Source organism: Pseudomonadota bacterium, from assembly GCA_013285445.1.
In the GTDB taxonomy this organism is placed as follows: Bacteria; Pseudomonadota; Gammaproteobacteria; order Xanthomonadales; family Wenzhouxiangellaceae; genus Wenzhouxiangella.
The window spans coordinates 3,221,687-3,279,357 of record CP053448.1 but is presented as its reverse complement, the minus strand read 5'-3'; the positions used below and the strand labels follow the sequence as shown (position 1 = coordinate 3,279,357).

The following is a 57,671-nucleotide window of genomic DNA, read 5'->3' as shown; positions in this document are numbered from 1 at the left end:
CGCGTCGGTATGGGCGTTCAAGCGCGCGCCCTCGCCAACCGGGCCCATCAGCCCGGCCGGAACCGCCTCGTGATGCGGCTTGTCGCCGTGGCAGGCCTGGCAGGTGGCGGGGTTGCGCTCGGTCGGCTCGCCGCGCAGGACCGCGCGGTGCGGGTCGGCCGCGGTCGGCGCCACGCGGCTGCCGGAGACCCGGTGGCTTTCGGTCTGGTGGCAGGTCGCACAGGCGAAGTCGAGGCCGTCGACGGCCATGTGCACGTCGAGTTCGCGCTCGGGCGAGACCAGCGAGGAGTCGAGGTCGCCGTGCTTGACGCCGTCGCCGCCGCCGCCGTAGAAGTGGCAGCTGCCGCAGTTCTTGCGGTCGGTCGGGCCGACCGACTGAGCCACTCTCGGCAGGTCGACCGGCTCGACCATCTGGCCGCTGCCGGGCGGGTGTTCCATGCGTTCGTACGCCGGATGACCGGCCAGGCCGGGCAGCTTGGCGTATTCGGCATCGTGGTGGCAGACCAGGCAGTCGACCTTGCGCTCGGCGCTGAAATCGAAGTGTTCGTCTTCCCAGCCGTAGCCGGTATGGCAGGCGGTGCAGAAGGCCTCGTTGGAACGGGTGGCGATGCAGAAACTGTTGAGCATCGTCATCTTGCCCAGGTGCTGGCCGGTGGCGGGGTTGTCGTAGTCCCAGGTCCAGTGCCGGGTGGCCATGACCTGCTCGGCCGCCTCGGTATGGCAGCCCAGGCAGGCCTCGGTGACCTCCGGTCCGCTCTGAAAGGGGCCCTTGAGCTCAGCAAATCGGGAGTGATCGGCGGTCGAGGCCAGAAGCGGCAGACCGGTCATCAGCCCGCAGCCGGTCAGCGCGGTCAGCACCAGCTTGCGCATTCGGCGGCCGGGGCGCTGCTGAAATCTCATCGGAGCACCTCCTCCCGGGCCGGTGCATGGACTCGGCCCTTTCTATCGAGCTTGCATGATGAGCATCAGCCGATCTTGCCCGTTTGATATATATCAGCTTTCGTGCAATTACGCGGGGCCGTCCGCGACCTATTCAAAAGCATCGGCGAAGATCCCGTCGGCACTTACCGGGTCGAATTCATGGGCGCCCAGGTCATACGAGCCGTTGAGATCGGTGACGTCGGGATTGTCCTGGCCGCGCGCCTGCTCGCCCAGATCCGCACCGGGCGAATACAGAGCGTCGCTGCAAACATCCATGGCAATCGTGTCGTCAGCGCTTAGCCGGTAGTCGCGGCTGCCTGAGTCCAGCCAGGAGACCGTGCCTTCGATCAGGTCAGTGACCGGCGCCTCGATGGAGCTGGCGCTGGGCACCAGGTTGCAATCGATGGTCGTGGTGGCTGCGCCGCCGAGCTGATGGAGGTTGCTGAACTCCTGGATGATGTTGCCGACGGCCAGCAGGCTGCTGCCAGGGAGCTGGTTGAGCATGGTGCTGTTCGATGTGTTCATGTGCAGGGTGTTGTAGGCCAGGGTCAGCTCGGACCCGCCCTTCAGTTCAAAGCCCGAGTAATTGGAATAGCCGGCGTTATTGCCGTTCTCGACAATGACGTTGCCCTCGAACAGCAGCCTGGCGGCTTGTTCGCTGAAAGCCTGCTCGGCATGGCCGACATAGCCCCTCGAATCGCTGTTGTTCATCCAGATCAGGCTGTTGCGGATATCGATGAGCCCGCCATAGCGGGCGGCCACGGCCGCGCCGCCGCCGGCTGTGCCGGAGAGCGTGTTGCCGATCAGCTGCGAGCAATAGCGATCGTAGTCGCAGCCGTCGGGACCGGGTCGCATCGTGATGTGGCCGCCGAAGCCGGCATACAGCGCGCCGCCGTAGCTTCCGCTGGAATTGAAGCCGACCCGGGCATTGGTCAGCACCAGCACGCCGCCATCGGAGACGTGTGCAGCACCGCCCTGTCCGGAACTGCCGGGGTCGAGATTGCCGGTGTTGCCGGTCAGGTCGAACGGCTGCGTTGGCGTGCCGTTCAGATTGACCTGGCCGCTGCCGAATACCGTGAGTCCGGCGCCGCTGATGTTGCTGGTGTTGTTGTGGATTTCCCTGTCGATGTCGGTGTTGAGGCTGTGGGTGGCCACGCCGGCGAGATGGTCGATTCGGCAGCTGTTGGTTTGCAGGGCACCGCCCTGGGAATTGGCGTGGTTGTTCTGGATGACCGTGCCCGCGCTGAGCTCGAGATGAATATCGAAAGAAGAGTGAAAGCGCAAGCAGAACACGCCCCCGCCGCTGTCAGCACTGTTGTTGCGGATGACGGTTTCGGTGATGACGACGGCAAGCTGGTCGTCCTCGATATCGGAACCGCCATAGACCCCCAGGCCGCCACCGCCCTGGCCGCCCGTGTTGTCGCGCAGGTCCAGGTGATGCAGGTTGACCGAGCCGGTCACGCTTTTCAACATCAGACCGCCGGAGTATGGATAGGTGTCGGCACTGCCATCGCCGCCGGTGATGGTCAGGTATTCCAGCAGCAGGTTGGCCTGCTCAATCCCGGAGACCTTGACCGCGGTCAGGCCCAGACCGCCGGCATCGATGGTCGAGAGGATGTTGGTCTGTTGATCATTGTTGGCGGCGCTGCAGTCGGCGTAGCCGCCGCGCAGGGCCAGATCCTGCGTGATTTCGATTGCGCCGGGATAGTCCTGGGCGTGGCTCAGTCGTATTTCGGTGTGGCCGGCATCGATCGCGGTCTGCAGCGCAGCCGGGTCGGTGTTGACGTTGTAGTCGCAGTCGGCATCCCAGCCAACGCTGACCTGGGCCAGGGCGGCCTGGGAAAACATGATCCCGGCCAGCAGCAGTGCAGGTTTCATGGTCGATGCCCCCGTCGGGATGCTGGCCAGGCAGCGCTCGATCCACTGGTTGGCGGGTGTCGGGCTGATGCAGTTGGATTCCTCGATCAGGAGGGGTTCTCCGCGCTCATCCAGTTCCAGACGGTAAGTGGCCATTGCCGCAGCTCTCTCGCAAGTTGACGATGCAAGGACTAAAGCAACTTGTATGCCAATCTGCGCCGTGACCCGCACCTTCGGCCGTTGCATTCGTTTCGGCGGCGACCGGGTATCAGTCGGGCGCGCAGTGTTGCAATGACGGGACAGTTGTGGTGCCGATGTCGGACATTCCGGGCGTTGCCTGGCCCGTCGGTCGGGTCAGTCGCTTTCCAGGCCCAGCTGCGCCATGCGCCGGTAGAGCGTCGAGCGGGCGATGCCAAGCTGTTCGGCGGCGCGGCTCATGTTGCCTTCGGTTTCGGCCATGGTCTGGCGGATGATCGTGCGCTCGGCCACGGCCATGCGGGCTTCCAGGGTGGTGCCGGTTTCGGCGTGATCGGTGTTGCGAATGGCCGCGCGCAGGTCCTCGCTGGCGAGCATGTCGCCGTCACCGAGAAAAACCGCAACCCGATGCATTTCCTGCTGCAGTTCGCGCACATTGCCCGGCCAGTGATAGCGCAGCAGGCAGGCCAGCGCCCGCTGCGAGATGCCGCGTACCCGGATATTGCGTTCGCGACAGTACTGGCCCAGGAAATACAGGGCAAGATTGGCGATGTCGCCGTGCCGCTCGCGCAGCGGCGGCAGGGTCAGCTCCCAGCCGGCAATGCGGTGCAGCAGATCAATACGGAACAATCCGCGCTCGACCATCTGCTCGATGTTGCGATTGGTCGCCGATATGATCCGCGGCCGGGCCGGACGCGGCTTCGACCCGCCAACCCTGAGCACTTCGCCTTCCTGCAGCACACGCAGGATCCTGGCCTGAGTTTCGGCCGCCATGTCGCCGATCTCGTCGAGAAACAAGATGCCGCCGTGGGCCTGCTCGAAGCAGCCCGGGCGTTCCTCCACGCCTGTGGCCACGCCGCGCTCGATGCCGAACAGTTCGCTCTCGAGCAGGTCGGTCGGCAAGGCCGCGCAGTTGATGGCGACAAAGGGTGCATCCGGATCCGACAGGCGGTGCAGATAGCGTGCCATCAGTTCCTTGCCGGTGCCCGACTCACCGCGGATCAGCACGCTAATGCCCGAGCCGGCCGCCCGCGCCGCGCGCCGGTAGATACGCTGCATTTCGGCATCCAGCGGCGCCGGATCGGGCAGTCCGGGCGGCGTTTTGGGTGCCCGGTCAGCGGTGTGGCCGGTATCGCGGGCCAGCGCCAGCAGGGCGGCAATCAGGTCGAAGACCCGCTCGGCGCGCGCCGGCAGGCCGGCCTGTTCGAAAGCCAGCTCGACGCCCACACGACCCAGCTGGCGACTGATCGTCTGCCCCTCCTGCGGTTGGCCATTGACGAATAGCACCGGATCGCCCGCCCCACTGGCGGTAATCCTCAGCCACTGTAGCGGCAGCGCGCGCCACAGCTTTTCACCCGTTTGCCGGGCCAGCTCGGGCAGATCCAGACCGGCCCCGATTTCAGTCAGCAGCTGCGGCAGATGGTCGAGCGCCAGCCGGTCGAGCGCCATGGGCGCCAGGGTCAGACCGGCTTCGGCGGCAGCCGCCCGGGTTTCGCCCGGGTCGAGCCGGGCGCCGAGCTGATCATCGCCTTCGGCCACGCTCTCGACGTTCAGCACGACATCGCCGAACTGCAGACAGTCGCCGGCCTTGACGGCAGTGGCCGCCTCCAGCCGCTGGCCGTTGACGCGCGAGCCGTTGCTCGAGTCCAGGTCTTCGACCGTCAGCCGGCCATCGGCAAAAGTCAGCCGGGCGTGCCTGCGGGATACCGTCGGCAGCGACAGTATCAGGGCGCAGTCGCCGGCCGAGCCGAGCACGGACTCGCCGCAGGCAATCAGCAGGCGAATCACCTGCCCGTCATGTTCACCCGCCAGTCGGTAGGTCATGGGCCAATATTACCCCGCGCGGACCCGGATTCGTGTTGCAGCTTTCGGATGTCATCTGGCCCTGTGGAGGCCAGGCAGGCAGTCGGTTACCTTCATTCCAGCTATAGTAGGTGGCCACGAGGGACACTGTTCGCCACCTGCCTAGGAGATGGATACCGAAAACCGGCCGCCGTCGGCACGTTACCAGACCGCCATGCCCATTGGTCATGGCGCCATGGGACGGGTTTATCGCGCCTGGGACGTGGAGCAGGAGCGCTTTGTTGCGCTCAAGTACCTGCGCTCGAACGACCCGGACTGGGTGCGTCGTCTGCGTGCCGAGGCGGCTGCCCAGGCCCGGGTCGAGCATCCCAACGTGGCCAGGATCTTTGGGGTGGGCGAAGAAGAAGGCCGGGCCTATATCGCCATGGCCTATATTGACGGCCGGCCGTTTGACGAACTGATCGGCGATCTGGGCCTGGAGGCCGGCGTGCGCATCCTGGCCGATTGCGCCGATGCGGTTCAGGCCGCTCACGCCATCGGTCTCGTGCACCGTGACCTCAAGCCGGCCAACATCCTGGTCAGCCAGACCGAAGCCGGTGGCTACCACCCTTACGTGGTCGATTTCGGCCTGGTCCTGGCACTCGACGAAGAGACGCTGACCGCCCCGGGTGAGATGCTTGGGACGCTGGGCTACATGGCCCCGGAGCAGGCCCTTGGCCGCCGCGCCGATGTCGATCGTCGTGCCGATATCTATTCGCTCGGCTGCATTCTCTACCACCTGCTTGCCGGAGTGCCGCCGTTGGCCGGCACCGATCGCAGCGACATGCTGGCCCGATTGCTCAATGACGATGTTCCACCACCACGCAATCGAGATCGACAGGTGCCCAAGGCGCTCGAGCGCATCTGCATGCAGTGTCTCGAGCGTGCGCCCGAGCGCCGCTACGCCTCGGCCGCCGCGCTGGGACATGACCTCGAGCGCTGGCTGGCCGGTGAGTCGGTCAAGGCCCGGGCCACCGGGCTGGTCTGGCAACTCGGCCGAACCGTTCGGCGCAATCCGGTGGTCAGCGCCCTGGCCGGTGTGGCCCTGTTGATTGCGCTGACCATGGCCGGCTGGGCCGGCTATGAGCAACGCCGCCTGGAATTGCGTGCCGCGCAGGCGCAGCGCACCGGCGAGGCACTCAAGGACATGGAGTGGCGCCTGCGCGCTGCGTTCATGACGCCGCAAGCCGACATCACATGGCACAAGCAGGCATTGCGTGAGCGTATTGATGTTTTGCTGGCCCAGTTTTCGGATGGCGATGATGAAATCGGTCGAGCCCAGAGGGATTACGTGCTGGGGCGGTCCTGGCTGATGCTGGACAGGCCTGAGCTGGCACAGACCTATCTTGTTCAGGAGCCGGTCTGGCAGCGAATGCCCGGCTCCCGTTTCTGGGCCGGCTACAGCCTGGCGCTGGTCTATCGCGATGCACTGCACGGGCTCGGCTCGATTCGCGACGACGACGAGCGCGCGCAAAAACAGCGCGCACTGGATGTAGAGCTGCGCCAGCCCGCGCTAAGCCTGCTGGCCGGGACCGAGACGAACCCGGACCATGCCGTGTTTCGCGATGCGCTGGTCGCCTGGCTGAGCGGGCAGCCCGAGCGCGCGGTGGAGCTGGCGCGGCAAAGCCGCGTGCATCAACCCTGGTTTTACGAGGCGGTTCTGCTCGAGGCCGATATCCTGCTCGGTGAGCATCTTGCCGCCCTGTCCTCCGCAGCCTACGATCAGGCCGCAGAACAGATGCGCCAGGTGATGGCCACCATCGAGCGAGCGGTCGAGATCGCCCCCAGCGCCCCCCAGGTGCTGGCGCGCGGCTGCGTTGCGGCACGCCAGGCCCAGATCTCGATGAGGCAACTCGGTACACGCGCCAGTGATGCCATCGATCCCGATATGTCACTGTGCCATCGAATGGTGGCCCTGGACCCTGAAGTGGCCGGGCATCACCTGATGCTGGCCGGCGCGTTATCGGCACAGTGGCAAGCACTGGCTGGCAATCAGACACCGCCTGGGGAGTTGGCCGACCAGGCCGTGGCAGCCGCCCGCCGCGGCCTGGCGCTTGACCCGGAAAACTGGCGCGTTGTGGCCCAAAGTGCCCAGGTCATGTGCGATCTGGGATATGCCATGCGCCGTGATGCCCGGGTGGCGGTCGGGATGATCGGCGAGGCGCTCGAGCTTTATCGGCGCGCCATGGCGCTACGCCCGGCGGATGCCACCGTCTGGCGCCAGGCCGGAACCTGCAGCCGCCAGCAGGCCGCGACGCTCAAAATGGCGGGGCAGGATCCTGCGGTGGCCTTGAGCCAGGCGGTCGATACCTTGCGCAGGGCGGTCGAGATGGACCCTGATCATGCCTACTCGCGCCATAACCTGGCCTATGCCATCAAGTCCCAGGCCAGCCAGCCCGGCTTGGCGGCCGGGCAGGCAGAACAGTGGCTGATCGAGGCGCTTGCCCAGGCCCAGGCAGCGCTGCGACTGAGTCCGGACCATCCGGTCATTGTCAATACGCTGGGCAATATCCATTCCGACCTGGGCCGCCAGCTTCTCGATCAGGGTCTGACCGACCAGGCTGCCGACCGCTTCGAGCAGGCCATTGCAGCCTATGAGCAGGTCAGCCAGATCAATCCCGCCTACCACAAGCCCCACAACAACCGTGCCAACGTCGCCCGGATCATGGCTGAGCATCTGGCGGCTCGATCGCGTGATCCGTCGCACTGGATCGCGCAGGGCCGCCTGGCGGTGGAGGCCGCGCTCCAGATTCACGCCGACTATTCGCTGGCCTGGTTCAACCGGGGTGCCCTCGATCTGATCGAAGCACGCTATCTTGAGGCAGTCGGCCAGTCGCCGACTGTCAGCGCGCAACAGGCCATGGATGCCTTTTCCCGCGGGCTCGGCGCGAATGCGAGCGTTTTCGATGCGTGGCTGGAATACTCGCAAGCCGCCGGCATGGTGGCGGCCGGTAGCGCGACCGACCAGGCGGCCAGAAGCGCGGCGATGGTCGCAATGCGGCGTGCACTCGAGCACATGATGGCGCTGGCACCTGACCATGACTCGATCCCGCTGCTCAGGCGGGAATTGGCAGCCCAGGCATCACGCGGTCTGGCGGCGCCGCAGTAGAGCGGGTGGTGAATAAGGTGGGGTAAGGCAAGGCGCTGTCAAGCGACAGCGTGTTGTGGTCCACTGGCTGGTGCGATGTTTTGGCGCTTGTTCAGGCCTGATCTGTCCGGGTCAGTGTGTCTCGATTCTGGAAACGCCCATGTAGCAGACCTGCTACAGATGTGATTCCGGCAGTTCCTGAAATCAAGCACAAAACATTTTTAAATCAGTGTCATGGAGTGATCTCTCGCCGTCTGGCACAAATCATGCTTGGCTCATGCCCAATGGTCGGCGCCATGCCTTGGCCCGGCATATCGACCGACAGCCCCGAATCGGGCTTGACGGTTCCATTCAATGACATGAGGGTGATGAGCGATGCGTGTTTTCAGACTTGTCCATTTGGCTGTGAGCCTGATATTTCTGGCGACCGCGCCGGCAATGGCCTGGGTGTCGGTCGGTTCCAGTCCCGGTTTCGGCACCTGTACTTACACCTCCATCCAGGATGCGCTGGATGATGGCGACACCGAGATCCGGATTCTCGATAACCAGGATTTCGTGGAGAACGTGACGATCTCCGGCTCGCGCAGCTTGCGCGGTGGCTTCAGCTCGTGCCTGGCGGCCGCGCTGAATCAGCAGCTTGGCTCGAACGCAACGATCGATGGATCGGGCAGCAATCTGCTGCCGACGGTCTTTGTGACGACGAGCAGCACGGCCTCGGTGACTTTGGAAAACCTGACCATTATCGGCGGTTCCGTGGGCGTGCATACCGGCGGCATGGACGGCGCGCTTACCGTGCGCGACAGTCTGATCGGCAGCAACTCCGGCTTTTCTTATGGCGGCGGCATTTCCGTGGGCAATCCGGGTGATCTTTTGCAGGTCATCATCCGGAATTCCTCGATTATCGAAAACCAGTCGGACTACGGCGGCGGTATCTATTGTGCCAGCGCCAACGGCCTGATCCGGCTCGAGTCCGGCGCCATAGCAGACAACTTCGGCGCGGTCGACGGTGGTGGCGTCTACCTGGACAATGGCTGCGCGTTTTCAAGCTATGCCGGCAGTCGTTTCGATGATGTTCTGTACTCGGGTATTCTCAGAAATATGACCGCCGGAGACGGCGGCGGGATCTACGCCGCGGGCGGGGCCACGGTCAACATCAATGGCCACTTCGGGCCTTACCAACTGTGGGGCAACAACACCGACCCGGCAACGGTGGCCGAAAATTCCGCCGGCTCCGACGGTGGCGGCATCTATGCTGTCGGCAGCGAGACCCAGGTCGAGCTGCTCGATGCGCTGGTACGCGACAATACCGCTGACAACCGGGGGGGTGGTGCCTATGTCGGTTCCACCGCCTCGTTGACGGCCGATCTGTCGGGCGATACCTGCTGGGACGGCTGGCGCTGCTCGCAGTGGCTCGACAACAGCGCCGATGGCGGCGGCGCGCACTACGGAGGTCATCTCGCAGCCTATGACGGGGCCAGTGTTCAACTGAGCCGCACGCACATGGGCGGTGGACGAGCCGCGCTGGGCACCGCGCTTTACGCTAGCGGTCTTTTCACCCAGCTTGCACTGGACGGTAGTTTTCTGACCGGCAACGGATTGGCGTCTCCAGGGAACGACGAGAATTACGTCATTGGGGTCAATGCCGGCGCCAGTGCCGAACTCAAGCACGTGACCGTAAGCGGCAATCAGTCGTCAGCCGCGGCCCTGGGTGCCAATGGAACCACCAGCGAGCTGACCATAAGAAACAGCATCGTCTGGCATCCCACTCTGCCGGTGCTGGCTGCGACCAACAGTCCGGTCACCACGTTTGACTGCGTCGTCGTCAACGAGAATGGGTCGACCGGCGCCGGTGGCGTGGAGGTCGCCAATCCGGCGTTTCGCAATACCGTGGCCGGAGACTATCGCCTGGGCGCGGGTTCGCCGGCCATCGATTTCTGTGCTGGCTCAGATGCCACCGCCAGTGACGTCGAGCACCACAGCCGAGGCATCGACGAGCCGGGCAGCAGCAACGGCGCCGGCCTGTTCGATGCCGGTGCCGATGAATACCTGATGGTTGACGCCCTGTTCTCCGACCGCTTCGCCGAGTGACTCCATGAACTGGCTCCGGGAGCGCCAGACCATGAGCCCCGAGCAGTCGAAGTCTGTTATCTGCTCAACGCCAGCGGCCTGGCCATCGCCCGAGCACCGCTGCGGGTGGAGTAGCAGGACGCACAGCGCCTGCCCGGCCGGGCCGGGCAGACGCTCCCGGCCGGATCAGCGATAAATGGTCAGTTCGTAGCCCCCCAGCGCTTCGCCGAAGCCGGTGACGTAGATGGTGTAGACGCCGGTTTCAGGCAAGGTGGTCACCGCCAGACTGTTGTTGTCGGAGCCGCCGTCGTCATCGCGGACCAGGGTGCTGCCGTCCGGCCGCGAGATGTAGAGCACCGGATCGAAGACCCCGGACTTGAGCTCGACGGTCAGCATTTCGTTGGCTTGTCCCTCGAATTCGTGACGCTCGTAGCGCGTGCCGTCATAGGCGCGAGGCGAATCGGTCGACAGGCTGCCGCTGAAGGTCGCGGCGACTTCTTCTGCAAGCTCGGTGATGATCAGTTCGTAGCCGCCGGTTCCGGACGAGAGGCTGCCGGCCGTGATGGTGATGGTTTCATCCTGGCCAAACTCATGGTAGAGGCGACTGTTGTAGCCCTCATCACCGCCGTCATCGTCGGTCGATTCCTCGCCATCGCCGTCGAGCACGGTGAGGTGGGCGTCGAAGTCATAGGACTTCAGGTCGATCGCCACGCGCGTGCCGGCCGGGGCGGTCAACTCGTAGCGCTCGCCGGAGGCGGTCGATTCGGTCAGCCGTCCCTGAATGGTCTGGCCCACCTCGATGCGTCCGGGCGCGGCCACGCTGCGGGCAACCACGCGGTAGCTGCCGACCGTGCCCGGTGACAGTGGCGCGGCCATCAGCTCGATGGTGCCGTCCTGGTCGAAGGTGCGGAGGAATCCGGCGTGGTACTCCTGATAGTCGTCGTTCCGAATCGTCTCTCCGCCCGGCAGCGTTGCCTCGAGCGTCGTGTCGATATCATCGCCGATGACGAGCACCTCGACTGTCATGCCCGCTTCGACCTCAATGCGGTGTTGGTTGCCTGTGGTGCTGCCGTCGGCGCTGAACGCGCCCGTTTCGGAAAAGAACTCCTCCTGAGCGGTCAGGCTGCTGCTCAACACGAGCGTGGCGATCAAAGTTGTAATTTTTTTCATGGTTGCGAAATCTCGATTGGCGTTTAGGGGTCCACTTGCCTGAAATCAAAATGCCGTGGGCATTTCGTTGTCAATGAATAATATACGCTTGTGGCCAGTGCTTGCTTGCAGAATTTTGGCCAGCGCAGCATTGAACCTGATCCGGGGAACCCGTCCGCCAAAGGAGACCAGCCATGCCCGACACGCACGAGCGCGACAGCGCACTTCTGACCATCGCCCTGTATGCCGCTTTCGCCGATGGCTCCAAGCACGCCGCCGAGCGCGAGGAAATTCGCCGTATTGCCGAGTCTCTCGCCGCGGAGAACGCGCCGGACCTGCGCGCGCTCTACCAGGACGTGTTGCTCGAGCGCGTCAGCCTGGCCGAGGTTGCAGGCCGGCTCGACGACCCCGGCGAGAAGCATCTGGCCTACGAAATGGCGGTGGGTGTATGCGATGCAGACGGCCGCATGAGTGACGGGGAGCGGCGTTTTCTAGACCGGCTCAAGGGGCTGCTTGGCATGGATTCGGACCAGGCCGAGGTGATCGAGCATGAGGCCGAACAGCTTGTCGAGCTGACCGAGGCGGCCGCTCCCGCGGTCGCCATGCAGTCGTCGGCGCCAGCCGGCCCGGCGGTCAATACTCCGCAGATCGACGAGGCCGCGCTCGACAAATCGATACTCAACTACTCGATTCTCAACGGCGCACTGGAACTCCTGCCGCAGTCATGGGCCTCGATGGCGATCATCCCGCTGCAGGTTCGCATGGTCTACTCGATCGGCAGGGAATATGGCGTCGAGCTTGACCGTGGCCACATCAAGGAGTTTCTGGCGACCCTCGGAGTCGGCATGACCTCTCAGTATCTCGAGCAGTTCGGCCGCAAGCTGATCGGCGGGCTGTTCCGCTCGGCCGGCGGCCGGGGCATTGGCCGGCTTGGTGGTGCGGCTACCGGCATGGCGTTTTCCTTCGCCACGACCTATGCCCTGGGCCATGTGGCCAGACGCTACTATGCCGGCGGTCGGCAGATGAGTACCGCACTGCTCAAGTCCACCTTCGATGAGCTGCTCGGCTCGGCCAGGGAGAAGCAGGGCGAGTTCATGCCGCAGATCGAGCAACGGGCGCAAAACCTGGACATGAGCCAGGTGATGGGACTGGTCAGGGGCGGCGAGCCAGTCTGACGGCCCGGCCGGCGGTCGCATCCGATGCGCCAGCGCCGGCGAACAGACCCAGCCAGGCGCCCGGCTGCCAGTCGCCGAACACATCGACCGGGTCGGCCAGGCCCATGTGGTTGACGAGAATCTCGGCCAGCACCTGCCGATAGTCGGTGGTCACGGCCAGGTCTTCACCGGCCGACAGCTCATCCGGCCCCAGTCCGGGCCACTCGCCGAACACCTGGCCGCCCCGGATCCCGCCGCCGGCGACCAGCATCAGGCTGCCGTGGCCGTGGTCGGTGCCGCCGGAGGCGTTTTCTGCGGCCCGGCGACCGAATTCGGTATGCACCAGCACCGTCGTGTCGGTCCAGAATTCATCGATATCCTCGCGAAACGCGAGCAATGCGGTTGCCAGTTCGGTCAGCAGCGGTTCGATGCGTGCGGCCTGGTCGTCGTGATGATCCCAGCCGCCGCTGTTGACCGCCGCGACGGTCAGTCCGGTACCCCCGCGAATCAGGCGGCCGGTATCGGCCAGCGCCATGCCCAGGTCGCCAGCTGGATAGCCCGCTCCGGCAGGCAGTTCGGCCAGGGGCTCGATGATATGGGCAGCATCGAATACCGACTGTGCGGTCGGACCGAGTACTGAATCCATCTCGTAGACGGACTGCAGCGCGGCCTGGGCCGTTTCATCGAGTTCCAGCCGGAAGGAATCCAGGGAGGCCATGGCCAGCGGCAGCGATGAGCCGGACATCGATCGGGGCAGGGCACTGTCCACGGCCACGGCGGCCAGAGCGGCCGGGCTGTCCAGCGTCTGGACATAGCGTCCGAGCCAGCCGCTCGCCAGCATTGGCTGGGCGGAGTCGATGCCCTGTTCGACGGCGGCCTGGGCTTCAAAATGTGAGCGCTCGGCGGTGACCAGGCCGGTGGCGTGGACAATCGCGAGCTCGCCGGTATCAAACAGCGCTTTCAGACCTTCAGCGGCCGGGTGCAGTCCGAAGAATCCGTCCAGATCCAGCGCGGTGGTTTCCGAAAGCGCCAGCGAGGGTCGCAGGTCAAAATAGCGGGATTCCCCCAGCGGTGCACAGATACCGAGCCCGTCGGCGCCGCCGCGCAGAAAGATCACCAGCAGCCGGCGGGCCGCCGGATCACCCGGGTTGGCGGCCCAAATCCAGCGCGGGGTGCCGGCCAGAAGGCCACTGAGCGCCATCAGCTTGAGCAGTTCCCTACGGTTCATGTCGCTATCTCCATTGTGCAGTTGGGCTGGCCAGTAGCCAGGCGGCGACGGCGATCGGCCGCTCACGACTGGGCAGGGATTCAGCGTAGCTGTCCAGAACGGCCCGCCGTTCCGGCGCCAGGCCCTCCGGTACCAGGGCACCAATGAGGTGCTCGGTCTGTCTCGGGGGGTCGTTGATGCGCATGGCCTCGCGCAGCACGGCCGAGCGCAATCCCAGGCGCCGCGACCACCCGGCGGCACCATTGAAGCGCATCAGGAAACCGGTGGTTGACTGCCAGTAGCTCGACACGTCCGGGTACCCGTCGGGCGCCGGCCAGGCGAACGGCACATGCCCGGCCGACCGAAGGCCCTCGAACAACTCCCGCAGCAGCCGGCCATCGGGCCGAGCCTCGAGGGAGCGGAGGACGCCAAGCACGAATTCATTCGGCCGACGCAGTTTCAGCGCAGGCTGTTCGCGGGTGATTGGGTGCAGCAGCAGGCGACGAAGCACGGCTCGGGTATTCCCGCCGCTGGCCAGGAACTCGTCGACAACATCCTCGATCAGCGCTTCTGGCGGCTGGTCGGCGACGAAGCGCCTCGCCAGCTTGGTGGCGATGTGCCGTGCGGTGGCCTGGTGTGATGCCAGGACATTGAGCAGGCGCGTGCCTTCGGCTTCGCCGGCCGGCGCGAAATGATGCCCCAGGACATGCTTGGCGCCCCAGTCATGGGTGCGGGGATTGAATCGGAAGCTCGCCGGCCGGCGAATGGTCCAGCCGGTGAAGATGCGCGCCGTTTCCTTGATGTCGGCTTCCGAGTAGCCGCCATCAACGCCCAGCGTGTGCAGCTCAAGCAGTTCGCGGGCGTAATTTTCGTTCGGCCCTTCTGCCGTGCTGTTGAAATTGTCGAGGTAATAGAGCATCGCCGGGCTGCGCGCATCGGCCTGCAGCAACCGCTCGAAGCGGCCCATGGCCAGCGGGCGAATGACTTCGCGGTCTTCGACCGCCTTGAGAAGACCACTGACGCCGGCCGCGGCCGCGACGCTGAAATGGTCGGACCAGAACTCCACCATGCGCTGGTAGAGCTGTTGCTGGCTGAACGCCTGCCTGATGAGCGTTCCGGTCACCAGTTCACGGAAGATTCGCTGCGGATTGTCGCTGTCGCGCACCAGCTCGGCCAGCTCATCGGTCGACAGAAACAGCGTTGGAAGGTGCTCGGCGAGCAGGGCTTCCAGGGGGCCGTCGTCGATCGACTCATTGTCGAGCTGCCAGTCAATGAAGGCTTCGTACCCCATCGATTCGGCCTGTTCGAGCGCGGGCCGGGATGCACCGAACGTGATGCGGTCGACCAACCGGACGATCTCCGAGGTCGTGGCCGGATGGAACTGGGTAGCGCTGGCGGCCATGATGCATTGCCTTTTTGCATGGGTATGCTGCTACCAACGAATTCGTGGGCCGTGGGGTTGACAGCACCTGACTCTTGTCGGCGCGGGCCGCCCGGGCAATTCGTGTCAACCCGGGGCGGTGCAGTGCGTTCTAGTCCGCATGTTTGATGAAACCCGCGGGCAGGAGCCCGCCCTGAAACAACCCGGAGAGCAACCAATGCACAGCAAGTCCATGTTGATTCTGATTGTCCTGGCGACTCTGGCGCTGGGCGGATGTGTGACCCATGTCCATCGTGACCAGCCGTCTTTTCATGTCTACAAGCAGGCCCATCCCGGCGCCCGCTACGTGGTGGTGCGCACGCGTCCGGCAGCGGATCGCACGTGCTGGAAGCTTGCCCGCGGCTGGCGCTGCGTTGTGCGATGACCGGCCCATGCTGAATGCTTGTGGTGATCTGCCAATGCCCTGGTCCTGTTCGCCTGGCGATATGATTGTCAACCGATTCGGTGACCGGACGTTGATAAGTCATGAAGTACCACTGGATGCGTGCTTGAAAACCGATGCGACAATGCCGGAGGAGCGGGCGGGTGCCGAGGCTCACGAGAGCCTCGATGCGTTCCTGGCCGATGTCCAGGCACGCGCGCTGATGATGGCGAGAATGGCCACCGGTAACGTCGACGAGGCGCTGGACCTGGTACAGGATGCGATGACCGCGTTCGTAAGGCGCTACGCCGAGCGTCCGCCGCAACAGCGCCGCCCGCTGTTTTACCGGATGCTCAACAACCGCATTACCGACTGGTATCGGCAGCGAGCGCGCTGGCGCAGCCGGTTTTTCAGCGGCCTGCGGCCGTCCGACGAATGCGCGGATGGGCCTGATTTTGCTGCTGAAACAGCGCCGTGCGATCGGCCGGAGAGGAATGCCGCTGACGGCGAGTTCGGTCTGGCCCTGGAGCGGGCGCTCGAGCGGCTCCCGACGCGACAGCGGCAGGTGTTTCTGCTGCGCGCCTGGGAAGGTCTCGACGTGGGTGAAACCGCGCGTGCGCTCGGCATCAGCGCGGGCAGCATCAAGACACATTATTTTCGGGCGCTGGCGTCATTGCGTCAGGCCCTGGAGGCATATGATGACCGACATGAAGCCTAGGCAGTCATTCGAGGGCCGCATCCGTGCGGTGCTGGATGCGCGCAGTCAGTCGCTGGACCCCGCGGTCCGGCTGCGACTGGACCGGGTCCGGCGCCAGGCGCTGGCGGGTCAGCGACGGGCGGGGCCGCGCTGGACCTGGACCGTCCTGGCCGGCGCCAGCGCGGCGGCTACAGCGGCGCTGATGGTTCTGGTTCTGCAGACCCCGCAGCCCTCGCCATCGAGCGTGCCCAGCGCACCGCAGACCGCCGATCTCGACCTGCTCACGCGCGGCGACTTCGATGTGCTGGTCGAAGACCCGGAGTTCTATGCCTGGATCGCGGCGCAATCCGAGCTGGCCGAGGATGCACCGGCGGAGGAGGGGCAGTCGGGGTGAACGCGTTCCTTTTTCGTTGGCTGCTCACCGCGGCCGTGACGCTGGGTCTGTGGGGCCAGGTTCAGGGTCAGGCCTGGGACGAGCTGAGCGAGGACCAGCAGGCCGTGCTGGCGCCCTGGTCCGATGAGTGGGCCGACATTGACGACGAGCAGCGACGACGCCTGATCGAGGGCGCGGAGCGCTGGCAGGAATTGAGTGAAGCGGAGCGAGCCCGCGTCCAGGAGCGGCTGGAGCGATGGCAGGCCATGTCGCCGGAGGAGCGGCGCCGCATGCGCGCGCGCATGGAGCGCCTGCAGTCCTTGCCGCAAGATGTACAGGACCGCGTGCATCGCGGTCTGAAGCGCCTTGATGAACTGCCTCCGGAACAGCGTCAGCGACTGCGGCAGCGCTGGCAATCGATGAGCCCGGAGGAGCGTCGCGCTTTTCTCGAAGGATTTGCCGCTCGCGACCGGCTGCAGCGTCCGGCATGGATGAATCAACTGCGGCCCATCGAGCGTCGACAGCTTGAACGGCGCCTGCGGCAGATGGGTCCGGAATACCGCCGGGCATTCAGGCAGCGCCTGCAGCAGCTCGACCCGCCCGAACGGCCCGCCTTCATCCGCGAGCTGCTGGCTGCCGATGCCGCGGAACTGGAGCGACTGCTCAGACCCGGTGGCGAGGCGCCAGAAGTCGACGACCGGCCGTGACCGACCATCGATCGGCGTCAACCGATCCTGGCCTCGAGCGTTGAATGGGGGTGTCACCCGACAGGTGACTTGACTATCAAGCCCATATCTAAGGAGATCCATTCATGCCAGTCCATTCAAGACTGTTCTTCTGTACCCTGATCCTGGCCGCAATGGCCGCCCTGACGCCGCCTGCTGTCCATGCCGGTCTGTCGGTCGAGGCCGATGTCGTGGTCAGCGACGAGGCCGGTGGCACGCTCAGGCTGATCACTTCTGCCAGCCACGAGCCCGCCGGGTCCAACGTCATCACGACGGGCGATTTCATCGGGTTCCGCCCCAATCCAGAGGGTCTGACCATCGATGGTGAGGTCGTTCGAACGCGCATCCGAAGCGCTGAATCGATCCAGTCGACCTTCGACGGCAGCCTGACGATCACGGGGCCGGAAGGCGATGAATCCGGTACCCTGCTGCTTCAGGGCGTCACCATCTTTCGGGGCGGCGAGGGTCCGCAGCTCAGCGGTGTCGTCGTCTTTAACGACGAGACCTTCGATGCCGCCGAACTTCCCGGTTTTCTCGCCGCCACCTTGCGGCGGGTGTTCAGGTTGTTCCACTTTGCCTGAACCTGCATGAAGGCCGGGCCGGGAGCACCCCGCGTGCTCCCGGTCACCGCCGGCCAGCGACGCCGGATGGTGGCTCCGGAAGGCGGCGTCGTGAACCCGGTGAGGTAACATGGGCCTGATGGAATTGCAGCGGTCATCGTCGCGCGCGATGCCGCAATTCGGAGTCGCTTGTTGAAGCAGTCGAAGGACGACTACCAGCGCGCCAAGGCCATTGCCAACGCGGCGCTGGATTGCACCGGCCGTGCGCGCGAGGCGTTTGTCGAACAGGCCTGTGCCGGTCGGCCGGCGCTTGCCGAAGAAGTGCGATGGCTGATCGAGGCTGCTGAAGATGACACGGCCGACGATTCACCGGAGCGTTTTCAGGCCGCCACGCGCGAGGTGCTCAGCGAGGTTTCGCTGCAGGCGCCGCTGCCGCGCGACTACCGCCTGCAGCAACGGCTCGGCGCGGGTGGGACCGGCGTGGTCTACCTGGCTGAACGTGCCGACGGCGACTTGCGCCAGCGGGTGGCGTTCAAGCTGCTGCAGCTCACCGAACAGCCCGACGAGGCGCTCAAGCAGCGTTTTGCGACCGAGCGCCGCATCCTGTCGACGCTCAATCATCCCTGTATCGCGCATCTCATTGACGGCGGCCTGACCACCGAGGGCCGGCCATTCATGGCCACCGAGTACGTCGATGGCCTGCCGATCGATCGCTGGTGCGACGAACATTCGGCCTCCCTGGAGCAGCGGCTTGAGCTGTTCGAGAAGGTGTGTTCGGCGGTTGACTATGCGCATCGGCACATGGTCATTCATCGAGACATCAAGCCGGCCAATATTCTGGTTACTGCCGAGGGCGAGCCCAAGCTCCTCGATTTCGGTATTGCCCGTCTCCTCAAGGCCGGCGATGGCGGCGAGCGCGGTACTGCAGCGTGTGCCGAGGCCATGACCCTGGCCCATGCCAGTCCGGAGCAGGTCGAGGGCCGCGGGCTGAGTACCGCCACCGACGTCTATTCGCTTGGCACCGTGCTGTATCAGCTGATGACCGGGGTCCGGCCGTTTGATCATGTCGAAAAGGCCGGCGAGCTGCCGGCGGCCATTCGTGCCGGCCGTTTTCCGCCACCGCGCCAGCTCGGTGGCGTCTGCGCGGTGGGCGCAATCCCGCGCGATATCGAGGCCATTGTGCTCAGGGCCATGGCGCTTCGGCCGGAGCAGCGCTATGGCTCGGTGCGTGAGCTGTCCGACGATATTCGCCGCTTCGTCGAGCATCGGCCGGTGCTGGCGCGCGGCGGCGGGCTGGTCTATCGTTTTCGGCGCCTCGCCTGGCGACAGCGCTGGGCGATGGCGGCAGTGATTGCCCTGGGTCTGCTGCTGGCGGTTTTTCTGGTCGACCGTGAAAACCAGCTGCGGCGAATTGCCTGGGAACGGGATCGCGCCGAGGCGGTCACGGCGTTTATGGACTCGATGTTTGCCGGCGCCGACTCGCTGCCGTCGCGCGGCAACGAAGTGACCGTGCGCGAAATTCTCGACCTGGGCCGAAACCGGTTGAATGACGGCGATTCGGGCAGCCCGGCCGGCACAGGCTCGATTCATCTTGCGCTGGGCCGGGCCTACAATGCGCTCGGTCTGGGCGGGCAGGCGCTGCCGCTGCTGCAGCAGGCGCAGCAGATGCTGACGCCCCGGATCCCGCCAGGCGAGCAGGCGCTGGTCCAGTCGGAGATTGCCGCCGCGCTGGACTCGGCCGGACGCGCGACCGAGGCGATTGAAGCCGACCGCCGGGCCATCGAGCTGTTCGAGGCCTCACCGCAGACGCGGCACGAAGACGTGCTGCGCGCGCGCATCCGCAAGCTGCGCAATCATGCCAACGTGCTCGACCAGCCGCTCGACGACACCGTGGCCGGTCTCATCGCGATCATTACCGCTCTCGAATCCGATCCGGGTGCTTCAGGCGAGCTGCTGCTCGAGGCACGCGCCGCGCTGGTTGCAGCCTACGTGGTCCAGGGCGAAGCCGAGCCGGCCATGCGCGTTGCCGCGGCCGCCCGATCGCTGGCGGAGCGGCTTTACGACGACAATGACCCGCGTCGTCTGCGCGGTCGCTACGTTTTCGCAACGGCCCAGACCCTGGTTGATCCCGAAGCCGCGATCGATACCTACGAGGCACTGATTCGCGATCACGAGCGCCTGATCGGACCCAGCCAGCGCCTGGCCAACACGATTGGCAACTTCGGCGTGGCGCTCTCGCGCGCCGGCCGGGACGAGGCCAGCCTGGCCGCGTTTGATCGCGCCGCGCAGATGATCGAGCGGGTTGCCGGTCGGGATCACTACCTGTACCGCTTGTCAGTGGCCAACCTGGCCGCGCTTTACCTGCGTCGCTCGCAGCCCGAACGCGCCGAGGCGCTGGTGCGTGAAGTGCTTGCCGGGCTCGAGCAGCGCGCCGAGCGCTTTGGCGGCGTTGAAACCGTCTACCGCGCATCGGCGCTGGATATTCTCGGGGGGGCGCTGACCCTGCAGGGTCGACTCGGGGAAGCGGCCGAAACCTATCGATCTGCGCTGGAGCTGGTGCGCGGCGGCGAACGCGTCGAGCGTCCCGAACTGGCGGCAGCGCTCGCCGACAAGCTCTCCGAGGTCGAACGCCAGCTGGCCGAGGACGGCATCGAGTAGGGTCCGGGTGGCCGCCGTGATCAGCGCAGGCGACGCTCGAGCCAGGCGCGCGCCATGCGCCACTCCCGCACCACGGAGGATTCGGAGATATCGAGGGTCTGGGCGGTGTCCTCGATGCTCAGTCCGGCGAAGTAGCGCAGTTCGACAATGCTCGCCTGGCGCTGGTCGATTTCGGCGAGCTGTTCGAGCACCTGGTCCAGCGCGATCAGATCCGAGCCGAAACCCTCGCCGAGGTCGGCGCTTTCCAGCTCGATGCGCTGGTGGTCCTGGGGGCGCTTGGTGGCGTGGCGGCGTCGGGCGTAGTCGACCAGCACCCGGCGCATCACCGTGGCGGCAATCAGCAGGAACTGGCGTCGATCTTCCCAGCTGAAGTCGGAATTCTCGGCCAGGCGCAGATATGCCTCGTTGACCAGGGCAGTGGCCTGGAGGGTATGGTCGGGCCGTTCTCTGGCAAGCTGACGCCCGGCCAGCGCACGCAGCTCCTCGTAGACCATCGGCAGCAGCGCATAGAGGTTGTCGGTGTCGCCCTGCGAGTGACGCTTGAGCAGCTCGGTGAACTCGCTGATCCGCTCCGGGTGATCCTGGTTCATGGCCTGATCCGGGTCTGATGCCTGCTGCCGCCAAGTGTGCACCGTGATGCGCGGGGCAGCCAAGGGTTCAAATCGCGCGCGTTTCGCCCTAAACTACACCGAATCGGCCCGCAATTGTTGTTTGCCGATTGCAAGGACGTGATTCCGGGGACCATGCACAAGACAGCGAAGCGACTGCACCTGGTCTGGCTGGCAATCGCCGCAGCGATTGCTGGCGGACCTGTAGCCGCCGCCGACGAATCGGCGGCAGCCGGCTGTCTGCTCGCGGCAGGCTCCGGCGAACCGCCGACTCGTGCGCTGATGCTCGATGGTGCCGATTCGCCCGCGGCCTCGCTGCGCCTGTTCTGTGACCGGCGCGAGATCGAGCAGCTCACGCTTCCCGTGCCACACGGGCAGACCGCCCGCGTGACCCTGTCGCTGGGTGGCAGTGGCGAGCGCGAGCTCGCTTACCGCCTGGGGGTGGCGACGGCCGGGGGACAGTCTTCGTCCTGGCTCGTGATCGACGCCCCCTCGGGGATCATTCCGGCCGGATCGCGCCGCCCGGTGACACTGACCTTCCACGCGCATGAAGCGCTGGAAGTTCGCTCGCGCCATCGTCTCGACCTGATCATCGAGCTTGGCGCCGGTGACAAGCAGGTAGAGCTGAGCGTGCCGGTCGAATTGCATGTGCTCGAAGAAGCCCCGCTGTTTCGCAACCGATTCGAGGTGGATCCGGTGCTGGGCCAGTTCAGCCAGCGCGCCCCGCGCTCACGTCCGGCGCTGCAGACCTCTGCCCCGGCCGGTGGTTCGACCGGGGAGTAAGTCCGTCGCCGGCAGGGGCGAACATTCAGGCCGCAGGTAATGCACGCCCGAAAGTCGAACGGAACGTGTCGGCAACCTCATCGACCGTGAAATCATGGTGCTGCGGTCCAGACTCGGCAATCTTGAGCGCGCCGAGTACGGCGCCGAGCCGACAGGCATCGACCGGCTCCCAGCCGCGCTCCAGACCAAACAGCAGGCCGGCCCGATAAGCGTCGCCACAGCCGGTCGGATCGACGATCTGCCTGGGCTTGACCGCCGGAATATCGGTCTTTCCGTCGCCCGTCCACAATTCCGACCCGGCGCCACCATGCGTGATGATCAGGCCACCGTCGAGCTGGGCGGTGATGTCATCATGGCGCCAGCCGGTCTTCTTCTTGAGCATCTCCCACTCGTATGAATTGACCGCCAGCCAGTCCGCATTGACCACGAAACGCTGCAGCTCCTCACCGTTGAACATCGGCAGGCCCTGACCAGGGTCGAAGATGTGCGGAATGCCGGCGGCTGCAAACTGCTCGGAGTGATCGACCATTGCCTGCTTGCCGTCGGGCGCCACGATGCCGATGGCAATGTCGGCATCGTCGGGAATGGTCTGGCAGTGGGCCTCGTTCATGGCGCCGGGATGAAACGCCGTGATCTGGTTGTCGTCCAGGTCGGTCGTGATGTAGGCCTGGGCGGTCCAGTGCTCACCGAGCACGCGCACATGGTCCTGATTGATGCCGAGCCGATCGAGGTGGCGGGCGTAGTCATCGAAGTCCGGGCCCACGGTGGCCATCGGCAGGGGGTTGCCGCCGAGCTTCTTGAGGTTGTAGGCGATATTGCCGGCAGTGCCACCGAAATTGCGGTGCAGCTCGGGCACCAGAAAGGCGACATTGATCATATGCGTCTTGTCGGGCAGGATGTGATCCTTGAAGCGCTCCGGAAAGACCATGATATTGTCGTAGGCCAGCGAGCCGCAGATGAGTACGGACATTGCGGTTTCCTTGGGTCATGTGTGCGGATCAGCGTTCCATTGTAGCGAAGCGACCGGCCGCTGCAGCCTTGATCTTGCATTTTGCGTTCCGGAACTGTTGCCGGACTGCCTCAGCGTTGCTACATTAGTCGGTCTTTTGCAACGGATACGGACCGTTCCATCAATTCATGTTCAAGCGACTGCGCGGCATCTTCTCCAACGACCTGTCCATCGACCTGGGCACGGCCAATACCCTGATCTTCGTCCGCGGTCAGGGCATCGTGCTCAACGAACCGTCGGTGGTTGCCGTGCGCATGGAGCGCGGTCCGGGCGGTCCGCAATCGGTCGCGGCGGTCGGTGCCGAGGCCAAGCAGATGCTGGGTCGCACCCCGGGCAACATCCGGACCACGCGACCGCTGAAAGACGGCGTGATTGCCGATTTCAACATGACCGAGCAGATGCTGCAGCACTTCATCAAGAAAGTGCACTCCTCGCGGTTTCTGCGACCGAGTCCACGCGTGCTGGTCTGCGTGCCCTGCTCATCGACGCAGGTCGAGCGGCGCGCCATCAAGGAGTCGGCCGAGGGGGCCGGGGCGCGCGAGGTGTTTCTGATCGAGGAACCAATGGCTGCGGCCATCGGGGCCGGCATACCCATCCACGAAGCGCGCGGCTCGATGGTGCTCGATATCGGCGGTGGCACCACCGAGGTGGCGGTGCTGTCACTCAATGGGATCGTGTATTCGAATTCGGTGCGCATGGGTGGCGATCACTTCGATGAGGCGATCATCAACTACGTGCGCCGCTCCTATGGCACCCTGATCGGTGAGTCGACCGCCGAGCGGATCAAGATGGAAATCGGCTGTGCCCACCAGCAGGACGACGTCAAGGAGATCCAGATCTCCGGCCGCAACCTCGCCGAAGGCGTACCCAAGATGATCACACTGAACAACAACGAGGTGCTCGAAGCGCTCAGCGAGGCGCTGTCGAGCATTGTCGGTTCAGTCAAGACGGCACTCGAGCAGACGCCGCCGGAGCTGTGCGCCGACGTTGCCGAGACCGGTATCGTGTTGACCGGTGGCGGGGCCCTGCTGCGCGGACTCGACAAACTGCTGATGAAGGAAACCGGGCTGCCGGTCATTATCGCCGACGATCCGCTGACCTGCGTCGCTCGTGGCGGTGGCCGGGCGCTGGAACTGATGGACGAAAACAAGGGCGACTTCTTCTTCGCCGCCTGACGTGTCAGGTGTGCGCCGTACCGTGAATTCTCCCGGTCACCCCTGGCCCCCTGGCTTCGACGCCGAAACCGCCGGCCGCGTCGGCCGGCTGATGTTTTACGGCCTGCTTGCGATCGTGCTGATGGCGCTTGACTTTCGCGGCGGCTATGTCGACCGGCTCCACCGATATGGATTGCTGGCCGTCGAGCCGGCGTTCATGCTCATCGATGCCCCGTTTGTGCTGGCGCGCCGCCTTGGCGACGAGTTGCGCGAGCGCGATGCGCTGCTGCGCCAGATCGACGCACTCGAGCAGGAGCAGCGCCAGCGCCGGGCCGCGCTTGCGCTGCTCGACGAGCTGGCCCGGGAAAACGCCGAATTGCGTGCCCTGCTTGACGCCTCCGAGCGCGTCGAGCTGCAGTTCAAGGCTGCCGAACTGATGAGCGTCGATCTCAATCCCTGGTCCCATCGCGTGCTGATCAATCGCGGTTCGCGCGACGGTCTGGCCGCCGGCATGGCGGTGATGGACGGTCAGGGGGTGATCGGTCAGATCGATGATGTCGCGCGCCATGCCGCCCAGGTCATTCTGATATCCGATCCCGACCATGCACTGCCGGTGCGGGTGCGGCGAACGGGATTGCGCACCGTGGCCTACGGATCGGGCCGGGTTGGTCGGCTGCGGCTGACCGATCTGCCGATGAACGTGGATCTCGAACCCGACGACGTGGTCGTGACCTCGGGGCTTGGCGGCATCTTCCCGGCCGGGCTGCCGGTTGCACGGGTCGATCGCGTCGAACGACCGCCGGGGGAGGCCTTTGCCCGGGCCGATCTGCAGCCGCTGGGACGGCTGGATCGGGCGCGGCATCTGCTCGTGGTGATGCCGCAGGACTCGACGCCCGAAACGGAAACGGGGCCGGCCGGTCCCGATCCGGCTGGCGCTGCGACAGCCGCTGACCAAGGGCCATGAGCGCGCGCGGCGACGGCAACCGGGTGCTTCTGGTTTCACTGCTCGTCGCGGTGGTGTTGACACTCATACCGCTGCCGGAGCGGGTCGGGGAACTGCGGCCATACTGGCTGGCGCTGGTGCTGATCTACTGGAACCTGGAAGCGGGGCGTCTGCGCGCCCTCGGGCAGGCTTTCGGGCTCGGGCTGCTGCTGGATCTGATGACCGCCAGCCTGCTTGGCCAGCATGCGCTGAGTCTGCTGATCATCAGCTACCTGGTCGAGCACTTCCGCAATCGCCTGCGGTTTTTCCCCCCTTGGCAACAGGCGGCGGCGGTCATGGCGCTGCTGTTCAACGACCGCATCGTTCAGCTCTGGGTGATCGGTCTGTCGGGTGATCAATGGCCATCCTGGGAATGGTGGCTGGCGCCGGTGATCGGCATGCTGCTATGGCCCTGGCTGTTCCTGCTGCTCGATCGCATCCGGCTGCGCGATCGCCGACAGTCCGGCAGCACATGAGAGTGGATACCGCCACGATCATCACGCCGCGTGAGCAGCGCACGCTGGTGATGAGCCGCCTGCGCTGGCTGGTGGCCGTCGTGCTGGTCGTGCTGCTGCTGATTCTGGCGCGCTTCGGCAGCCTGCAGCTTGGTGATCACGAGCGCTACGCCGCTCGCGCCGAGAACAACCGCATCAGCCTGCGGGCGCTGGCGCCCAATCGGGGATTGATACTCGACCGGCAAGGGCGGGTGCTGGCCGAGAATCGTCCGGCCTATCGGCTGGTGATTGTGCCGGAGCGGGCCGGTCAGCTCGAGCACACGCTGCAGGCGGTCGCCGGCCTGGTGCCGGTCAGCGACGACGAGCGTCGTCGTTTTCTCTACCACGAGCGCCGCTCGCGCCGCTTCGAACCGATTGTGCTCAAGGGCAATCTGAGTGCTGATGAGGTGGCGCGAATCGCAATCCACCGTCACCGCTTGCCGGGCGTGGATATCGAGCCATACCTGATGCGCCACTATCCCCATGGCGAGCTGCTGTCTCATGTCGTCGGCTATGTTGGCCGGATCGATCAGGACGATCTGGCCCGCCTGGACCCGAGCCGCTACCGTGCCACCCGATATGTGGGCAAGACCGGCATCGAGCGCCGCTACGAGGACCGCCTGCATGGCGAGACCGGCATCGAGCGCGTCGAGACCAACGCACAGGGACGGGTGGTGCGAGTGCTCGAGCGAACCGACCCCCGGCACGGCGAGAACCTGACGATCAATATCGACCTTGATGTGCAGCGGGCCGCCTACCGTGCGCTCGGTGACTACACCGGCGCGGTCGTGGTCGTGTCGGTCGACAGCGGCGAGGTGCTGGCGCTGGTCAGCAAGCCCGGATTCGACCCCAATCTGTTTGTCCACGGGATCAGTCAGGCCGCCTACGACAGCCTGCTTGACGATCCGCGGCGACCCCTGTTCAATCGCTTTCTGTCCGGTGGCTATGAGCCTGGCTCGACGATCAAGCCGTTCATTGCCCTGGCCGGTCTCGCGGTCGGCGTGATTACGCCCGAGACACAGGTATTTTCCGGCGGCAGCTATCAACTGCCTGGCCATGCGCGCCTGTATCGCGACTGGAAGGAGGAGGGCCACGGCTGGGTCGATCTCGAACTCGCGCTGGCCGAGTCGGTCAACGGCTATTTCTACCGGCTGGCGGTTGATCTGGGGATTGACCGGATTGCCCGTGAACTGGCGCTGTTCGGCTTTGGCCGCAGCAGCGGGCTGGACCTGCCCGGCGAGAGTGACGGCATCTTGCCGACCCGGACCTGGAAGCGAGCGAGATTCGATCAGCCCTGGTTTCCCGGAGAGACGGTGATTACCGGAATCGGACAGGGTTTTACCGTTGTTACCCCGCTGCAGCTGGCGCACGCCACCGCCGCACTGGCCGGCCGCGGTCGTACCGCCCGGCCGACGCTGGTTGGACGGGCTGAACCGGCACAGATGGTGCGCCATGATCCGGATGACTGGCAGGCGGTGCATGCCGGCTTGACGGCGGTGGTGCACGGTCCGAGTGGTACCGCGCGGGCAGTCGCCGCGCGTCTGTCTGCCCCCATGGCCGGCAAGACCGGTACCGCGCAGGTATTCGAGCGCCCGGACATCGACGATGCAGTCGATGCGCGCGATCAGGACGAGCTGCCCGTGTTTTTGCGCAATCATGCGCTGTTTACCGGCTTTGCGCCGGCAGACGAGCCGCGTCTGGTGGTCACGGCAGTGGTCGAGCATGGCGGCAGTGGCGCCGGCGTTGCCGCGCCGGTGGCGGCTGATGTCATGGCTGTGGCACTCGAAGCCTCTGGGCGAGGCGGCAACGATGCGGACGCTGGCCGTGAATAAGCTGCGCGCGGCAGATTCCCTGCTGGTTCGGAGTCTGAGCACATTACGGCTCGACCCGGTGCTTGTCGTCATGCTGGCCGTGCTGATGGGCGTCGGGCTGTTGGTGCTGTACTCTGCGGGCGAGCGGAATCCGGACCTGGTTTGGCGCCAGAGCGTGCGTTTCGGTGTCGGGCTGGCGGTCATGGTTGGTCTGGCCCAGGTGCCGCCTCGGCTGTTGCGTCTGTGGGGTCCCTGGCTGTATCTGCTGACCGTGCTGGCGCTCATCGCGGCCCTGATCGTCGGGGTTGGGCGCGGTGCCCAGCGCTGGCTGGATCTGGGCCTGATTCGCTTTCAGCCGTCCGAGGCGATGAAGCTGGCACTGCCGCTGATGCTGGCAATCATGCTCGATCGGCGACCCCTGCCGCCGGACTGGCGCATGCTGGCAGTGGCGTCGGCACTGATTGGCCTGCCGGTCGCACTGATCGTGGTACAGCCGGACCTCGGTACAGCGGTTCTGGTCGCGCTCAGCGGTTTATGCCTGCTGTTCCTGGCGGGACTTGGCTGGCGCGTGATCCTGACACTGGCGGCCGGACTGGCCGCTTCCGCGCCGCTGATCTGGCTGCGGCTGCACGATTATCAGCGCGAGCGCATTCTCACCTTCCTTGATCCGGAGAGTGACCCGCTGGGCCAGGGCTGGAACATCATTCAGTCAAAGATAGCGGTCGGGTCGGGCGGCATGACGGGCAAGGGCTGGCTGGGTGGCAGCCAGTCGCACCTCGAGTTTCTGCCCGAGCCCCACACGGATTTCATTTTGTCGGTGGCGGCAGAGGAATTCGGGTTTATCGGAGTCGCTGTGCTGCTGGTGATCTACGCAGCCATCATTCTGCGCGCCCTGTTTCTGGCCAGCCAGTGTCGTGATACTTTCGCCCGGCTGCTGTCAGGGGCGCTGGTGTTCATGTTCTTCGTCTACCTGGCGGTCAATGCCGGCATGGTCTCCGGACTGTTGCCCGTGGTCGGCGTGCCGCTGCCCTTGATCAGCTACGGTGGTACCTCGGCGGTGACGCTGCTTGCCGGGTTCGGTGTCGTCATGGGCCTGTACAGCCGCCGCCGATTCATGGGTTGAATCAGGTCCCGGCCAGTCAGAGCCGGGCACCGGCCAGCTGGTAGAATCTCTGCTGGCTACGGCAATCAAACTTTTCCCGCTACCGGGTTTCTATAGTCTCCAGGACATGCTACGGAATATCGCGATGTTTTTTTCGGTCAGCCTGCTGGTTTTGTCGCTGCTGCTGTCGGTCGGCACCCAGGCCGGTGAACTCGCCGAGCCGCATCCCGGCGCCGAGGCGTTTGTCGAACGGGTCGTGGTCGAGCATGGCCTGGATGCCGACGAGGTGCGTGAGGTGCTGGCCGAGGCCCGATACCAGCAATCGATCATTGACGCCATCACGCGGCCGGCCGAGGCCCGCCCCTGGTACCGCTACCGGCCGATATTCGTGACCGAGACGCGCATTGCCGCTGGCGCTGAGTTCTGGCGCGCCAATGAGGCTGAAATACGCGCGGCGGCGCAGCGGTTTTCGGTGTCGCCGGCGATCATCGTTGCCATCATAGGCGTCGAGACCAACTACGGCATGAACACCGGCAGCTTTCGGGTCATCGACGCGCTGGCCACGCTGGGTTTCTACTTTCCCCGCCGGGCCGATTTTTTTGCCTCGGAACTGGGACATTTCCTGAGCCTGGCCGGCGAAGAATCGCTGCCGGTCACCGAGGTGCGCGGCTCGTATGCCGGTGCCATGGGGGTGGGTCAGTTCATGCCGTCGAGCTATCGCGCCTACGCCATCGACATGGATGGTAGCGGCCGCCGCGATCTGTGGCGCTCGCTGCCGGACGCGCTCGGCTCGATTGCCAACTACCTGGCTCGCCACGGCTGGGAAGCCGATGGCCCGATCGCCCGCCGTGTCGATGGCGACGTTCCCGTGGATGCGTCAGCGTTTTCGCTCAAGCCCGAACATCGGCTCGGTCAATTGGTCGACATGGGGGTGGCGGTGGAGGTCGGCGACCTGCCGCCAGATACGCCGGCCACGCTGGTTGAGCTGGAAACGGAAAATGGTGCCGAGTACTGGGTTGGCTTCCAGAATTTCTATGTCATTACCCGCTACAACCGGTCGCCCCTTTATGCAATGGCTGTCTACCAGCTGGCCGAAGCCATTCGCGAGCGGGCTGTCCGGTGATGCGCCTGGCTGTCATGCTGATGATCTCGGCGCTGGCGGTCGCCTGTGCACAGCCGCAGCGCGAGCGCCCGGACGGTCCTCCGCCCGCACTGCCGGACCCCGATCTGATCGAATGGCCCCTGCCCCACCCGGAACCGCGCAGTGCGTACGGCAACCACACCCCCTACGAGGTCATGGGGCAGACTTACCGGGTGCTCGACCAGGCGGCCGGCTACAGCGAGGAGGGGATTGCCTCTTGGTACGGCACCAAGTTTCACGGCCGCATGACTTCGTCGGGCGAGCCCTACGATATGTATCAGCTGACCGCTGCGCACCGTACCCTGCCGCTGCCGACCTGGGCTGAAGTGACCCATCTGGACACCGGTCGGCGTATCATCGTGCGGGTCAACGACCGCGGGCCGTTTCATGCGGACCGACTGATCGATCTGTCATGGGCAGCGGCTCATGCCCTGGGCATGACCGAGGCCGGTACAGCGCCAGTGGCGGTACGCGCGATCACTTTCGATGAGCAGGTCGAGCCGACGCCCCGCCCCGCCCGCTTGCCGGTCTGGGTTCAGGTGGGTGCCTTTGCCGAAGCCGAACGGGCCGCAGCCGTCACCCGCGAGCTGGAACGGGCCGGGATCGGACCGATTGCGACCGAGGCATCGGGCAGCCCCGGCGAAGCGCTGTGGCGGGTGCGGATCGGCCCGGTCGAGGAATTGCGTCGCGCCGTGGCGCTGCTCGAGCGCGTCGCTGAACTCGGTCTTGGTCCGGCCCGCTATGTTTATCCGTGACTGTTGAATCCTTTTATTCAATACTGAAGCCATGCAATCGAATCGAATCATTCCATCCTGCCTACTGACCGCGCTGATCATCCTGTCAGCGGCCGACCTGGCCGCCCAGTCGCCGGTGCCGGCCGCGCCCTCGATCGGTGCCACAAGCTACATCCTCGTCGACTACCATAGCCAGGCCACGATCGCCGAGCAGCAGTCGGATGCCCGGGTCGAGCCGGCGAGCATCACCAAGCTGATGACGTCGTACGTCGTTTTCCGCGAAATCACCCGCGGCAATCTGGCGCTTGACGAGGCGGTGCTGATCTCTGAGAAAGCCTGGCGCACCGAGGGCTCGCGCATGTTTGTCGAGGTCGGCAAGCAGGTGCCGGTCGAGGCACTGCTCAAGGGAGTGATCATCCAGTCGGGCAACGACGCCAGCGTGGCGCTGGCCGAACACGTGGCCGGCAGCGAGGAGGTGTTTGCGGGCATGATGAACGAGGCGGCCCGGCAGCTGGGCATGAGCGGCACCCATTATGTCAACGCTACCGGTTTGCCGCATCCCGAGCAGTACACAACGGCACGCGACACTGCCCGCCTGGCGGCCGCGCTGATTCGGGAGTTTCCCGACTTCTATGCCTGGTATTCGGAGCGCGAGTACACCTTCAACGAGATCCGCCAGCACAACCGCAACCGGCTTTTGTGGCGCGACCCGTCGGTCGACGGACTCAAGACCGGGCACACCGAATCGGCCGGTTACTGCCTGGTGACCTCGGCCATGCGCGACGGCATGCGTCTGGTCAGTGTGGTCATGGGTACCGACAGCGAGGAGGCCCGGGCGACAGCCAGCCAGTCGCTGCTCAATTACGGGTTCCGTTTCTTCGAAACCTATCAGCTCTACGAGGCCGGCGATGAGCTCAGCGTCGAGCGGGTGTGGAAAGGGCAGTCGGACAGCGTCCGGCTGGGCGTCTCCGAAGACCTGTTCCTGACCATTCCGCGCGGCCGCTATGACGCACTCGAGGCCAGGCTGGAGATGGGTGATACCCTGATAGCGCCCCTGACACAGGGCGAGCGCGTGGGCCGGCTGGTCATTTCACTCGACGACAGCGATCTCGAAGAGCGCGACCTGGTTGCCCTCGATGCGGTCGAGGCAGCCGGCTTTTTCGGCCGTAGCATGGACGCCATGCGGCTATGGGTTGGTGGTCTGTTTGGCGGTGACTGACGATGGCGCCCGACGACAGTCCACTGTCCTTTCCCTGCCGCTGGCCGGTCAAGGCCATGGTGATGGCCGACGACGACGCATTGCATCAGGTGCTGTCGGTCATCGCGCGACACGCCGAGATGCCCGGCGAACACGACGTGAGCATCCGGCCCAGTCGTCATGGCCGCTATGAAAGCATTACCGTTGTGATCGAGGCCCAGTCGCGTCGCCAGCTCGAGGCCGTCTACAGCGAAATCCGGGCACTGGATGTCGTGAAGATGACGCTATGACGGAAGGCAAGGGACCAGGCTTCAGGGTTCAGCGCCCGGGGGAACCCTCGGCCGTTGTCGCGTCACCGGTACAACCCGTTGCGCCGGAGCTGGCCGTGCGGCATCTTGGCCGCCAGCCCTACCAACCGGTCTGGGCGGCAATGAAGGCGTTTACCGACGGGCGCGATGCCCAGACGGGTGACGAGCTGTGGCTGGTTGAGCACGATCCGGTCTTCACCCAGGGGCTGGCCGGACGCCCGGAGCACGTACTCAATCCTGGCGCCATTCCCGTGGTCCAGACCGATCGCGGCGGTCAGGTCACTTATCACGGTCCCGGTCAGGTCGTGATGTATCCGCTGCTCGATATCGAGCGCATTCGCTGCGGTGTGCGTTGTCTGGTTGATCGGCTCGAGCAGGCCGTGATCGACGTGCTCGACGGGATCGGCGCAGTCGGCGTGCGGCGTGAAGGCGCGCCGGGGGTGTTCGTTGGCCAGGCCAAGATCGCCTCGATCGGGCTGAAGGTGCGCCGCGGCTGCACCTATCACGGCCTGGCTTTCAATATTGCCATGGACCTGTCGCCTTTCTCGCTGATCAATCCCTGCGGCTATGCCGGGCAGCAGATGACCGATCTGCGCAGCCTGGTCGAGGAGCCCGACTGGGATGAGGCGGCCCGGCGGCTGGTGACATCCTTCTGCCGTTTGATGGGGTACCATGCATGTTGGGAGCATGTCTCCAGTGCAGATCGGCAAAACTTCACCGGCGCGGACCGGTCCTAGCTGACATGAATATGACACCAAATCGGATTTTCGTCCTCGTTTTCTCTCTGGCCCTGCTCAGTCCGGTGCTGTTGCTGCAGCCCGACGATGGCCGGGCCGGCGTCAGCGAAACCTCGGTCAAGCGATTGGCGCCCGAACCGCAGCATCGCTATGCCAGCCGCCTGGCGTCGCGGTTCATGACCAATTTTCACTATCGGCCGCAGAGTCTCGACAGCGAGTTCTCGGAGCGAGTGTTCAACCAGTACCTGGAGGTGCTCGACCCCAATCGGGTCTACTTCCTGGCCGATGATATTGCCGGTCTGGAGCGTTTTCGGGCCACCCTGGCCGATGCGGTCAGCTCGGCGGACCTTGAGCCCGCCTACGAGATATTCAACCTCTACATCGAGCGCGTCGACGAGCGGGTCGCCCATGCGCGTTCGCTGCTGGAGCAGGGCTTCGATTTCACCATTGACGAGAGCTATCACTTCGATCGCAGGGAACAGCCCTGGGCGGAGAGCCGCGAAGCGCTCGACGAAATCTGGCGCAAGCGGGTCAAGAACGACTGGCTGCGACTGAAGCTGGCCGACCAGGACGACGAGGAGATTGTCGAAACGCTTGACCAGCGCTACGACAACCTCGGGCGCCGAATCGGTGAATTCAACAACGAGGATGTGTTTTCGTTTCTGATGAATGCCTTTGCCCGCTCGATCGAGCCGCATTCGGCCTATATGTCGCCGCGTACCTCGGAGAATTTCGAGATCTCGATGCGTCTTTCGCTCGACGGCATTGGCGCGATGCTGCAGCGCGAGACCGAGTACACGACGGTCATCGAATTGGTGCCCGGCGGTCCGGCTGACCTCGACGGGCGGTTGCAGTCAGGGGATCGAATTATCGGTGTCGGCCAGGGTGCCGACGGTCCGATCGAGGACGTGATCGGCTGGCGTCTCGACGACGTGGTTGATCTCATCCGCGGCGAGCGCGAAACCGTGGTTCGGCTCGAGGTGCTGCCGGCGGACACCGGCCTGAGCGGTCCGTCGAAGGTCATCGACCTGGTGCGCAACGAAGTCAAACTCGAGGAACAGGCCGCCAGCAGCGAGCTGCTGGAGGTGCCGGTCGGCGAGGAAATCCGGCGCATTGGCGTCATTCGGGTGCCGGTGTTCTACGTGGATTTCCAGGGCAGGGCGCAGAACGAGCCCAATTATCGCTCCAGCACGCGCGACGTGCGTCGCCTGATCAACGAGCTCAAGGCCGAGTCGATTGACGGGCTTCTGATCGACCTGCGCGGCAATGGCGGCGGAGCCCTGGTCGAGGCGACCACCATGACCGGATTGTTTATCGATACCGGGCCGGTGGTTCAGGTGCGCGACTCGCGTGGCAACGTCAGCCTGGAAGAAGACCGCGAGCCCGGGATGGCCTGGGAAGGCCCGCTCGGCGTTCTGGTCGATCGCCGGAGCGCCTCGGCCTCGGAGATCTTCGCGGCTGCGATTCAGGATTACGGTCGCGGCGTGATCATCGGCGAAACGACCTTCGGCAAGGGCACCGTGCAGAACCTGATCGATCTCGACAATATGTCGCGCAGCGACGACGTGCGGCTGGGGCAGCTCAAGCTGACCATGGCCCAGTTCTACCGCGTCAGGGGCGGATCGACCCAGTCCAGAGGCGTGGTGCCCGATATTGCCTTGCCAACGCCGGATGATGCCGAGGACTATGGCGAAAGCGCGCTCGATTTCTCCATGCCCTGGGCCGAGATCCAGCCGACTGACTACCAGCCTTTTGCCGATCTGCAGCCGCTGATCGAGCGGGCGCGCGTCCGCCACGAGCAGCGCCTGGAAACCGATGATGCGCTTGCCGACCTGCTGGCCGAGCTGGCCGAATGGGAGGAGAACGGTAACCGTGATTCGGTCTCCCTGCTCGAGTCGGCGCGGCGCGAGGAGATGGATGCGGTCGAGGCGCGGCGAAGCGCCCGCTACGGGAGCGATGGACCTGAAGAAGAGCCGCTGGGCGACGGTCAGGACGCGGATGAGGCGGCAGCATCTGACGAGGAAGAGGAGGAAGATCTCTATCTGCTCGAGTCAGCCCGTATCCTGACCGACCTCATCGAGCTCGATGGCGATCATCTGCTGGCCCACCGCGAGCCCATCACTCTGGGTGTGGAGATCGACTGATCGCGAGCCGGCCGGTTGCGCTCTGATGCCCGCCCGTCCGCAGGTTGCGCGCGTGGCCGTGCCGGTGCCCGTGCCGCGCCTGTTCGAGTACCTGCCGGCTGGCGACGACCTGCCGGCGCCGGGCAGTCGCGTCATCGTGCCGTTCGGCCGACGGCGGCTGGTCGGGCTGGTCGTCGATCAGGGGCCGGCCTCGCCGGAACACGTCAGCGCGCTGCGGCCGATTGAACGCCTGGCCGATCCGGCGTTGGTCAATCCGGCTTTGCTGGAGCTGGTGCTCTGGTGTGCACGCTATTACGGCTTTGCTCCCGGCGAGGCGGTCAACCTGCTGTTGCCTGGTGCCTTGCGCCGGGTGCGGGCGTTCCGGCCGCCGGCGCCATCCTGTCTTGAATTGACCGAAGCGGGCCGTCGGGCCGATCTGGCGCGTGCGCCCGCGCAGGCAGGAGTGCGGGCGCACCTGGAGGCAGGGCCGGCTGAACGCGAGCAGTTGCTCAAGCTGGCCTCGGCGGCGGTGCTGCGGCAGATGGCGCAGCGTGGCCTGCTGCGTGCGACGGCTGCGACACCGCCAGCAGATCCTGACCCCGGGCCCGAACTGAACCAGGCGCAGCGCGCCGCTGTTGCCGCGATCCTGGGCGCGCGCCGCCGTTATCAGACCTTTCTGCTGGCCGGCGTCACCGGATCGGGCAAGACCGAGGTCTACCTGCAGGCCGCCCGTGGCCTGCTGGGGCGTGACCGCCAGGTGCTCATTGTCGTTCCGGAGATCGGGCTGACGCCGCAGCTGGTCAGGCGTTTCGAGCGGCGCCTGGGGCATCGTGTTCACGTCTACCATTCAGACCTGGGCGAGGGCGAGCGACTGGCGTGCTGGCAAGCTGCCGGTGACGGGTCGGCGCGGGTGATCGTGGGCACCCGCTCGGCGGTCTTTTTGCCGCTTCGTCGGCCGGGGCTGTTTGTGGTCGATGAAGAACACGATGCCTCGCTGAAACAGGCTGAGACGCCGCGCTATCACGGACGCGACGTGGCCGTGCTGCGCGCCCGGCGCTGCGGTATTCCGGTTGTGCTCGGCAGCGCAACCCCGGCGCTGGAAAGCCTGCACAACGCCCGAACCGGCCGGTACCGGAAACTGGTGCTCGGTCAGCGCGCCGGTCTGGCGCGCCAGCCACGCTGGCGCGTGATTGACGCCCGTGGCGGCGGGCGGGGTCTGAACAGGCAGCTGGTCGAAACCGTGCGGCGCCATCTCGACCAGGGCGGACAGGTGCTGCTTTATCGCAACCGGCGCGGCTATGCGCCGGTGCTGATGTGCGGCGAATGTGGCTGGCAGGCCGACTGCGAGCGATGCAGCGCGCATCTGACCTGGCACCGGCACCGCTCGGCCTTGCAGTGTCATCACTGCGGTGCCCAGCGCCGCGCACCAGCGCGCTGTCCGGACTGCGGATCACCCGATCTTCTGGGCCTGGGCAGCGGTACGGAAAGGCTCGAGCAGCAGATACGAGAGCAGTTGTCCGACGTTCCCGTTTATCGCGTCGATCGCGATACGATGACCCGGCGCGGGCAGTTCGATCAATTGCTGGCACAGGTTCGTGCCGGTGAGCCCTGTGTCCTGATCGGCACCCAGATGCTGGCCAAGGGCCATCACCTGCCGGGGGTGACCCTGGCGGCCGTGCTCGACGTCGACCAGGCGCTGTTCAGCGCTGATTTTCGTGCGCCCGAACGTCTCGGGCAGGCGGTCTGTCAGGTTGCCGGGCGATCCGGACGGGGCGATACCGCGGGTGAGTTCCTGTTATTGACCCGGCATCCCGAGCATCCACTGCTCGTGCGGCTGCGAAGCGGAGACTACCTCGACTTTGCCGACTGTCTGCTCGCCGAGAGACGCCAGGCCGAGCTGCCGCCATACACTGCGCTGGCCCTGCTGCGGGCCGAAGCGCATCAGCCCGAACCGGCGCGGGCCTTTCTTGATGCGGCGAGTCGGGCGCTGGCGGTCGACGGCCTGTCGATCACCGGCCCCCTGCCGGCGGTCCTGTCCCGGCGCGGCGGCTACTGGCGGTTCTATCTGTGGATACAGGCGCGCAACCGAACCGCCCTGGCTGCGGCAATCGGCAAGCGCCTGTGCATGCTGCACGATCTGCCGGCTGCGCGCAAAGCCCGCTGGCACCTGGATATGGATCCGGTGAATCTGTAGCCTAGTGTACCCCGTCACTCATCTTGTAACTTATAGAGCACCGTACAAGCCCGAGCGCAAGGCGGCGCTCGCCGGGAAGGGTGGGTGCCCTTTGCAAGAGCGTCAACGCCGCGATCGGGCTTGTACGGCGCTCCCGGTCGGGCGAGCGCCTCAGGGGCCATCTGCGGCGTTGCGATTGCTTGACGTAGCCCCACTACGCCGGCGCAATCGCGCCTTGCATCTGGCCCCTGAGGCACTCGCTATAAGTCACAAGATGAGTGACGGGGTACACTAGTAAAAACCTGTCATCAGGGGCAAACAGCCCGCAATGACAGGCCGGAACGCCGCCTGCTAACCGTCGTGGTTCGCTACACTGCGTCGGGGCGGATTGACCCAGATGATTTCAACCCCGCCTTGCTTGGCGGCCTGCTCGACGGCAGCGACATACTGGGCATTGATCTCGCTGGATGCGCTGCGCTGCGCTGTCGAGGCACAGCCAGCCAGCACAACGGCGAGGGCGGCAATCAGGGTCAGACGTAGGACAGTCATGACGTGAACCTCCTTGCGGACAGAACTCCACGAGAGTGTTGACATCACTATTCAGCACAAAGTTCCGCGCTCGTCGCGCAGCCGCCACGGCGGATATCGGCGACGGCGCTGTCGGGGCCGACGGCGTGTACACCGCCAAAGTAGAGATTGCGCTGCGGCCAGCGGCGCGCCTCCGGGAATCGGGACAGCAGCCACCCGATGCGCTCCGGCGGCGTTTGCGGCGGTGTTTCCATGGCCGCGCCATCGCGCTCGAAGTGCAGACGCGGCGCGGCTATGGCAGCTTCCAGCGGCATATCGAAGTCCACCAGAGCGCAGATGACCTGCGCCAGCGTGGTGCGGATGCGGTTCGACCCGCCGCTGCCGAGCAGAAAACGGCGCCGGCCACACTGCAGAATGGTCGGCGCCATCATTGACGCCAGCCGCCGGTTGAGCGGCCAGGTGTGAAAGCCGGTGCGGTTGATGTCCTCTTCGCCGAGCATGTTGTTGAGCATGATGCCGGTGTCCGGCAGCACATAGCCGCAGCCCTCTCCGTTTGACAGGGTCATGGCCACCGCCAGACCGCGTCCGTCGTCGATGCTCAGGTGGGTCGTGCCGCGCGCAACCCACGGGCCGGCGTCGATCAGGCCACGGAATGCCGTACGCAGCGCGCGCCCGGAGTGCAGCAGGTCGGGCCGTTCGAGCTGATGCCGCAGGTCCTCGGAGTCGCGCATCGCCCGGACCAGGGCATCCAGATGAGCGTCATCGCCGAAGGTGCAGTGTGGCGGCAAGTGCTGTTCCAGGCCATGCGTGGCCAGCGCAAGCATCATGCCGCCGAAGGCCGGTGGCGGGGTCGACCACAGCCTGGCGTGACGGTAGCGCCAGGTCAGCGGTCGTCGCCAGCGGGGCCGGTAGCCGGCCAGATCCGCCAGGCCGAGATGGCCGCCGCGCTCAGCCGAATCAGCGGCCAGCCGGCGCGCCGCCTCGCCACGGTAGAACAGATCGGGGCCTTCTTGGCCGAGCGGCTCGAGGAATCCGGCCAGGTCGGGATTGCGCACCACGCTGCCGACGTCTGGCAGGGGCGCGTCGATGGCGGCCAGCCCGAACAGCCGGGCGCTGGCTTCAGTAGCGCGCACGATCGGCTCGAGGATGCGCAGGGTGTAGTGCTGAACATCATTGAGCCCGACCCCGTCAGCGGCCAGCGCCCGGGCCGGCTCGACCAGCTGCTGCAGCGGCATGCGCCCGTAGCGCCGGTGCAGCGAGATCAGGGCCGCAAGCATCCCCGGGGTGGCGATCGCGGCCATGCCGACATGGAATTCCTGCACGTCAGTGCCGAAATTGCCGGTGATGGGATAGAAATCCAGATCGTCGACGCGCCGCTGGCGCGGCGTGTGAGCAAACCCGTCCAGCGCCAGGGGTGCCCGGCCGCGTTGGGCAACCAGCGCGTGCAGGCCGCCGCCAAGCGAGCACAGCATCGGTTCGGCGACGGTGGCGGCCAGGCCCGCGGCCACCGCAGCGTCGGCGGCCGTGCCACCGGCTTCGAGTACAGTGACGGCCGCCCGTGTTGTGGCCGCATGGCCGCTGGCAACCCGCCAGGCGCGGGTTGACTGTTGGCTGTTCCTGTTCATGACCGCCATTCTAATCGGTGTACAGGACCGCGCGCCGGACCTGGTCCCGCGATTGCGCCTCGCTGCACGATGTGGTTTTAGCTGTATCCGGCACCGGTTCGGCGAACGAGGTGATGGGGCCGCTGCCGGGCCGGCTGCGATGGTCGGCAACGGGCCGGCATGCGCCTTCGAGCCGCGGAGTGCTTGAAATATGTACGGCAAACCGGCAAAATACCCGGCTATTTTCCAGATAGCCCAGGACGACAAGCGATGAAGCCTGAAATCCATCCGGAGTACCGCGAAGTGGTCTTCCAGGATCTTTCGAGCGATCTGATGTTCAAGACCCGCTCGACGGTTCAGACCAAGGAGACCATCAAGTGGGAAGACGGCAACGAGTATCCGCTGGTCAAGGTGGAAGTCTCGAGCAAGTCCCACCCCTTCTACACCGGCAAGCACAAGATCATGGACTCTGGCGGCCGCGTCGACCGCTTCAAGCAGCGCTACGGCAAGAGCAAGCAGTAAGCGCTGGAAACACTCCCGGCTGTCGGGCGATCATCCCCCGGCAGCCGTTTTCCCCGCTTTCAACCTGACCCCGAATCAATCTGCCGGAACCGGCCGGTGCGGCGAGCGGAACGGCCTGTCCGCTGCCGGTGGTCGGATATCGCCGCGCCTGTGGGGCAGGTCACAGTCAGCGCCTCGTGCTTCATGGTTTGTTGATGTGGGCTTCCAAGGTCGGGCGTGGGGCTTGTTCTGCGCTGGTCGCAGTCGGGGTGTGCATCATGGCCGTCTGGGCGATTCGGCGAGGCCATACGTCCGCTTGTCCGTGTCTCGCTGCCGCTGGTCGGCCACCCCTTTCCCTTTCGCGGGCGAATCATTACGGTATAGGCCTGTCCCTGTATCCGGGAAAACGCACCGTGACCAACAAGCGCCCCGCGGGCTTTACGCTTCTCGAACTGCTGATCTCCATCTCTTTGCTGGCGATCCTGCTGGTCACGGCTGTGCCCAGCTTTCTTGACGCTATTCAAAATAATCGGCTCACCTCGCAGGCCAACGAATTCGTCACGGCCATGCAACTGGCGCGCAGCGAGGCGCTGAAGCGAAATCGTCCGGTTACGGTGTGTGCCAGCGACACCAGCGCAGAAACACCAAGCTGCGGCGGTGCGTGGACCGACGGCTGGATCGTTGCAACCGATGCCAATGGAGCCGGTGACAACTCGGTCAGCGTTAGCGAAATTCTGCGAGTCTGGCCAGCCGTAACCGGCAACAGCACCATTACGCCATCGGATTCGGAGACCTTCGTTCGCTACCTGCCGCGCGGTGAAGTGGATACGGCAGCGGCCACCTTTCCGATCGTGTTTCAGCTTCGGATTCCGCACTGCACTCGCGACTCGGCGCGGGACATCCGGATAGTTGCCGGCGGCAGAGCGATTGTTGAACGAGTGGAGTGTTGATTATGAGCGGCAAGCCAATGTTTCGGCCTTACTCTGGCAGCTTCAGGAGGCAGCGCGGCGTCACGATGATCGAGGTGCTGGTGACCGCTCTCGTGCTGTCGGTCGGCGTGCTCGGCCTGGCTGCACTTCAGGGGTTTTCGATCCAAAGCGGTCAAGCGGCCTATCAGCAGACCCAGGCGCTGAATCTGGCCTACGAGGTGGCTGATCATGTTCGCGCCAACCGCTCCGTGTTCCAAAGCGGTGGCACCTTGCCGGCGATCGCCCGTTGGCAGGAGTTGGTGACCCAGATGCTGCCAAACGGCAATCTGGCCGTGAATGTGGTCGGGGCAGCCGCCGACGGCGTGGTGTCGATCACCGTCACCTGGGCAGATGATCGTATCGGAGACACGCCCGAGGCCGGCGAGTCCATTGTCATCAATACCAGAATCTAATCCAGAGGGCCGATCGGTGAACCATTCCAGTCAATTTCCGCAAAAAAGCAAAGGATTAAGCCTCGTCGAGCTGCTCGTGGCACTGGTTCTGGGACTGCTGCTTGTCGGTGGCATCCTGCAGCTTTTCGTTGGCTCGAAGATGACCTACAACAGCAACGAAGCGCTGGCACGAGTGCAGGAAAACGGCCGTTTCATGATCGAGATGCTTAAGCGCGAAACGCGCGGCATCGGCACACACGGTTTTTGCGCCGGCCAGATGAATATCCGCAACCACCTCAACGAGGACTGCGGTGGCTATGTTGATATATTGTTCGACCCCAGCCAGTCCGTGGTCGGCTGGGAGTTCAGTGGAACCGCTGTAGGCGATCCTGCGACCGAACTGCCCGAGGACCTGAGTCCAGCAGACCTGGCGGTTGGAAACTGGCAGTCGCGCCAGCCTGACGGCTCGCAGCTGCAGCTGCCCGATGCCTTGCAGGACCAGGTTGTTACGGGTTCCGATGTGCTTGTCATTCGGTCTCTTGAGCTGCAGGACGTTCTTGTCGACAGCAATCAGAACAACACCAATATCGGACTGATATCGGGCACGGTGCCCAGGCGTGGGATCATCATGGTCACGGATTGCGCCAACGGGGCGGATATTTTCCAGCAGTCCAACGCCAACAATGCCGACGGAAGCCTCTCCAAGCCGGTACAGAGCTGTAGCAATCCCGGCCCGGGCAACAAGCCGCCCGGACTCAACCCCTGGGGTACTGATTACAACGAAACAGCCCAGGTTTTTTCAGCCCAGGTCGTGGCCTATTACATTGGCTACAACGCTGCGCGCGAGGAACCCGGCCTTTATCGGCTCGATCTGTCCCGCGGATTGAGAGATGAGGATCTGCTGCCGGAGGAACTCGTTGAGGGGGTCGAGTCCATGCAGGTGCTCTATGGCTTCAGCCTGCCTGCTCCGGCCGGTGACGGGCAGAGTATCGACTTCTGGCTGCCGGCTGACGAGGTTCGTGACTGGGGTCTGGTCATCGCCATGCGTATCAGTTTGCTGGTTCGGTCCGCCAACAATGCCGATGCCACGCTGCTGCAGGGCACCTATGATCTGGCGGGTACCCCCATCATGAATGCGCCTGATCGGCGATTGCGGCAGACATTTGCGACCACCGTGGCCGTGCGCAATCGAATCATCGTGCAATAACTCGCAAGGGAAAGAGCTATGCAAGCCATTTCGGTTTCAAGACAACGGGGTGTGGCGCTGTTCGTTGGGCTGATGATATTGCTGATGCTGACCCTGCTGGGTTTGACCTCCAGCAACGTCAGCATCATGCAGGAACGCATGGCCAGCAACGTTCGCGAATACAACGTCGCCTTTCAGCAGGCAGAAGCCACGCTGCGCGAAATCGAGGATCGACTGGTACAAATGGCCGCCGGGACAACTGGCGGACTGCCGGTGATACCGACATGGGCCGATGACCTGAATCTCGTCAATATGCCCAATGACTGCACCCTGGAGCGGCGATACGGGGTGGATTGGGACAATGTGCCCTGGCAGACGGCGCCGACCACGGGCAACGATTTCTTCATCATTGCACTGGGCGACTATATCAACCCGAATACCGGGCTGCCGCAGGGATCGGCTTGCCGACCGATGGACGACAATCAGCGATCCGACGGAACCCCGGTTTCAGATCGTTATTATCTGGTGCTGGCGCGCGCGTTCGGGCCGGGTGACGCATCGCGCCGCGCCGAGGCGCTGGTGCAGACCATTTTCTTCTGGCCTGAATAGTCCGTGTGACCGAATCGAAACAATCAGACGGCTCTGGAGCCGCGAGCGAGGCAACAATGAGCATTGAAAAACGCGTTCGACTGACAATCTGCAGCGCCTTGATGGCATGGGCCGGCGTGGTTTCTGCCGACCAGCTCGATATTGCACAGGGGCCGCTGTTTCAGGCCGCCAACTACCCGCCGATGAACATGATGGTCATGGGTCGCGACCATTCGCTGTTCTATGAGGCCTACAACGATGCGTCTGACCTGACCGGAAACGGGGCGCCGGATATCGGATACAAACCTGACGAGATCGACTACTTTGGCTACTTCGATTCATTCAAGTGTTACTCGTACGACTCCGGCGGCAAGGTGTTCGAACCGACTGGCGAAACAGCCACCAAGAAATGCGGCTCCGGCTGGAGCGGCGATTTCCTCAACTGGGTCACGACGGCGCGCATTGATGCCCTGAGAAAAGTGCTCTATGGCGGGTCGCGGCTGGTCGACAGCGAAGACCGGACGGTTCTGCAGCGTTCCTACATTGCCCAGGACGCGCACTCCTGGGGCAAGGAATATCAGAGCCCCGAGCGCGATGGCTACGACATCAGGGACTACACCCCGCTGGGCTTGCCGGGCACCGGGCGATATCACCTGTTCGCCAACACCAGCCTGACAGCCAACCCGGACGAACCGCTGATGCGCGTGCTGGCCAACACGGGTTTTCGTGTCTGGGAATGGGTCGCCATCGAGCGCCCGGTGGCCGGGGATCGCTGCCTGAATGGCGGCAGTGGCCCGCTGTGCACTTCGGATGCCGATACGCGCAGGGATTTTGTCGTGCGGGTCGAGGTTTGTGACGAGAACATGCCGGAAGACAACTGCCAGCGCTATCCCAGCGGGCACTACAAGCCAACCGGTCTGCTGCAGGATTTTGGTCAGGAGGGCCAGATGCACTTTGGCTTGATTACGGGCAGCTACCTGAACAATATGTCCGGTGGCGTGCTGCGTCGGCAGATGGACAATATCTCGTCCGAGATCAACGCCGACACCGGTCAGCTTTCCGATGTGGATGGCATCATCCGTACGATTGACAGCCTGCGCATTGTTGGCTTCCAGTCCGGCCGCGCCTATTATCCCGGCTGGTCCGGCGCCTGGCTGACCCAGCGATCGATGAACCAGGGCGAGTTTCCGGACTGGGGCAACCCGGTGGCCGAGATGGTCTACGAGGCGCTGCGCTACTATGCGGGCAAGGCCAGTCCGACTGCGGCCATGGTGCCGCCCCTGACCAATGGTTCCGAGCGCGTTCCGATCCGGCTGGGCGGCAGTCTCGATTTGCCGGTCAGCGAATGGGATGATCCCTATGCAAGCCGCCCCTGGTGTACCAAGGGCGCCAACCTGATCATCAGCAACGTCAATATTTCGAATGACGGCCGTCTGGTGCCGGGCAGCGCTTTCTCGAGTTTCAGCGGCGATCTGGACGGCCTCAATGCCGCGACCCTGGGGCAGGAGATCTGGAACCTCGAACATGGCGGCAGCAGTGCCCATTTCATCGGGCAGTCCGGTGCCCATGCCGATGGCGCGCCTACGGTCAAGACGGTTTCCAGCCTGGGCAATATCAGGGGGCTCTCGCCGGCCGAGCCGACCAAGGAAGGGACCTACTACAGCGCCAGCGTCGCCCGGTTCGGGATCAAGGACGATCTGCGCGAGGACCTGGAAAGCGAGCAGCTGATCGAGACATTCTCAGTTGCCCTGGCTTCGCAACTGCCGAAGATCGAGATGCCGATCGGCGATCAGGTCATTACCATGGTGCCGTTCGGCAAGTCGGTCAACGGCTGTATCGGCACCAACCCCAATCGCGATCGTTTTCAGCCGATGGCCCAGATCGTGGACTTCTTCATCGAGGAGTGGGCCAATACCCACCCCCAGAACATGGACGGCTCGGTCAACGGTGGCCGACCGTTTGCCAGTTTCCGGATCAACTTCGAAGACGTCGAGCAGGCAGCCGATCACGACATGGACGGTATCGTGAACTACCAGATTGCCGTTCAGGAGGACGGCTCACTCGATGTGTCGCTGACTCCCGAGTACTATGCGGGTTGCATCAAGATGAACGTGGGCTATGTCATATCCGGCGTGGAGTCCGATTTCAAGCACCCGCTTCTGCCGGACCAGACCGTACGGGCCGCCGCCGATGGCCTGTACCTGGAAGTGCGCGGTGATCCGAACGCCGGCGACAACATGGTCTACTACCTGAATACACCGCCGGCCATTCCCCCGGGTGCATGCGCGATGCAGCCTGTACCGCCACAGTATCAGGCAGACTGCACGACGGCGCCCGGCATGCCGCCTGAAAACATGAATGAACCGGTTACAAGAACGTTCTACCCGGCCGGCAGCGAGGCAGCCACCGTGCTGCGTGACCCGCTGTGGTATGCCGCCAAGTACGGCAACAGCAGCAACGAGGATCTCGATCCCGGTGAAACGCCGGAAAACTACTTCCTGGTCACCAATGCGGCCACGCTCAAGGAGCAGCTCGAGCGCGCGTTTCAGCAGATTCTGGATCTGAATGCGGTGACGACGCTGCAGACCAACTCCACGCGACTGCAAACCAACAGCTTGCTGTACCAGGCCAGTTTTGAAACGGAGCACTGGGGTGGCGAGATCAAGGCGATGGATCCCGAGTCGCTCGACGTCGAGTGGCAAGCCTCGGAACAGCTGCCCGAGCCCGATGCGCGAAACATCTGGACCTGGGACGTGGCCAATGCCGATGCGCTGGAGTTCTCGGCTGACAACGCGGACTACTTCGGCGATATCATCTTTCCGGCAGCCGCCGACGGCGCCGATCGTGCAGTCCTGCTGGTCGAATATGTCCGGGGCAGCAGAGAGCTTGAAGAAGCAAACGGCGGACCGTTGCGCACACGGGAAAGCCTGGTTGGCGCGATTGTCAACTCGCAGCTCAACCTCGCCACACAGCGCAATGAGGGCTGGGCGCGACTGCCGGCCGATCAAGGCGGCGGTGTGGAAGGCTCGGGCAGCTATGGCCATTACCTGGAAAACGTCAAGGTCAATCGCCCCGATACGCTCTATGTCGGGGCCAATGCCGGCATGTTGCATGCTTTCGATGCCGAAACGGGCCAGGAACGATTTGCCTACGTGCCGCGCGCAGTGCTTGAGAAACTGCCTGACATGGCGCGCCCCGAGTTCACCAGCCGTTTCTATGTCGATGGCCAGATCACCGTTGCCGACGCGCGGATCGGCGGCCAGTGGAAGAGCGTGCTGGTCGGTGCCCTTGGTGCCGGCGGTCGATCCGTGTTTGCGCTGGATGTCACCGACCCGGCCAATTTCGGTGCCGATGACGTGCTCTGGGAGTTCACGATTGACCCGACCGATGACCGGGGTGACCCTGACCTGGGGCATGTCTACGGATCGCCCTCGATCACCAGGCTGGCCGACGGCACCTGGGTGGCGATCTTCGGCAACGGCTACAACGGGGCCAGCAATCATCCTGCCTTGTTCGTCATCGATCTGGCAAGCGGGCAGCGTCTGCACAAGGCCGAGCCGAGTATTCCCAACAATCAGCTTCCTGCGGTGAACGGACTGGCCTCGCCGGCGTTGCTGATGGAGGTCAGCCAGCGCAATCACGTCTGGCGTGCCTATGCCGGCGACTTGTCGGGGCGCATCTGGCGCTTTGATTTCGACGAGAATGGCGCGCCCTCGGTACCGGAAATCGGCAGCGGCAACGGGCACTGGCTGTTCCGGACCGAAGATGGACGCGCGATCACCAGCACGCCGACACTGGCGACCAGTGTGCAGGGTGGTGTCAACGTGTTCTTTGGAACCGGCAAGCTGATTGAAAACAGCGACCGGGAAGACCAGACCGTCGAGAGCTTCTACATGGTCCGCGACGTCAATGAGCAGGTCAGCCTCAACGATCTTGGCCAGCGCAGTCTGGTGCAGGAAAACGAAAATGACAGCTTCCGGTCAGTCTCGCGCGATAGCGACGGCAATCGCGGCTGGCAGCTCACTTTGAGCGTTGGCGGCAATGGCGGAGAACGGGTGCTGTCCCGTCCCTCGGTTGGTTTTGGTACGCTGATCTTCGCGACCTTCGAGCCCGATTTCACCGAGTGCTCGCAGGGCGGCGATCAGCGCTTCTACGTGCTCGATGCCGCCAGCGGTGAGGGCGATCTGAGCCTGGCGGCCTGTCCGGCCTGTGCGGGTATGACGATTGGTAGCGGTGCACCAATCAGCCCGCCCGTTGTTATCGTGCCGCCCGACCACGGCGGCGACCAAGGGGATGGCGGAACCGACAGTGGTCCCGGATTGCCTGATCCCGACGACGGTGACGGTGGGGATGATGGCGAAACGCCGCCCGAACCGCCGGAGGTGGCGACCGGTGACCGTTCAGCCTGGTGTTCATCGTTCGGTTTCATCAATCCGGCAACCAGCCAGTTCCAGACTGTGGGCAACATTTGTGACGGCCGTCAGGTCTGGAGACAGGCGCGATGAGAACGTACACATCACGCGGCATTGCGCGACTCGGGCACGGCTTTACGCTGATCGAGCTGATGATTGCGGTGGCGATACTGGCCATTGTCATGGCAATTGCCATTCCGAGCTACAACGAGTTCGTGACTCGCAGCAACCGTGCCGAGGCCAAGGCATTGCTGATGAACGCGGCCCAGGCGCTGGAGCGATGCTATACGCGCTTCAGCGCCTACAATGCCGGTGAGTGTCCCGTCGCCTTTCCACAGACATCGGAAAATGAGTGGTACCAACTCCCGGAGGACGAGCAAGCGGTCGCAGCCACGACTTATACCTTGGTGGCTGTTCCTCAAGGTGTCCAGGCTTCGCGTGATACCAAGTGCGCCAACTTCACGCTGACCCATACCGGCGCTCGCGGCGTCAGCGGTTCGGGTTCGGTCGATGATTGCTGGTAATACTGACCCGGCCGCACGGTAGATCGCAAGCCGCGCTGGGCATTTCGGCAGCAAGCCGGCGAAACGCCGCTGTAAGCGCAACCTGTATTACTGCCGGGTCAATGGATCGCCTGTAGCCCGTCCGGGCGCGCTTTGCTAAGGTAGCGGCAGGGATCTGATCGCCACAGAGTGGTCGCGCTTGAAGAATCGTTCCAGACGTTCGGGGCCGGACAACGGCCCGGCCCATGGGGTGCTGCCTGATCTGTGCGCGCCGGGCAGCCTTTTGCTGCTGGTGCTGGTTGGCCTGATTGTTGCCCTGATCCATGCCCTTGCCGGCTCGTCGGCGGCCGATGAGCTGTGGCTGGCGTTCGGGCTTTCGGTGCTGTTTGTCGAATGGGTCGTGCTGGTGTCGGCTGCGCTGGTGTGCGGGCTCCGGCGACGGCTGCAGCGGTGGCGGGCGTCTTTAGTCGATGCGGCGGTTTTTCTGACCGTTCCGCTGGTCACCCTGGCAGCCAGTCTGCTGGTCGTCATGCTGTTGCCGGAGGAGGGACGTGCCGACCCGCTGTGGTTCGTGATTCGCAACATGCTCATCAGCCTGCTGGCCTCGCTGCTGCTGGTGCGTTACCTGGTGCTGCAGCAGCAATGGCGGCGCCAGGTCGCGGCCGAATCACGCGCCCGTCTGGATGCGCTCCAGGCCAGCATCCGCCCGCATTTCCTGTTCAATTCGCTCAACACCATTGCCAGCCTGGTCCACGACAAGCCCGACCAGGCCGAGCAGGCCACCCTGGATCTGTCTGACCTGATCCGGATCGGCCTCAAGCCGGGCGCCATGCACGCGCTGGGCGAAGAGCTGGAACTCGTGCGTGGCTATCTGCGGCTGGAATCGCTGCGGCTGGGCGAGCGACTTGAAGTGGACTGGTCGGTTGACGACCGTCTGCCGCTCGAGCGCCAGCTGCCGGCTCTGCTGCTGCAGCCGCTGGTGGAAAACGCCATTGTGCATGGTATTTCGCGACGGCCCGACGGCGGCTGTGTTCAGGTGCATTGCGACATGATTGGCTGGGGGCGGATACGTTTCGTCGTCACCAACCCCCTGGCCGAAACTTCGGCCCGGCCGCCAGAGAGCAACCGCATGGCGCTCGACAACATTCGCCAGCGACTGGCGCTTGCCTACGAGGAGGGCGCGCGCCTGAAAACCCGTCGGGAGGACGGCCGCTTCTACGTGGAGATGATCCTGCCCGCGTAGGTCGGGGCCGCGTCCCCGACAAACGAGCTACCCACTTCGTGCCCGCAATCCCGTAGGTCGGGGCCGCGTCCCCGACGGACGAGGCATCCCCAATCGCCATCGGTTGCTCACGCGTGCTGATCGTCGCGGATGCGACCGCGACCTACGATATTGCCCGGGCCGGAATTGTCGCGGATGCGACCGCGACCGACCCACTTCGTGCCCGCAATCCCGTAGGTCGGGGCCGCGTCCCCGACGGACGAGGCATCCCCAACCGCCATCGGTTGTTCACGCGTGCTGATCGTCGCGGATGCGACCGCGACCTACGATATTGCCCGGGCCGGAATTGTCGCAGATGCGACCGCGACCGACCCATTCCGTGCCCGCAATCCCGCAGGTCGGGGCCGCGTCCCCGACAAACGAGGCATCCCCAATCGCCATCGGTTGTTCACGCGTGCTGATCGTCGCGGATGCGACCGCGACCTACGATATTGCCCGGGCCGGAATTGTCGCGGATGCGACCGCGACCGACCCATTCCGTGCCCGCAATCCCGCAGGTCGGGGCCGCGTCCCCGACGGACGAGGCATCCCCAACCGCCATCGGTTGTTCACGCGTGCTGATCGTCGCGGATGCGACCGCGACCTACGATATTGCCCGGGCCGGAATTGTCGCAGATGCGACCGCGACCGACCCATTCCGTGCCCGCAATCCCGTAGGTCGGGGCCGCGTCCCCGACAAACGAGGCATTCCCAATCGCCATCGGTTGTTCACGCGTGCTGATCGTCGCGGATGCGACCGCGACCTACGATATTGCCCGGGCCGGAATTGTCGCGGATGCGACCGCGACCGACCCATTCCGTGCCCGCAATCCCGTAGGCCGGGGCCGCGTCCCCGACAAACGAGGCTACGTCCGGGCCTCCTCCTCAGTGTGCCCGGCCGGTGGGTCGTCTTCTTCCTCGAGCTCGGGGTACATCTCCAGGGCCGCCGGCGACGTGGCGAACTGCGGCACCCAGTCACCCTGTTGTTCGAGCGGTACCGGCGGGCTGACGCGCATGCGCCACAGTGCAAAACCGGCCGGGATCAGGGCCGAGACGCCCATAAACGGCAGCAGCGCAGCCGGCCCGGTATGCTGCATCAGCAAGCCCGCAGACAGCGGGCCGATGATGGCACCGATACCGTAGAGCAGCTGCAGGCTGGAGGCGGCCTCGAGCATGTGTTCATTGTCAACATGATCATTGGTATGCGCCGCCGATAGGGCGTACATGCTGAAACCGAATGCGCCGTAGAGCAGGCCCCCGAGCATGATCAGACGCAGGTCCAGCTCGATCAGCCACAGTGCGCACAGCGCGGCCAGGCCGGTGACCAGACAGACCCAGGACAGCACCTTGCGCCGGTCGAAACGATCGGATATGCGCCCGATCGGCCACATCATCACCACCCCGCCGAGAATGCTCAGGCTCATGAAGCCGGAAATGCCTCTTGCATCAAGGCCGATACCGGCCGCCATCACCGGCGCCAGGCCCCAAAACGCACCGGTGCCGACGCCGGCGAACAGGGCGCCGACTACGCCCAGGGGAGAGGTTTTGTAAAGGCTGCCCAGACCCAGGCGGTGGGCTTCGACGATAGGCGGTTCCTTGACCCGCGTCAGCGCCACCGGCACCAGGCCGATCGACATCAGCACCGAACCCAGGGCGAACAGCTCCAACGTGGAGATGTCGCCGGCCAGCAGCAGCATCTGGCCGATACCGAGGCCGATCAGCGTGGTTGTCATGTAGACCGAGAAAATATGGCCGCGCTGTTCGTTGCTGGTCTGTTCGTTGAGCCAGCTTTCGATGACGATGTAGATGCCAACGATGCAGATACCGGCGGCTGCTCGCGCCACCAGCCAGATGATCGGGTTGGGAAACAGGCCGTGCAGCAGTACAGTGACCGAGCAGATCGAGGCCAGGGCGGCAAAGGTGCGCACATGGCCGCAGCCGCGGATCAGCCGGGGCACGATGAAGGTGCCGGCAACAAAGCCGCAGAAATAGCCGGCCATGATCAGCCCCAGCACGGCGCTGGAAAAGCCCTCCATGCCGCCACGCACGCCCAGTAGGGTGCCGACCAGGCCGTTGCCGGCCAGCAGAACGCCGATACCGAACAGCAGGGTGGCGATGGAGACAATGCCGCGCATGGCTGGGATTTCCCGAAGTCTGATGATCGATTATCTCAGAGTAACCGACATCCGACAGGCCCCGAGGCGCAACGGTTCCGACGGGTCGGCCGCCTGCGGCGATGAGCCGCAGGCTGCTTGAGCGATATCCAGGTTTCCAATTGGCCCCATCGCCCTGAAATGGCGTTGGTTCTAGTGTACCCCGTCACTCATCTTGTGACTTATAGCGAGTGCCTCAGGGGCCAGATGCAAGGCGCGATTGCGCCGGCGTAGTGGGGCTACGTCAAGCAATCGCAACGCCGCAGATGGCCCCTGAGGCGCTCGCCCGACCGGGAGCGCCGTAAAAGCCCGATCGCGGCGTTGACGCTCTTGCAAAGGGCACCACCCTTCCCGGCGAGCGCCGCCTTGCGCTCGGGCTTGTACGGTGCTCTATAAGTTACAAGATGAGTGACGGGGTACACTAGGCAACCCGGGGCTCGATCCCGCTGCTTCCGGTGCACGACGCCTGGATTTGAGCCATTCCTGATGCCCTGAATCCGATCGACATGATTGCCGGGTCAACAATGCCATCAGCGAATCCTGTCGAGCTTGCTCAGTCCGGCAGGAACAGCGCCTGCAGATCGTTGAGATAGCGATGCCCCAGCTCGCTGCGCCGGAGAATGGTCGAGCGCCCGATCGGTCGGTCGGGGTCGCATCCCCGACCTTCGGCGCTCGAGATCTCGAGCAGCCCCAACTCGATGGCTTGTGTCAAGACATCGCCAACGGTGCCGGCTGCCAGCCCGGTCCGATCCTCGAACTCGGCCAGCGCGACGGGCTCGTCCAGGCGCAGACGGTTAAGGAAATACTCGAAAGCCAGTTCGTCGCGACCGACGGTTTTTTCCTCGGCAATGAAGCTGCGGTCGTCGATCGCCTTCAGATAGGGTCGCGGGTGCGATTTTCGGCGGGTGCGGATTATGCACGCCTCGGCCGGCAGCGTAATCTTGCTGTGGGCACCGGCGCCGATGCCCAGGTAGTCGCCAAAGCGCCAGTAATTGAGATTGTGGACGCTTTCCTGGTCCGGCTTGGCCCAGGCCGAAATCTCGTAGGCATGAAGGCCAGCGGCCGACAGGCGCCCGGCGCAGGCTTCCTGCATGTCGATCACCGCGTCTTCGGGCGGCAGCGACGGCGGGTGTTTGGCAAACACGGTGTTGGGTTCGAGCGTGAGCTGGTAGTGCGACAGATGGCGCGGCCCGAAGGCCAGCGCGCGCTCGATGTCGGCCACGGCCCCGTCGATCGTCTGATCGGGCAGGGCCCACATCAGGTCAAGATTGAAGCGCTCGAAGCCGGCCGCCGTCACTGCTTCGATGGCGCCCGCGGCCTCGTCGGCCGAATGAATCCGGCCCAGCTCCTTCAGCTGCGCGTCATCGAAGCTCTGGATGCCGAGGCTGATGCGGTTGATACCGGCTTCGCGGTAGGCCTCGAAACGGTCGTGCTCGACTGTGCCCGGATTGGCCTCCATGGTGATTTCCGCGCCGGGCGCGATCTGAACGCGGGCGCGCACGCCGGCCAGCAACCGGTCGATGGCCCCGGCCGAAAACAGGCTGGGAGTGCCGCCGCCCAAGAAGACGCTGACCACCGGCCGTCCCCACACTCGCGGCAGGTCGGTCTCCAGGTCGGCCAGCAGCGCGTCGACATAGCGCTCCTCGGGCAGCTCCCCGGCCAGCGCATGCGAATTGAAATCGCAGTACGGGCACTTGGCTACGCACCAGGGCAGGTGAACGTAGAGCGACAATGGGGGTACTGAAAGCATGGGTAAATCCCTGGCTGATGGCGCCGTTATCCGGGGTCGCATCCCCGCGGACGAGGGGCATGCTACCCCACCGGAGGGCCATGCGTGCTCAAATCGGTGATTGCGCGCATGGGAAGGCCGGGGGCCTCGGATGTCTCGTCCGTCGGGGATGCGACCCCGACCTACCGCTACCGGGGCGATGGGTGTTCGAAATCCGCCGGGGGTGCGACCCCGACCTGCCGCTACCGGGGGTATGGGGGCCTCGGATGTCTCGTCCGTCGGGGATGCGACCCCGACCTACCGCTACCGGGGCGATGGGTGTTCGAAATCCGTCGGGGATGCGACCCCGACCTACCGCTACCGGGGGTATGGGTGTTCGAAATCCGCCGGGGGTGCGCCCCCGACCTGCCGCTACCGGGGGTATGGGGGCCTCGGATGTCTCGTCCGTCGGGGATGCGACCCCGACCTACCGCTACCGGGGCGATGGGTGTTCGAAATCCGTCGGGGATGCGACCGCGACCTGCCGCTACCGGGGCGATGGGTGTTCGAAATCCGTCGGGGATGCGACCCCGACCTGCCGCTACCGGGGCGATGGGTGTTCGAAATCCGTCGGGGATGCGACCCCGACCTACCGCCACCGGGGCGATGGGTGTTCGAAATCCGTCGGGGATGCGACCCCGACCTGCCGCCACCGGGGCGATGGGTGTTCGCAATCCGTCGCGGATGCGACTCACTATATTCCCACCGGGCACGGCATGTGTCTTGCATCGGCGATTCGGCCACGAATCCGGGTAGGTCGGGGCCGCGTCCCCGACGGACGAGGTGGGGAATCTGTACTGAAGGCGTGAGTGGAAAGGCGAAAGGCGAAAGGAAAAGCTCAGTCGCGGATGCGACGGCGACCTACGACAACCGTTCGATCAGCGCCGCGAGTGCCTGGCCGCGGTGGCTGACGCGGGCTTTTTCTTCCATCGGCAGTTCGGCGGCGGTGGCGCCGAGCTGGCGGTCGTGGAACAGGGGGTCGTAGCCGAAGCCGTTGCTGCCGCGCGCGGTCTCGAGGATGTGGCCGTGCCAGCGGCCTTCGGCGATGATTGGTGACGGGTCGGCGGCGTGACGCAGCAGCACCAGGCAGCAGTGGAAGTGTGCGCTGCGCCGTTCCATCGGCAGGTCGGCCAGTTCCTCGAGCAGCTTGCGGTTGTTGTCCGCGTCGCTGGCCTGGGCACCGGCATAGCGCGCCGAGTGGATTCCCGGGCGACCGTTGAGCGCCTCCACGACCAGGCCGGAGTCGTCGGCCAGGGCCGGCAGCCGTGATACGCGTGCCGCTTCGCGGGCCTTGATCAGCGCGTTTTCGACGAAGGTCAGCCCGGTTTCCTCGACCGGATCGATATCGAAATCGGCTTGCGAATGGATCGTGATACCCAAAGGCTCGAGCACGTGCGACAGCTCCCTGAGCTTGCCGGGATTGCCGCTGGCCAGGACGAGCCTGCCGCCGTCAAGCCCCATCGAGAGCGGCTTCCTGGGTGACGATCAGTTCGGCCACGCCCTTTTCGGCCAGCTCGAGCATGGCGTTGAGTTCTTCGCGGCGAAAGGCGTGACCCTCGGCGGTGCCCTGGATCTCGATGAATCCACCGCCGTCGTTCATGACCACGTTCAGATCGGTATCGGCGCCGGAGTCTTCCGCGTAGTCCAGGTCGAGCACTGCATGGGCGCCAAGCATGCCCACCGACACAGCGGCCACCCGACCGTGGATGGGCTTGCGCCGGAGCTTGCCGGCGTCGAACAAGGTGTCCATGGCGTCGACCAGAGCCACGTAAGCGCCGGTGATCGACGCGGTGCGCGTCCCGCCATCGGCCTGCAGGACGTCACAATCGAGGGTGACAGTGCGCTCGCCCAGCGCCTCGAGGTTGACCACCGAACGCAGGCTGCGCCCGATCAGGCGCTGGATCTCCAGGGTGCGTCCACCCTGCTTGCCGCGGGTGGCCTCGCGCATGTTGCGCGTACCGGTCGCTCGCGGCAGCATGCCGTACTCGGCCGTCACCCAGCCCTGACCCTGACCGCGCAGCCACGGCGGCACGCGCTCTTCCACGCTGGCGGTACACAGCACTCGCGTATCGCCGCAAGAAATCAGCACCGAGCCTTCAGCGTGACGGGTGTAATGTCGTTCGATACAGACAGGGCGCAGTTCGTCAAGCCGTCGGCCGGAAGCTCTCTGCAAGGCCATGGGTCCTTTCTATTCGGGGTGCGCCAAGGGTACCATGAGCGATTCGGAACTGAACCGGTTTGCGCACATGATTCGTTCAATGACCGCTTTTGCGCGGTGCTCTGCTACCGCCGGCGCCGGCGAACTGACCTGGGAGCTGCGATCGGTCAACCAGCGCTACCTGGACCTGTCGCTGCGGATGCCCGATGACTTCCGCGCCCTCGAGCCGGATGTGCGCCAGCGTCTGAAAGACCGTCTGGCGCGCGGCAAAGTCGAGGCCGGGCTGCGTTTTCGGCTCGATCCCGGCGTGCAGGCCGCGGAAATACGCCTGAATCGGGATCTGGCGCGCTCGCTGCTCGAGGCCCATGAGGAGCTGGCTGAGCTGGCCGACGGTAATACCCGCACCGAGCTGACCGGATTGCTGGCCTGGCCAGGCCTGATCGAACAGCGGCCGATCGACGCCGAGCAGATCCACGCACCGGCACTGGCGCTGCTCGATCAGGCGCTCGACAGTCTTGTGGCCAGTCGTGCCAGAGAGGGAGAGGCCATAGCCGCCATGCTCGAACAGCGTCTGGGCGGAGTCGAACAGCAGGTCGCTCAGGTGCGTGAGCAGCTGCCCGCCATTCGCCAGGCGCTCGATGCGCGCTTTCGGCAGCGCCTCGAGTCGCTTTCCGCGCCGGTCGAGCCGGGCCGGATCGAGCAGGAAGTGGTGCTGCAGCTGCAAAAGCTCGACGTGGATGAGGAACTGGACCGGCTCGAGGCGCATGTCGCCGAGGTGCGCCGGGTCCTGGCGCTCGACGAGCCCGTCGGCCGGCGCCTGGATTTTTTGATGCAGGAGCTCAACCGGGAGGCCAACACGCTCGGCTCCAAGGCATCGCTGGCCGATGTGGGTCAGGCCGCGGTGGAGCTCAAGGTGCTGGTCGAGCAGATGCGCGAGCAGGTCCAGAATGTCGAATAGCGGCGAAATCTATATCATTGCCGCGCCCAGCGGGGCCGGCAAGACCAGCCTGATCAATGCCCTGATCGAGCGCTGCCCGCGCCTGGCGCTGTCGATTTCCGACACGACCCGCCCCGCGCGACGCGGCGAAGTCGACGGTGAGCACTACCATTTCGTTGATGTCGACACTTTCCGGCAGGGCGTCGGAGCCGGTCGCTATCTCGAACATGCCGAGGTATTCGGCAACCTCTACGGGACCTCGCATGATCGCGTTCGCCGGCTATGGGATCAGGGCCGGGACGTGCTGCTTGAAATCGACGTCCAGGGAGCCGCCCAGGTGCGCCAGCGTCATCCCGGAACCTGCGCCATTTTCATCCTGCCGCCATCCCTGGAGACGCTGGCGCGGCGGCTGGAACAGCGCGGTCTGGATGCGCCGGACGTGATTCGCCGGCGCCTTGGAGAGGCGCAGCGCGAGATCGGCGCCTGCCGGGATTTCGACTGGATGGTGGTCAATCAGGACTTCGAGCGCGCCGTCACAGATCTGCAGGCGATCATCACCGCCTGGCCACTGCGGCGATCGCGTCAGGCCTCCCGGGTCGCCCGGCTGTTGGATGAATCAGCCAGCCGGATTACAATAAGGGATTGATTCGCGGCCGCAACGGCCATTTTTTCCCAAGGAAGCATGATTTCATTATGGCAAGAGTAACTGTTGAAGACTGTATCGAGGCCGTACCCAACCGCTTCGAGCTGGTCATGACCGCTGCGCAGCGCGCCCGCATGATTGCCAATGGCGCGGATCCGCTGGTCGAAGAGGAATCGGACAAGCCGACCGTCATGGCCCTGCGCGAGATTGCCGAGGGCGAGGTCACCGACGAAAACATTGCCGGCCTGCAGGCCGAGCTTGACGCGCGGCTGGCGGCCATGCAGTCCGAGATTCCAGCGCCGCCCGAGGACGATCTCGACTGAACCTGGCCACGACCCGACTGACGCCCCCCCACCCGAACGGAGTTGTGCCATGCTGCCCGGTCCGGTTCGCGAGCTGAGGGGGCTGCTCAATACTTACCTCGAACCGGAGCATGTCGCCATCGTGCTGCGTGCCTACGAGGTTGGCGCCGAAGCGCACGAGGGTCAGAAGCGCCGCACGGGCGAAGCCTATATCTTTCATCCGGTTGAGGTCGCGCGCATCCTCGCCGGCATGCGCATGGATCACCAGACCATCGCCGCAGCCATCCTGCATGACACCATCGAGGACACTGCGCTCGAACACGCAGATCTGGAGCGCGACTTCGATCCGCAGATCGCAAAACTGGTCGACGGCGTCACCAAGCTGGACAAGATGAAGTTCCGCACCCGGCGCGAGGCCGATGCGGAGAGCTTCCGCAAGCTGCTGCTGGCCATGAGCCGTGACCTGCGCGTGATCTTCATCAAGCTGGCTGATCGTCTGCACAACATGCGCACGATCGAGGCGATGTCGGTGAACGCGCGGCGGCGGATTTCGGCCGAAACGCTAGATATTTACGCACCGATCGCGGCCCGGCTGGGCATGAACGAGCTGCGCGAGGAACTCGAGGATCTGGGCTTTTGCCATCTCTATCCCAACCGCTATCGCATCATCAGCCGCCGGGTCAAGCGCAGTGCCGGAAACCGGGCCGAAATCATCGACTCGATCGGTGAATCGGTCAAGAAGCGCCTGAGCGAGGCCGGTATTCCGGCGCGCGTCGAGGGCCGTACCAAGACCACCTACAGCATCTACCGCAAGATGCGCGACAAGTCGCTGTCCTATGACCAGGTCATGGATCTGTACGCGTTTCGGATCGTGACCCAGTCCGAGCCGCACTGCTACCAGGCTCTGGGTATCGTGCACGCGCTCTACAAGCCCAAACCCGGCAGTTTCAAGGACTATATTGCGCTGCCCAAGCCGAACGGTTACCAGTCGCTGCACACCGTGCTCAATTCGTCCTATGGCGTACCGGTCGAAATGCAGATCCGCACCGAGGAGATGGACCTGGTTGCCGAGAAGGGCGCTGCCGCGCACTGGCTCTACAAGGCCACGCCGGACG

General features: G+C 64.8%; 48 protein-coding genes (2 of these 48 running past the window's edge). 34 read left to right on the top strand and 14 right to left on the bottom strand.

Annotation, left to right across the window (positions count from 1 at the left end; translation table 11 throughout):
- The 3 genes from HND55_14545 to HND55_14535 form a co-directional block, all read right to left on the bottom strand.
- A protein-coding gene (locus tag HND55_14545) for a tetrathionate reductase family octaheme c-type cytochrome (protein QKK04130.1) crosses the window boundary here: on the bottom strand, positions 1 to 870 show its 5' portion. The gene continues 741 nt to the left of window position 1, outside the view; only the first 870 of its 1,611 coding nucleotides appear in the window; the start codon lies at positions 868 to 870; its stop codon lies off the left edge, out of view.
- Between the two features lie 159 nt (positions 871 to 1,029).
- On the bottom strand, positions 1,030 to 2,934 hold the full coding sequence (locus HND55_14540; protein QKK03776.1) for a hypothetical protein: 1,905 nt from the start codon (positions 2,932 to 2,934) through the stop codon (positions 1,030 to 1,032).
- A gap of 198 nt (positions 2,935 to 3,132) precedes the next feature.
- Entirely contained in the window at positions 3,133 to 4,797 is a 1,665-nt protein-coding gene (locus HND55_14535; GenBank protein ID QKK03775.1) for a sigma 54-interacting transcriptional regulator, read from the bottom strand.
- Positions 4,798 to 4,945: 148 nt separating this feature from the next.
- Between HND55_14535 and HND55_14530 the strand changes: the two genes are divergently transcribed.
- On the top strand, positions 4,946 to 7,924 hold the full coding sequence (locus HND55_14530; protein QKK03774.1) for a protein kinase: 2,979 nt from the start codon (positions 4,946 to 4,948) through the stop codon (positions 7,922 to 7,924).
- 384 nt (positions 7,925 to 8,308) lie between these two features.
- Positions 8,309 to 9,991 carry a hypothetical protein gene (locus HND55_14525; protein QKK03773.1) on the top strand — a complete coding sequence of 561 codons (1,683 nt, stop codon included), beginning with the start codon at positions 8,309 to 8,311 and terminating at the stop codon, positions 9,989 to 9,991.
- Between the two features lie 165 nt (positions 9,992 to 10,156).
- Here HND55_14525 and HND55_14520 read toward each other — a convergent pair whose 3' ends face one another.
- A complete protein-coding gene (locus HND55_14520; protein ID QKK03772.1) occupies positions 10,157 to 11,140 on the bottom strand; it encodes a hypothetical protein in 984 nt (327 codons plus the stop codon).
- Positions 11,141 to 11,313: 173 nt separating this feature from the next.
- Between HND55_14520 and HND55_14515 the strand changes: the two genes are divergently transcribed.
- On the top strand, positions 11,314 to 12,294 hold the full coding sequence (locus HND55_14515) for a DUF533 domain-containing protein (protein ID QKK03771.1): 981 nt from the start codon (positions 11,314 to 11,316) through the stop codon (positions 12,292 to 12,294).
- On the opposite strand, the gene HND55_14510 is transcribed toward HND55_14515, so the two are convergent.
- Both HND55_14510 and HND55_14505 read right to left on the bottom strand, forming a co-directional pair.
- Positions 12,272 to 13,501, bottom strand: a complete 1,230-nt coding sequence (locus HND55_14510) for a DUF1501 domain-containing protein (GenBank protein ID QKK03770.1) — start codon at positions 13,499 to 13,501, stop codon at positions 12,272 to 12,274. The genes HND55_14515 and HND55_14510 overlap by 23 nt on opposite strands.
- Positions 13,502 to 13,505: 4 nt before the next feature.
- Entirely contained in the window at positions 13,506 to 14,882 is a 1,377-nt protein-coding gene (locus tag HND55_14505; protein QKK03769.1) for a DUF1800 domain-containing protein, read from the bottom strand.
- Positions 14,883 to 15,078: 196 nt separating this feature from the next.
- Between HND55_14505 and HND55_14500 the strand changes: the two genes are divergently transcribed.
- The 6 genes from HND55_14500 (at position 15,079) to HND55_14475 (ending at position 20,295) form a co-directional block, all read left to right on the top strand.
- Positions 15,079 to 15,285 (top strand): hypothetical protein, encoded by a 207-nt coding sequence (locus HND55_14500; GenBank protein QKK03768.1) that lies wholly within the window; start codon positions 15,079 to 15,081, stop codon positions 15,283 to 15,285.
- Between the two features lie 142 nt (positions 15,286 to 15,427).
- A complete protein-coding gene (locus HND55_14495) occupies positions 15,428 to 16,000 on the top strand; it encodes an RNA polymerase sigma factor (protein ID QKK04129.1) in 573 nt (190 codons plus the stop codon).
- Positions 15,990 to 16,373 carry a DUF3619 family protein gene (locus tag HND55_14490; protein ID QKK03767.1) on the top strand — a complete coding sequence of 128 codons (384 nt, stop codon included), beginning with the start codon at positions 15,990 to 15,992 and terminating at the stop codon, positions 16,371 to 16,373. Before HND55_14495 ends, HND55_14490 begins: the two co-directional genes overlap by 11 nt.
- Positions 16,370 to 17,059, top strand: coding sequence for a DUF3106 domain-containing protein (locus HND55_14485; GenBank protein QKK03766.1), 690 nt, complete (start codon positions 16,370 to 16,372; stop codon positions 17,057 to 17,059). The genes HND55_14490 and HND55_14485 overlap by 4 nt, the downstream gene beginning before the upstream one ends.
- A 104-nt stretch (positions 17,060 to 17,163) precedes the next feature.
- A complete protein-coding gene (locus HND55_14480) occupies positions 17,164 to 17,658 on the top strand; it encodes a hypothetical protein (GenBank protein ID QKK03765.1) in 495 nt (164 codons plus the stop codon).
- 171 nt (positions 17,659 to 17,829) lie between these two features.
- Positions 17,830 to 20,295, top strand: coding sequence for a serine/threonine protein kinase (locus HND55_14475; GenBank protein ID QKK03764.1), 2,466 nt, complete (start codon positions 17,830 to 17,832; stop codon positions 20,293 to 20,295).
- A gap of 20 nt (positions 20,296 to 20,315) precedes the next feature.
- Here HND55_14475 and HND55_14470 read toward each other — a convergent pair whose 3' ends face one another.
- Entirely contained in the window at positions 20,316 to 20,885 is a 570-nt protein-coding gene (locus HND55_14470) for a sigma-70 family RNA polymerase sigma factor (protein ID QKK03763.1), read from the bottom strand.
- A gap of 153 nt (positions 20,886 to 21,038) precedes the next feature.
- On the opposite strand from HND55_14470, the gene HND55_14465 reads away from it, so the two are divergent.
- Complete coding sequence (locus HND55_14465) at positions 21,039 to 21,686, top strand: hypothetical protein (protein QKK03762.1); 648 nt, start codon at positions 21,039 to 21,041, stop codon at positions 21,684 to 21,686.
- Positions 21,687 to 21,711: 25 nt separating this feature from the next.
- Here the strand turns inward: HND55_14465 and HND55_14460 are convergent, their stop codons facing one another.
- A complete protein-coding gene (locus tag HND55_14460) occupies positions 21,712 to 22,656 on the bottom strand; it encodes a carbohydrate kinase family protein (protein QKK03761.1) in 945 nt (314 codons plus the stop codon).
- 167 nt (positions 22,657 to 22,823) lie between these two features.
- On the opposite strand from HND55_14460, the gene HND55_14455 reads away from it, so the two are divergent.
- The 12 genes from HND55_14455 (at position 22,824) to HND55_14400 (ending at position 36,673) form a co-directional block, all read left to right on the top strand.
- The gene (locus HND55_14455) at positions 22,824 to 23,870 is read left to right on the top strand and encodes a rod shape-determining protein (protein QKK03760.1); all 1,047 of its coding nucleotides are present in this window, start codon (positions 22,824 to 22,826) and stop codon (positions 23,868 to 23,870) included.
- A gap of 22 nt (positions 23,871 to 23,892) precedes the next feature.
- Positions 23,893 to 24,813, top strand: coding sequence for a rod shape-determining protein MreC (gene mreC / locus HND55_14450; GenBank protein ID QKK03759.1), 921 nt, complete (start codon positions 23,893 to 23,895; stop codon positions 24,811 to 24,813).
- Entirely contained in the window at positions 24,810 to 25,307 is a 498-nt protein-coding gene (gene mreD / locus HND55_14445) for a rod shape-determining protein MreD (protein ID QKK03758.1), read from the top strand. Before mreC ends, mreD begins: the two co-directional genes overlap by 4 nt.
- A complete protein-coding gene (mrdA, locus tag HND55_14440) occupies positions 25,304 to 27,157 on the top strand; it encodes a penicillin-binding protein 2 (protein QKK03757.1) in 1,854 nt (617 codons plus the stop codon). The genes mreD and mrdA overlap by 4 nt, the downstream gene beginning before the upstream one ends.
- On the top strand, positions 27,135 to 28,259 hold the full coding sequence (gene rodA / locus HND55_14435; protein QKK03756.1) for a rod shape-determining protein RodA: 1,125 nt from the start codon (positions 27,135 to 27,137) through the stop codon (positions 28,257 to 28,259). The genes mrdA and rodA overlap by 23 nt, the downstream gene beginning before the upstream one ends.
- A 124-nt stretch (positions 28,260 to 28,383) precedes the next feature.
- Positions 28,384 to 29,361: a lytic murein transglycosylase B gene (gene mltB, locus HND55_14430; GenBank protein ID QKK03755.1), complete on the top strand. Its 978-nt coding sequence runs from the start codon at positions 28,384 to 28,386 to the stop codon at positions 29,359 to 29,361.
- Complete coding sequence (locus tag HND55_14425) at positions 29,361 to 30,134, top strand: septal ring lytic transglycosylase RlpA family protein (protein ID QKK04128.1); 774 nt, start codon at positions 29,361 to 29,363, stop codon at positions 30,132 to 30,134. The genes mltB and HND55_14425 overlap by 1 nt, the downstream gene beginning before the upstream one ends.
- Before the next feature lie 31 nt (positions 30,135 to 30,165).
- Positions 30,166 to 31,332 (top strand): D-alanyl-D-alanine carboxypeptidase, encoded by a 1,167-nt coding sequence (locus HND55_14420; GenBank protein QKK03754.1) that lies wholly within the window; start codon positions 30,166 to 30,168, stop codon positions 31,330 to 31,332.
- A gap of 2 nt (positions 31,333 to 31,334) precedes the next feature.
- Positions 31,335 to 31,601 carry a DUF493 domain-containing protein gene (locus HND55_14415; GenBank protein QKK03753.1) on the top strand — a complete coding sequence of 89 codons (267 nt, stop codon included), beginning with the start codon at positions 31,335 to 31,337 and terminating at the stop codon, positions 31,599 to 31,601.
- Positions 31,598 to 32,356, top strand: a complete 759-nt coding sequence (lipB, locus tag HND55_14410; protein QKK03752.1) for a lipoyl(octanoyl) transferase LipB — start codon at positions 31,598 to 31,600, stop codon at positions 32,354 to 32,356. Before HND55_14415 ends, lipB begins: the two co-directional genes overlap by 4 nt.
- 5 nt (positions 32,357 to 32,361) lie before the next feature.
- Positions 32,362 to 34,500 (top strand): carboxy terminal-processing peptidase, encoded by a 2,139-nt coding sequence (locus HND55_14405; GenBank protein QKK03751.1) that lies wholly within the window; start codon positions 32,362 to 32,364, stop codon positions 34,498 to 34,500.
- Between the two features lie 25 nt (positions 34,501 to 34,525).
- Positions 34,526 to 36,673 carry a primosomal protein N' gene (locus HND55_14400; GenBank protein ID QKK03750.1) on the top strand — a complete coding sequence of 716 codons (2,148 nt, stop codon included), beginning with the start codon at positions 34,526 to 34,528 and terminating at the stop codon, positions 36,671 to 36,673.
- A 330-nt stretch (positions 36,674 to 37,003) separates the two neighbouring features.
- Here the strand turns inward: HND55_14400 and HND55_14395 are convergent, their stop codons facing one another.
- Together HND55_14395 and HND55_14390 are read right to left on the bottom strand one after the other, a co-directional pair.
- Positions 37,004 to 37,201, bottom strand: a complete 198-nt coding sequence (locus tag HND55_14395; GenBank protein ID QKK03749.1) for a hypothetical protein — start codon at positions 37,199 to 37,201, stop codon at positions 37,004 to 37,006.
- 47 nt (positions 37,202 to 37,248) lie between these two features.
- Entirely contained in the window at positions 37,249 to 38,805 is a 1,557-nt protein-coding gene (locus tag HND55_14390; protein QKK03748.1) for a gamma-glutamyltransferase, read from the bottom strand.
- 249 nt (positions 38,806 to 39,054) lie between these two features.
- Between HND55_14390 and HND55_14385 the strand changes: the two genes are divergently transcribed.
- The 8 genes from HND55_14385 to HND55_14350 all read left to right on the top strand — a co-directional run bounded on the left by HND55_14385 (position 39,055) and on the right by HND55_14350 (position 48,577).
- Complete coding sequence (locus tag HND55_14385; protein ID QKK03747.1) at positions 39,055 to 39,306, top strand: type B 50S ribosomal protein L31; 252 nt, start codon at positions 39,055 to 39,057, stop codon at positions 39,304 to 39,306.
- A 392-nt stretch (positions 39,307 to 39,698) separates the two neighbouring features.
- Positions 39,699 to 40,235, top strand: a complete 537-nt coding sequence (locus HND55_14380; protein ID QKK03746.1) for a prepilin-type N-terminal cleavage/methylation domain-containing protein — start codon at positions 39,699 to 39,701, stop codon at positions 40,233 to 40,235.
- Positions 40,236 to 40,300: 65 nt separating this feature from the next.
- On the top strand, positions 40,301 to 40,666 hold the full coding sequence (gene pilV, locus HND55_14375) for a type IV pilus modification protein PilV (GenBank protein ID QKK03745.1): 366 nt from the start codon (positions 40,301 to 40,303) through the stop codon (positions 40,664 to 40,666).
- Complete coding sequence (locus HND55_14370) at positions 40,644 to 41,852, top strand: hypothetical protein (GenBank protein ID QKK03744.1); 1,209 nt, start codon at positions 40,644 to 40,646, stop codon at positions 41,850 to 41,852. The genes pilV and HND55_14370 overlap by 23 nt, the downstream gene beginning before the upstream one ends.
- 18 nt (positions 41,853 to 41,870) lie before the next feature.
- On the top strand, positions 41,871 to 42,440 hold the full coding sequence (locus HND55_14365) for a hypothetical protein (GenBank protein ID QKK03743.1): 570 nt from the start codon (positions 41,871 to 41,873) through the stop codon (positions 42,438 to 42,440).
- 56 nt (positions 42,441 to 42,496) lie between these two features.
- On the top strand, positions 42,497 to 46,924 hold the full coding sequence (locus tag HND55_14360) for a fimbrial assembly protein (protein ID QKK03742.1): 4,428 nt from the start codon (positions 42,497 to 42,499) through the stop codon (positions 46,922 to 46,924).
- Complete coding sequence (locus HND55_14355; GenBank protein ID QKK03741.1) at positions 46,921 to 47,355, top strand: type IV pilin protein; 435 nt, start codon at positions 46,921 to 46,923, stop codon at positions 47,353 to 47,355. Before HND55_14360 ends, HND55_14355 begins: the two co-directional genes overlap by 4 nt.
- Positions 47,356 to 47,533: 178 nt before the next feature.
- Positions 47,534 to 48,577: a histidine kinase gene (locus HND55_14350; GenBank protein ID QKK03740.1), complete on the top strand. Its 1,044-nt coding sequence runs from the start codon at positions 47,534 to 47,536 to the stop codon at positions 48,575 to 48,577.
- Between the two features lie 884 nt (positions 48,578 to 49,461).
- Here the strand turns inward: HND55_14350 and HND55_14345 are convergent.
- The 4 genes from HND55_14345 to rph all read right to left on the bottom strand — a co-directional run bounded on the left by HND55_14345 (position 49,462) and on the right by rph (position 54,695).
- Positions 49,462 to 50,730, bottom strand: coding sequence for an MFS transporter (locus HND55_14345; GenBank protein QKK03739.1), 1,269 nt, complete (start codon positions 50,728 to 50,730; stop codon positions 49,462 to 49,464).
- 571 nt (positions 50,731 to 51,301) lie between these two features.
- Positions 51,302 to 52,540, bottom strand: coding sequence for an oxygen-independent coproporphyrinogen III oxidase-like protein (locus HND55_14340; GenBank protein ID QKK03738.1), 1,239 nt, complete (start codon positions 52,538 to 52,540; stop codon positions 51,302 to 51,304).
- An 837-nt stretch (positions 52,541 to 53,377) separates the two neighbouring features.
- Complete coding sequence (gene rdgB / locus HND55_14335) at positions 53,378 to 53,977, bottom strand: RdgB/HAM1 family non-canonical purine NTP pyrophosphatase (protein QKK03737.1); 600 nt, start codon at positions 53,975 to 53,977, stop codon at positions 53,378 to 53,380.
- Positions 53,967 to 54,695, bottom strand: a complete 729-nt coding sequence (gene rph, locus HND55_14330; GenBank protein QKK03736.1) for a ribonuclease PH — start codon at positions 54,693 to 54,695, stop codon at positions 53,967 to 53,969. The genes rdgB and rph overlap by 11 nt, the downstream gene beginning before the upstream one ends.
- Before the next feature lie 67 nt (positions 54,696 to 54,762).
- Between rph and HND55_14325 the strand changes: the two genes are divergently transcribed.
- The 4 genes in view from HND55_14325 to HND55_14310 are tightly spaced (at most 49 nt apart) and all read left to right on the top strand, a layout consistent with a single transcriptional unit that may run on beyond the window.
- Positions 54,763 to 55,632, top strand: coding sequence for a YicC family protein (locus HND55_14325; GenBank protein QKK04127.1), 870 nt, complete (start codon positions 54,763 to 54,765; stop codon positions 55,630 to 55,632).
- Entirely contained in the window at positions 55,622 to 56,257 is a 636-nt protein-coding gene (gmk, locus tag HND55_14320; GenBank protein ID QKK03735.1) for a guanylate kinase, read from the top strand. Before HND55_14325 ends, gmk begins: the two co-directional genes overlap by 11 nt.
- Positions 56,258 to 56,304: 47 nt before the next feature.
- Positions 56,305 to 56,577, top strand: coding sequence for a DNA-directed RNA polymerase subunit omega (gene rpoZ, locus HND55_14315; GenBank protein QKK03734.1), 273 nt, complete (start codon positions 56,305 to 56,307; stop codon positions 56,575 to 56,577).
- 49 nt (positions 56,578 to 56,626) lie between these two features.
- On the top strand, positions 56,627 to 57,671 hold the beginning of the coding sequence (locus HND55_14310; protein ID QKK03733.1) for a bifunctional (p)ppGpp synthetase/guanosine-3',5'-bis(diphosphate) 3'-pyrophosphohydrolase. Its footprint extends 1,070 nt past the window's final position; only the first 1,045 of its 2,115 coding nucleotides appear in the window; it begins with the start codon at positions 56,627 to 56,629; its stop codon lies beyond the right edge, outside the window.

Coding starts and splice junctions, on each gene's coding strand:
- HND55_14540 (QKK03776.1), bottom strand. CDS start 2,934: ATGGCCACTTACCGTCTGGAACTGGATGAGCGCGGAGAACCCCTCCTG.
- HND55_14535 (QKK03775.1), bottom strand. CDS start 4,797: ATGACCTACCGACTGGCGGGTGAACATGACGGGCAGGTGATTCGCCTG.
- HND55_14530 (QKK03774.1), top strand. CDS start 4,946: ATGGATACCGAAAACCGGCCGCCGTCGGCACGTTACCAGACCGCCATG.
- HND55_14520 (QKK03772.1), bottom strand. CDS start 11,140: ATGAAAAAAATTACAACTTTGATCGCCACGCTCGTGTTGAGCAGCAGC.
- HND55_14515 (QKK03771.1), top strand. CDS start 11,314: ATGCCCGACACGCACGAGCGCGACAGCGCACTTCTGACCATCGCCCTG.
- HND55_14510 (QKK03770.1), bottom strand. CDS start 13,501: ATGAACCGTAGGGAACTGCTCAAGCTGATGGCGCTCAGTGGCCTTCTG.
- HND55_14505 (QKK03769.1), bottom strand. CDS start 14,882: ATGGCCGCCAGCGCTACCCAGTTCCATCCGGCCACGACCTCGGAGATC.
- HND55_14500 (QKK03768.1), top strand. CDS start 15,079: ATGCACAGCAAGTCCATGTTGATTCTGATTGTCCTGGCGACTCTGGCG.
- HND55_14495 (QKK04129.1), top strand. CDS start 15,428: ATGCCGGAGGAGCGGGCGGGTGCCGAGGCTCACGAGAGCCTCGATGCG.
- HND55_14490 (QKK03767.1), top strand. CDS start 15,990: ATGAAGCCTAGGCAGTCATTCGAGGGCCGCATCCGTGCGGTGCTGGAT.
- HND55_14480 (QKK03765.1), top strand. CDS start 17,164: ATGCCAGTCCATTCAAGACTGTTCTTCTGTACCCTGATCCTGGCCGCA.
- HND55_14470 (QKK03763.1), bottom strand. CDS start 20,885: ATGAACCAGGATCACCCGGAGCGGATCAGCGAGTTCACCGAGCTGCTC.
- HND55_14465 (QKK03762.1), top strand. CDS start 21,039: ATGCACAAGACAGCGAAGCGACTGCACCTGGTCTGGCTGGCAATCGCC.
- HND55_14460 (QKK03761.1), bottom strand. CDS start 22,656: ATGTCCGTACTCATCTGCGGCTCGCTGGCCTACGACAATATCATGGTC.
- HND55_14455 (QKK03760.1), top strand. CDS start 22,824: ATGTTCAAGCGACTGCGCGGCATCTTCTCCAACGACCTGTCCATCGAC.
- mreD (QKK03758.1), top strand. CDS start 24,810: ATGAGCGCGCGCGGCGACGGCAACCGGGTGCTTCTGGTTTCACTGCTC.
- mrdA (QKK03757.1), top strand. CDS start 25,304: ATGAGAGTGGATACCGCCACGATCATCACGCCGCGTGAGCAGCGCACG.
- rodA (QKK03756.1), top strand. CDS start 27,135: ATGCGGACGCTGGCCGTGAATAAGCTGCGCGCGGCAGATTCCCTGCTG.
- mltB (QKK03755.1), top strand. CDS start 28,384: ATGTTTTTTTCGGTCAGCCTGCTGGTTTTGTCGCTGCTGCTGTCGGTC.
- HND55_14425 (QKK04128.1), top strand. CDS start 29,361: ATGCGCCTGGCTGTCATGCTGATGATCTCGGCGCTGGCGGTCGCCTGT.
- HND55_14420 (QKK03754.1), top strand. CDS start 30,166: ATGCAATCGAATCGAATCATTCCATCCTGCCTACTGACCGCGCTGATC.
- HND55_14415 (QKK03753.1), top strand. CDS start 31,335: ATGGCGCCCGACGACAGTCCACTGTCCTTTCCCTGCCGCTGGCCGGTC.
- lipB (QKK03752.1), top strand. CDS start 31,598: ATGACGGAAGGCAAGGGACCAGGCTTCAGGGTTCAGCGCCCGGGGGAA.
- HND55_14405 (QKK03751.1), top strand. CDS start 32,362: ATGAATATGACACCAAATCGGATTTTCGTCCTCGTTTTCTCTCTGGCC.
- HND55_14400 (QKK03750.1), top strand. CDS start 34,526: ATGCCCGCCCGTCCGCAGGTTGCGCGCGTGGCCGTGCCGGTGCCCGTG.
- HND55_14395 (QKK03749.1), bottom strand. CDS start 37,201: ATGACTGTCCTACGTCTGACCCTGATTGCCGCCCTCGCCGTTGTGCTG.
- HND55_14390 (QKK03748.1), bottom strand. CDS start 38,805: ATGAACAGGAACAGCCAACAGTCAACCCGCGCCTGGCGGGTTGCCAGC.
- HND55_14385 (QKK03747.1), top strand. CDS start 39,055: ATGAAGCCTGAAATCCATCCGGAGTACCGCGAAGTGGTCTTCCAGGAT.
- pilV (QKK03745.1), top strand. CDS start 40,301: ATGATCGAGGTGCTGGTGACCGCTCTCGTGCTGTCGGTCGGCGTGCTC.
- HND55_14365 (QKK03743.1), top strand. CDS start 41,871: ATGCAAGCCATTTCGGTTTCAAGACAACGGGGTGTGGCGCTGTTCGTT.
- HND55_14360 (QKK03742.1), top strand. CDS start 42,497: ATGAGCATTGAAAAACGCGTTCGACTGACAATCTGCAGCGCCTTGATG.
- HND55_14355 (QKK03741.1), top strand. CDS start 46,921: ATGAGAACGTACACATCACGCGGCATTGCGCGACTCGGGCACGGCTTT.
- HND55_14345 (QKK03739.1), bottom strand. CDS start 50,730: ATGCGCGGCATTGTCTCCATCGCCACCCTGCTGTTCGGTATCGGCGTT.
- HND55_14340 (QKK03738.1), bottom strand. CDS start 52,540: ATGCGACCCCGGATAACGGCGCCATCAGCCAGGGATTTACCCATGCTT.
- rdgB (QKK03737.1), bottom strand. CDS start 53,977: ATGGGGCTTGACGGCGGCAGGCTCGTCCTGGCCAGCGGCAATCCCGGC.
- rph (QKK03736.1), bottom strand. CDS start 54,695: ATGGCCTTGCAGAGAGCTTCCGGCCGACGGCTTGACGAACTGCGCCCT.
- HND55_14325 (QKK04127.1), top strand. CDS start 54,763: ATGATTCGTTCAATGACCGCTTTTGCGCGGTGCTCTGCTACCGCCGGC.
- gmk (QKK03735.1), top strand. CDS start 55,622: ATGTCGAATAGCGGCGAAATCTATATCATTGCCGCGCCCAGCGGGGCC.
- rpoZ (QKK03734.1), top strand. CDS start 56,305: ATGGCAAGAGTAACTGTTGAAGACTGTATCGAGGCCGTACCCAACCGC.